The organism is Paenibacillus sp. UMB4589-SE434 (assembly GCF_030226685.1).
In the GTDB taxonomy this organism is placed as follows: Bacteria; Bacillota; Bacilli; order Paenibacillales; family Paenibacillaceae; genus Paenibacillus_B.
On record NZ_JASOYK010000005.1, the window covers coordinates 1 to 57,671 of the forward strand.

Genomic DNA, 57,671 nt, shown 5'->3' on the forward strand with positions numbered 1-57,671 from the left:
TCCCGTTCAATGCGCTTCATGATCAAGATCATGTCCTTCATTCAACGTTGCTCGTTGTTCAGTTTTCAAGGAACAATTGTAAGTTACTTTCTTTTCTTCACCGCCGTTCAGCGGCGACTTAATTAATATAACACATTAACCATTTCAAGGTCAAGCACTTTTTTAAAAGAGAGTTGTAAGCCGAATTTCATCTTGCATCTATTCTGCTTGCCCCGCCTATTTCATCGGCGGAAAATTAATATACCACATTCGGCTATGCTTTTGCAAGAATTCTATAAAAGTTTATTGACTGGCTAATCTGACGCTGTATCCCAGCCCACCTTGCTGATTAGTTTAAAACTCTTAGATAATTGCCACGTCAGTCCAACAAACAAAAAGCATAGCCCTTGTCCCTACCTTGCAATCCTGAGCCTCTTGATCATGAAAGTCATCCTCATCCACAATTAATGTTTCGTGAATGTCAGCCCACTCATACTGGAAACCTGCCGCCCCTACGACTAAATTCATGACAATCGATGTTTCATCGGAAAACTAGACTAGATTGCCTCTCGCTTTACTCGAACGTAAAACAATTTACACACAGCCTACCGCCACCATATTCTTCAGCTCGTAGCCGTAGGAGGGATGTCTTTTCTACTCAGGTATTCGATTTAGGTTTTCGATCAATACGTGTATCAGGCTCAGCTATAATTAAGCATGGACATTCATCTAGATAACAATCTACTTTATATAGAAGAATTCGACTAGGGGAGTTCCGATACATATTGCTCACTATCTAAGGGATGACTGACATCTTCTAATGAAAGAAGCTCGTTCCTAATCACCGCAACAACCTCACCGGCCTTAAACACTAATGTCGACAAAGTCGGATAGTTTGACACAACATACAGTTACTTGAGGCATAATGGATCTGATGGATACCTGACTAGAACGTCTAGCTTTAATCAAGCTTCAACATAAAGCAGCCGCCATATGACACTTTTCGTCACATGGCGGCTTCCTCCTTTCATCCTATTCCTGTACAACCAGGTGCTCGAACTTCATATAATCACTAGTTCTGCACTCCAACGTTAACTTTGTGCCATCAGACTCATAGCTGGTATCCTGCACATGGGCGTTCTCATTTAAATACGATACCAGTTGACCTTGATCATAAGGAATCAGCATCATACATTGAACGTAGTCTTTGAAAATATGTTGGCGGATCATACTAATCAGTTCATCGATCCCCCATTTCTTTTTCGCAGAGATGTGAACCGTATCGGTATTTAGATCGTTGTCCGGCACAGAGTCTTGCTTCAAGTCCACCTTATTGAAGACATACACCATAGGGATTTCTTCAATACCAATCGCTTTTAACGTTTCATTTGTGATGCGAATGTGCTGCTCATACTCCGGATTCGAACAATCGACCACATGAAGAAGCAAATCTGCTTCGCTAACCTCCTCCAATGTAGAACGGAATGCCTTCACAAGATGATGTGGGAGTTTACTAACAAAGCCTACCGTATCCGTAAGCAGGAAGTTTTTATTGCCCTCCAACTCAATGCTGCGTACTGAAGTTTCAAGTGTGGCAAAGAGCATATTTTTCTCAAACACAAATTTGTCTTTAGTCTCTGTATACAGTTCAACCAGCGCATTCATCACAGTAGACTTGCCTGCATTCGTATAACCAACTAGCGATACGACCGGCATGCCCGTCTTCTTGCGTTTCTTACGCTGGGTCTGGCGATGTGCAACCAGAACTTCTAACTCTTTGTTTAGTATCGTGATCTTCTCTTCAATTCTGCGACGATCCAACTCAAGCTTTTTCTCCCCAACACCCTTATTCTTGGTGCCTACGCCACCACCCTGACGACCAAGCGATTCACGGAGACCGACAAGACGAGGCAGCAAATATTGAAGCTGTGCCACTTCCACTTGAAGTTGGGCCTCCCTCGTTCTTGCGCGTTCACCAAATATATCTAAGATGAGAATCGTGCGGTCAATAACCTTTACATCTAAGTCTGATTCTAAGTTGCGAATCTGTGAAGGTGAAAGTTCGTCATTAAAAATAACAAGATTGCCGCCTTGCGCCTCCAACATCGCAGTAACGTCCTGAAGTTTGCCTGTACCAATATAATGAGACGTGTTCACACGGCTTAAATTTTGCGTCACAGTGCCTACAACTTCTACGTTGCACGCTTCCGCTAAATTAGCCAGTTCCTCCATTGAATATTCAAAGTCCTGCTGATGATTCAGATTAACACCAACAATAACCGCTTTCTGCTGCTGCTCCATTAATTGTTCCATAAATGAAATCCCCCGTTCTTGTTCTAGTATGCAAATTAAACGCAAAAAAACACAGACCTCTGGCCTGTGCAGTAAGTAAAAGGGAATAAATCATTGCGCGTGACGTCCACAGTCACAATTAGCTGCTTCACACATCCGTAAATGGAACAAACCTAATTAACGGACAGAACATCAATCAGTTAGATGACAACATCACTAGGCAGTGGCTGAACTCGACGAGGCGGCAATGCAAAGCCTCCCCTTTGAGCAGTCATCCTATATCAACTATATCAGTTGACAACGACCTGTAACGCACCATTAACTGCAATCACACCTCGACACCATATTGCACTGAAACATGAACATATTCTTGCTTGGACATGCACACTTCCGCAGCAGCAGCCGCCAAGCATCCCGATTACGTTCACAATTGTGGTATCGAAGTCGACTGATTTCGTTCATCATGTGAAAATTTCACTATTCTAAGGCATAGCAAAAGAGGGCAGGTTCGTCCCTCGCCCTCTCTTGTCGCACTTGTATGACATAACAAGGTTTCCTTAAAAATAGGCAGACCAATCCCGATTACTCTGCACACAGGCAGAGCCATTGAGCACTATTCAGTTAGTGACAAATGTGTTCAATCGGATTCTTCCTGAAAGGAAGATAGCTGCCATATTAATCATCGGAAACCCTCCGTTCTCTAAAAGTTATTATTATGTTAGCATATAGTGCCAGTCCAGAGCAAGCTTAATTCTCGTTAAGCAGCCATTGTACTGGCTGACTCTGAACGAATGCAGCAAGCCAAGTTCCCAAGTAATTTAACTTGCGATGCACGAGCGAACCCTGACTATAATACCAGCGGCACTACTTGGCCCGCATGGACATCAATCAAGCCATGATCCGTCAATTTCAGAGACGGACTTACAGGCAAGGAATGCGTGCTGATCGACATAATCGGGTTATAATGCTCATATCCGATCGATTCCATCGCTGCACGCAGCTCTTTTACATCCTGTCCGAACTGCTCAAATGGCACTTCGGACAGGATACCGCCCACGGGCAGCGGCACATGCTTCAGCACTTCTCCGTCCACAACGACGCAGAAGCCGCCCTGCGTGCCGATAACCGTATTCGCCGCCAGCGCCATATCTGCTGCGCTATGCCCAACAACCAGCAGGTTGTGGTTGTCATGTGAATACGTTGTTGCGATCGCGCCGCGCTTGATCGTATTTCCCGTGATAAGGCCGTAGCCACGCTGACCATTTTTGCCGTACCGTTCAAATGTCGCCACCAGCCCACAAGTACTAGTCTCCCATTGCAGCTCGCTGCTGGTCACTTGAACCTCGTGATGGAGCTCATTTGTATTGGTCGTGCCGTTGACCACTTCCATGACCCGGCACGTATGCATTCCATCGGCAACTTCCACATTGACGATGAAGTCAGCTGCCGTCAGCTTGTTAAGCTTCACACTTTCATAAAAGTGCTGCGGGAACTGCCCCAGTTCCTGTTGCTGCAACGTATGCTGAGCCGCATCATATACAAGTACACCGCGTTTATATACGGAATCAATCGTAAACTCATTCAAATCAGACAGCAGCACAAAGTCCGCGATCTTATTCGGACCGATCGCTCCACGGTCATGAAGCTGCATGCGACGGGCCGATGTGTATGTCGCAGCGTAAATAGCCCGCTCTGGACTCATGCCCATTTTGATCGCTTTGCGCACAAGATGATTCAAATGACCATCCGCTACAAAGGAATCGGCCATTACGTCGTCTGTCACAAAACAAAACAGCTCCGCAACATCCTGCTCGATTAATACCTGCATAATGTCAGGACGCATAGCCTTCTCTTGAATCTCTACAAAACATCCACTCCGCATCCGATCCAGCATACTGTCTACTTCTTGCTCCGTATGATCCGAATCCACCCCCGCAAACATAAAACGGGCTAGATCCAGATCCACCAACTTTTTCGGCGTATGCCCTTCAATAACTACATGCGGATAGTTATCGCGAAAATGCCGTAATATCCGATTCGTCTTGCCATTTGGATCATTTAACACGGCATATGAATCCATAATCTCACCAAGGCAGATCACGCGATCTTGCTGCATCAGCTTGTCGATATCTGCCACATCAATTTCCCCGCCTGTCGTCTCTAACGACGTGGCTGGCACCGAGCTCGGAATCGCGTACAATATGTCAGCTTCGCAGCCTTGGCTAGCATCGATCATTGCCTGTACCCCTTCAAGGCCAAATACATTAGCCATCTCATGCGGCTCCGACACTACAGTTGTAACCCCATTTTTCAAAATACCGTGGGAAAATGTCTTAGGTGTGATCATAGAACTTTCGATATGCAGGTGAATATCAACCAAACCGGGAACCATGTGTCGCCCGCGTCCATCTAGAATTTCAGCGGCTGCAAATTTCTCTTCTCCACGAGCACCAACATACAGAAAGCGGCCATCCAACACAGCTACGTTACCCTGAATAAATTGTTTCATATATACGTTATAGACTTTAACGTCCTTAATGAGCAGATCGATGTTCACCTCATGCACCCCTTCAGCAGTAATATAAAGTTCTTTCGTTACACCGACGTCCGCACGAGCACTACCTTCTCCTTCGGCAGTACCAACTTCACTTCCGCACCGCGGTCAAACGCTTCCTCCATCTCACGGTTTACCGTAAAGTCACCGAGTGGGGTCTCCACTTCATATTGATAGCTGCGGCCAAGGAACGTGCTGATCTTCACTTTTCCCGCAATCATGTTATAGCCCGCATCTAGCTCTTCCGCTGTTAATCCGCCGACTCCATCCACCAGTTCTCCGTCCGTTACAACAAGCAAGTCATCGGGACGAATCGCTGCTTTCATGCTGTCCGTGATCGGATGCCCGGATCGATGAACTAGCTTAATTTTTGTGCCGTGCTCGCCAAAGAGCGACACTTGCGCCCCCTCCTGGCTCATCTGTTGAATATCAATAAAGTTGTTAAACCCGATAAATCGAGCGACAAACTCTGTTGTTGGATATTTATAAATAGTTGCTGGCGCGTCTAATTGTTCGATAACACCTTTGTTCATAATCGCCACTTTATCCGAGATAGAGAAACACTCTTCTTGATCATGAGAGACGTATACCGTCGTAATGCCAAGCTGCTTCTGGATGCGGCGAATCTCCACACGCATATTCACACGCAGGTTGGCGTCCAAGTTGCTAAGCGGTTCGTCAAACAGCAGCAGATCAGGTTGGATCACGAGCGCACGGGCAATCGCGACACGTTGGCGCTGACCACCTGACAGCTCGCCCGGGTAGCGCTTCTCGAACCCTTGCAGGCTGACAACATCAAGCATAGCGTGAACTTTTTTGTCTATCTCCGCCTTATTCGCCTTACGCAGACGCAGTCCATAAGCAACGTTATCAAACACCGTCATGTGCGGAAACAGGGCATAGCTCTGGAACACAAACCCAAAATTGCGCTTATTGACCGGAACACGCGTGTAATCCTTACTATCGAACATAAACTTGCCATCCTTTGCTTCCAAGAATCCCGCAATTAGGCGAAGCGTTGTCGTCTTGCCGCAGCCAGATGGTCCGAGCAAGGAGATAAGCTCTCCCTTCTCGATATTTAGATTGAAGTTTTCCAGAATTAGATTTTTCTCATAGGCTACCGATATATTTTGAAGTGATAACAGTTCCACGTTGTATTCCCTCCGTTTGTCAGCCGCTATGGTGTAATAGAAACCATCTATCCAAGCCGGTCTGTCGTTTATTTCTTCGTAAAGTAGGACAATCCCATCAAACGTTCGATCAATATCATCAACACGCCTGTCACCACCATTAAGAGCACCGATATGGCCGCAATGGTCGGGTCAAAATAATTTTCCACGTAGGTCAGCATTTGAATAGGTAGCGTACTAACCCCAGGCCCCGTCATAAATACCGAAATATCTACATTGTTAAACGACTCCAAGAACGCAAGCAGCACCCCAGCAATCAAGCCGGATCGTATATTCGGCAGGACAACTGTAAAAAAGGTTTTCAAACGCGAAGCTCCTAGACTCATAGAGGCTTCTTCAATCGCATAGTCGAAGTTCGACAAGCTTGATGCGATTACACGAATAATAAACGGCAGCATCAGTACTACATGCCCTATGAGCAAGCTGGAATAGATCGGCAGATCAAATTTAACGACCAGATACTTTAACATCGTAAAGCCAAGTACGACACCCGGAATGAGAATCGGTGATATGAAAATGGAATTTAATAATGCCTTTCCGCGGAATTCCCCGCGGCTTAACGCGTACGCAGCTGGCACACCCAGCAGAAGTGCGATTATATTACCGATCAATGCCACCACAATCGTGACTTTAAATGTCTCCATAAACATATCGACATCAAAAATATTTTGGTACCATCGGAGGGAGAACCCTTCCGGTGGGAATTTGAGTATGGTGCTGTCCCCGAACGACGTAGCCATAATGATAACCAGCGGTCCGAGGAGGAAAATAAACACAAGTGCCGTAAAGACGGCAAGTCCGCGATGCTTCTCCTTCATGTTCGTTACCCCTTCGGATTTAATTTGCGAGCAAGCTTATTCATCAAGCCAATAATGACAAAGGTAACTACGATCATTACCGTGGCAATGATGGAAGCCATATACCAATCGTTTAAGGTCATCGCATTCTGATATAGGAAGGTAGCAACAACACGTTGTTTACCACCCAGAAGCTGCGGTGTCGTATAAGCTGTCAGGCTGCCGACGAAGACCAGAATACTGCCGACAATTAAGCCAGGAACACACAGCGGCACAATAATATTCATAAAGCCTTTAAGTCGCGATGCTCCTAGACTTTCGGAAGCGTGCAGCAAATCTCCATCGATATTTTCCATAACACCAACCAACGAAATAATCATAAGCGGCAGAAACAAATGAATGAGACCAATCACCATTGCTGTCGGCGTATATAAAATTTTGAGAGGTTCATCGATAAGGCCGATGCCCGTCAAGATGTTGTTGACGATACCATTTTTCCCGAGAATGACCATCCAACTGAACGAGCGCACGATTGCGCTAGTCAAGAGCGGGAACAGGGCAAGCGCCAGCAATATGCCCTTTGTTCTGGCCTTTGTCTTCGAGATGTAATATGCGGTTGGAAATCCAAGCGCGATACAAACAATTGTAGTTACTACACTTACTTGGAGAGTCGTCCCTAGTATTTTTAAAATATAAGGATCACCTAGCAGCTTCACGTACCCTTGGATCGTAAATCCACCATCTTGAAAAAATGTCGAACCAATCGTCATAAAGATCGGAACGATCATAAATAAAGTCAGGAACAACAGTCCCGGAAGCATTAAGAGCCATAAATACACTTTCTTCATCGTTGACCTTCTCCCGTTGTCAGAATATCTCTTCGATTGGCGTTGCCTTGTTATTGCTCACACGCTTCTCTAACTACGAGCATGGATGATCCGCAGCAGCCAAATCTTATTGCTTAATCAAACCAATAAATTGGCAGATGAACCGTTCACTATCTACGTCAAGGCATACATTTACGTTTGGGCTGTGACCCAGACGATTTTGGAAGTCGCATACCGTCTGTCCGTCGCATAATTCACTCTTTGTTTCTACATCTACGTACAGCTTCTTGGTGACGACAAGTGTGGGATCGATTGCAGCCCCTACTGCTAACGGATCGTGCAGCGCACAGGCGTTAATGCCGTTTCGCTCCCGATAACGGTCCATATAATCCTTTGTGCATTGGCGCACGATGGGACCAAGCTCGGTTCCGTCCAGCTCTTGCAAATGCTCCTCACTCAGCAAAGCTTTGCGTGTCACATCAAGCCCAACCATCGTCAGCTCAAAGCCTGCTTGCAGCACAATTCGTGCTGCTTCCGGGTCCACATAGATGTTGTACTCCGCAGTCGGCGTCACATTGCCGAATGAGCCAACGACACCGCCCATTATGACTACCCGCTTAATCAGCTTCGGCAGTTCCGGGCACATGCGAACGGCTATCGCCAAGTTTGTCAGCGGCGCGGTCATAATGAGCTCCAATTCGCCGTGGTATGTTTTAGCCTGCTCGATGATAAATGACGCTGCATGCGGCAGATCCCCAGGCAATGGAGGAAGCTCTACGTCATGCAAGGCACCGCCAAGTCCATCGCGGCCATGAACATGATGTTCAAAAAATAAAGGTCTTAGCATAGGACGATCTGCGCCAGGGATAACCGGAACGTCGCCATACTCTATTTCACCGGTATTGAGCCGTTCTTGTTCTAACGCAAACAGTATTTTACGTGTATTTAATGTTGCTTGAGACAATGAAACGTTACCGCTAACAGTTGTGATGCCTAGCAGCCTAAGCGCATCACATTTTACTGCCATCATGATGGCAAGCGCATCATCAACTCCCGTATCCACATCCATGATCACAGGTCTTAATCCCTGTAATTTCTCTATCATGTGTTAAGACCTCCTTTTATACAGCACTTGGTCCAATGACGTTTCCCCACGCATCGTATTATGATTACGTATTGTGATGCTAGGACCAAAGAAAAGGGAGGGGTGCTTACGCCGCCCTCCCTCCAACTTACTTACTACTCCATCTCACGGTTCCAGCGATCGATCCAACCGCTCATTTCTTGATTGACTTTGCGAAGGTCGAGCAGCTTTAATTTTTCAACAACTTCAGCCCCATATGTCATCCCTTTGGCTTGCTCATCCGTCAGCTTAACCAGCTTGTTAGTTGGTGAATCCACACGCTGCTCAGCGTTAGCCTGTTGGACTTGTTGGCTTAAATGCCAGTTAATAAATTTCTCAGCCAGTTCTTTGTTCTTTGATCCCTTAACTACATTAACTGTGTTCAACAGCGCATACGCGCCCTCTTTTGGCGTGATGTACTTTGCAGAAGGAACAGCCTCCGACACACTTCCGTAGAACGTATCCTGCATAGGCGCCACGACAACTTCGCCTTGAGCAAACATATTAACCAAGTCAGCCGACTTCGAGTAATATTTCACGACACCAGGATTAATTTCTTTCAGCGATTTGAATGCTGCTTCCGTGTTCATCTCTTGATTGCCCGCGTGCTTAGCTGCAATATCCATCAGCATCGGCCCCGTTGTAATCGTTATGTTCGGCAAGGCGAGCTTGTTCTTAAACTCTGCTTTCCACAAATCACTCCATGATTCAACTGGTGTCTTCACTTGATCGCCGTTCACAACTAATCCGAGCTGCGCTACAGTATGGGCAGGGCCATACTCTTTGCCAAGCGGCGCCTTTGCAATCTCATACAAGTTCTCAATGTTAGGAATGTTCTTGTGGTCAATCTTCTCGAACAAGCCCTCTTCAATCCCTTGCAGTGCATAATAGTCGGACAAGTAGATCAAGTCTACTTTCGAGCTGCCTTGGCGAACTTTATTTAAGCGATCCGTATTATTACCGATCTCAGTTACAATCTTCACGTTGTATTCTTTCTCAAATGGCTCGTACACATTTTTACGCATTGCATCTTCAGCGAAACCCCAAGTTGAGATGACAAGCTCTGTTGGCTTGCTGCTGCCTTCTTCCTTGCCGCCTCCGCAAGCAGCGAGAAGCGTACCAAATGTCAGAACGACGGTGAGTAGTAAAGCCAGCTTTTTCATTAACGTATGTCCCCCTAGATGCTTAACTTTGTATGAGAAGAATTGTTCTTTTCAACATGGACAAGAATAGCACAGTTCCATGCACACTTCAAGTATTTTTACGAACATTATAACATGTTGTACACATTAACGTTCGCCTTTAACACAACTAAGACTAACATTCAACAGCTAAACGGTGTATAAATTAAATAAACGACTGATTTATCATTCTAAATTACGTCCACTATTCCTGCGTTAAGAACCGAATCCGGATCTGATGCCTGTTTTTCATACTTGATCATAGTTATCGATAACAAATAATTCCTATCCCTAATCGACTGCTCTCGCCCATAAAAAAGCGCCCCAGCCATTGCTGACTGTTGCGCCCTGAATTCATTTCTAACGTAAGCACTCCTGCATTGGAATCAATGTCCGCCGCCCATCATGAGGTAACGTGCCAACACAAGGACAAACAGTATCCACATCATCCAGTGAATCTTATACTTTTCCTTCGTTTTGCCGGATACGTTCGCCACAAAAGCAAGCAATACATAAGACAGAATTCCGAATGAAATACCGTTAGCAATGCTGTACGTAAATGGCATAAAGGCTACTGTCAAAAATGCCGGGATACCAATAACAAGGTCATTGAAGTTAATTTCACGTACGGATTGCATCATCAACACGCCTACTACGATCAATGCTGCTGCTGTTGCAGATCCTGGGATCAAAGCAATGATTGGAGCGATAAACAAGGACAACAAGAAACATACACCTGTTGTTACTGCTGTCAATCCTGTACGGCCGCCTGCTGCAACACCTGCGGAGCTTTCAACAAAGGCAGTTACCGTAGAAGTACCCAGTACAGCGCCACCGCCTACAGCGATCGAATCTACGAACATCGCTTTACCGACACGCTTCTTGCCTTCTTCCGGGTTCTTCATGTAGCCTGCACGGTTCGCTGTGCCTATCAAGGTACCAAATGTGTCAAACAACTCTACAAACGTAAACGTTAAAATAATCGATACAATTCCGACACCCAATAAGCCTGAAAAATCAAACTCGAATACATTTAATTGTCCCAAATCAGGAATCCATGGTGTCTTGGACACGTCGTTTAGGCTGTCAAAGGAAACAACACCCATAAAGATGCCGATAACCGTTGTTCCCAAAATACCAAACAAGATAGCTCCAGGTACGTTCATGACCATCAACACGGAAATCAATGCAAGACCGATAATAGTCAGAAGCACCTGTGGATCTGTGAAGCTGCCAATGCCAAATACCGTCTCAAAGCCCTTCAGCGGTGTAAATACACCCTTGCCAATATCGTTAACAGATTCAACTGATACGGAAAGCAATCCACTGTTCTTGAGGCCTACAATAGTAATAAAAAGACCGATACCTACTGTTATCGCATGCTTCAAGCCGTCTGGAACTGCCTCAATCAGCTGCTGTCGAATATTCGTAATGGTTAAAAGGAAGAAAATAATACCGGATACAAATACCGCGGTTAAGGCGATCTGCCAGGTCACCGGATGATCTGTCGCTGCTGTTGATACAATGACCGATGCAAAGTATGCATTCAGCCCCATTCCGGGAGCGAGCGCTACAGGGAAATTAACGAAGATGCCCATCGCAATCGTAAAAATACCGCCAGCAATTGCAGTTGCTAGAAATACGGGATACCACTCCATGCCCGTCTTGCCGAAACCTGTCAAAATGTCAGGGTTAATAGCCAAGATGTAGGCCATCGTCATAAACGTTGTTATACCTGCCATAATTTCCGTTCTGATCGTTGACCCATGCTCCTTAATTTTGAAGAAGCGTTCCATAAGTGTTACATCCTCCCCATGAGAAATCTCATATTGTGTGTACCCGAAAATGCACCGAATTTGTTATTTTGCTATATATCGGGCATTCGCCTGACAACAAAAAATAGCCCAAGGAATCAGATTCCAGGGCTACTGAACAAGATGATGGACGCCAGGCAAGCCTAATGGCAAACATAGCAGCCCCTCAATCGATAACGTATCGTAAAGGTGGCAATGTCCGTTCATCTTCTCGTAGCCAAGTCATTTACGGTGACCTTGTAGAGACTCTCGGGCCAATTCCCGAGATTATACGAAAAGGAGTTTCTGTTTTTGTTGTACACTCTTATTTTAGTGACAGGCTCGAATTTTGTCAACAAAAATCACGAATAATATATTGAATACACGTTGTTAATGTTCGTTATTTCCATGTGTTTGGGTCGTGAACTTATGTAATGACACCACCAGATGAACATCTAAGCCTCACTTAAACCCTCCATAATTTCATTTATTTGTTTAATATGTCTTTGTTCGTGAATGTACAGTGATCTAACCCATTCTATTAATGCCATCTCTTTAAAGACTGGGTGTATAAAATGTCTTCTGCTCAACAGTGTTGGGTCTTCCACTGTGTTTAATATCTCGTATAACTTCTCTCTTGATTGGTTTAGTCTGTTAATGATTTCTTGATAGCCTATAATCTCATCAGTGGGTTTCGCAATGTCAGGAGCCTCTATCTTGTTGTTTCTATCAAGTAGAAATTCTAATGGTTTATTCCCTATGAATGAATCTTCGTCGCTTTTTAATCCCCTCTTTATAGCTACACCATATAATTCTTCTGTCTTAATTAAGTGCTGACAAATCTGATTAATACTCCAACTGTTTGTGTCTTTCCGAGCGCTTAATTGTTCCTCACTTAATCCATTCACAATACCTAATAATTCATCTCTTGTTTCTTTTAATTTTAGTTTGATCTCTTGCAGCTCCATAGACAACTTCCTTTCTTTTATCATTTATGGATCGTTCCGATAATAATATTGGATCTAAGAGACCGAGAGACTTAGGACGTATTAGGCAGAATCTGATGGATCGAGTCTCGAGGTTTGTTCGTTGATCTTCATTCGTACATATGCAGACATCATTTCTTTAACACAATAATTTTGTAATTTCCATTTAATACGGAACTTTCTTGATGAATGATCTTCAATGGAATATTGCTTAATATTTCATCAAACCTTCTGTTTATATCTGTTCCTAAAAAGGATGTGATCCTATTCAAGGGCTTCCCCATCAATAAATCATATAGAGGAGCTAAAAACTTATATTTCTTTATATTTGTGTTGTTTTGCATTGCAGGCATTCTTTCTCCTTTCATGTTCGTATGGCGCTGCAATTTGTAGGGATATCACCTAAAGTTGTAAGGTTAGTTGGATCATCCACTAGAATCTGCTGACCGAAATCCCGACCGATTATCACCACTTTGATACTTCCCAAAAAGCTGCTGACATTCGCAGTGTTATAGAAATACCCGCATGTCTTATCATATTCTTTCATGTTCCACAATATTATGTTTTTATTCGTTTGTAATGGACTTAACCCAAACAGTAGTACCACATTGCCATAAGGATAACTCTTCCAATCCTCTCTATTATTATACTTCTAATATCATAAATCTCTACCCAGAAAAGCAGGCTAGAAAAAGCTTGATTCTACTAAACTTTTGCATACTTCGTTTGAAACAGATCGACTTTCACTGCAAGATGAGCATAATTATGAGATGGTGATTATATTTGTTGAATAGGAGGAATTCAAGTATGCGATTGACTCCACGACAACAAATGTTGCGATTAGCAGTTTTAAGCTTAGTTCTTTAACTTTGGTCATAAAAAAAACTCCCTTCTACCTGGTAAATAACACAGATAAAAGAGAGTCATTATTAACATTCATTTATTGCAGATGTAATGAAAATCCTTACTCCCACTCAATCGTTGCTGGTGGCTTCGACGTTACGTCGTACACGATACGGTTAACGTTATCTACCTCGTTAACGATACGAACGGAGATTTTCTCGAGAATATCCCAAGGAATACGCGCCCAGTCCGCTGTCATGCCGTCAATAGACGTTACTGCGCGGATGCCGACAGTGTAGGAATACGTACGCGCATCGCCCATAACGCCAACACTCTTCATGTCAGGCAGCGCTGTGAAGTACTGCCAGATCTCTTGATCCAATCCGGCCTTAGCAATCTCTTCGCGCAGAATCGCATCCGACTCGCGCACGATTGTAAGCTTGTCCTCTGTTACTTCGCCCAATACACGAATCGCAAGTCCTGGACCTGGGAATGGCTGGCGCCATACGATCGCATGCGGCATACCAAGCTCTTCGCCCACTTTACGTACTTCGTCTTTGAACAGCGCATTCAAAGGTTCGATTAGCTTAAACTTCATATCTTCCGGCAAACCACCAACATTATGGTGCGACTTGATCGTTTGTGCGGTAGCTGTTCCGCTCTCTACGATGTCTGTGTACAACGTGCCTTGCGCCAAGAAGTCAAATTCGCCCAGCTTGGCAGACTCTTCGTCAAAGCAATAAATAAATTCGTTACCGATAATTTTGCGCTTCTGCTCTGGATCGGATACACCAGCCAGCTTGCCCATAAAGCGAGCACGTGCATCAATCTTGATGACGTTAAGGCCGAACTTGCCGCTAAACGTCTCCATTACACCTTCCGCTTCGTCTTTGCGGAGCAGGCCGTGATCAATAAACATACAAGTTAATTGTTCGCCAATGGCACGGTGGATCAGCATAGCTACTACAGATGAGTCAACGCCACCGCTTAGTGCGCACAGCACTTTGCTGTCGCCTACCGTTGTACGAATCTCTTCAATTTTATCTTCAATAAAGGATTCCATCGTCCAGTCGCCGTGGCACTTACATACGTCAAACAGGAAATTGTGAATCATCTCGTTCCCTTTGACAGAGTGACGCACTTCAGGATGGAATTGAACTGCATAGAAATTTTTCTCGGGATGGCTCATCGCTGCAATTGGTGCATGCTCTGTGCTTGCATCAATCTGGAAGCCTTTCGGAAGTTCCACAACCAAGTCGCCATGGCTCATCCATACAGTCTGGCTTGCTTCCAAACCTTTGATCAGACTGCTGTTTTCTTTAAATACAACGTCGGATTTCCCGTACTCTCGCTTACCCGCACGTTGTACTTTGCCTTCCATCTGATGAGACATCAATTGCATACCGTAACAAATGCCAAAGATCGGAAGTCCAAGGTCATAAATAGCTGGATCTACATGAGGAGCATTCTCCTCATATACGCTCGAAGGTCCGCCTGAGAATACGATCCCTTTCGGATTCATTTCCTTAATCTTCTCGACTGGTGTGTTATACGAAATCAATTCGCTGTATACACCTAAATCGCGAATACGACGTGCAATTAACTGATTGTATTGTCCACCGAAGTCAAGCACAACAATCATTTCATGATGCTTACTCATTAACGACGTGCCTCCTTGAAATATAATGAAAATGACAAGCTTTATTACCAACGCTCACATGAGCATCATGCCCATGCAGCGATAGCTATCTGGGTTGTTGAAAGTAAAGCTTCGTGCAACTGCACATTATGATATCTTAATCAAATGAAGGCCCGACGTCAATGAAACGACGACGCTCTATGCCTAACTTTTGTTACTATACCACATCCTGCCGCATAGCATACCCTGAATGTAAATGTTACTCGTTAATTTTCATTTCGTCAAAAATCGACAGGTTCTCGCTAGATACGCACAACAACAGGCCCGGTCTACATCCTATACCGAGCCTGTCTCCTATCAAACTAAATAACGCTCCTCGCTCTACGAGAATGCACCAGCACCGATACAGCTACAACGATGCACGGTAAATCGCTAGTACATCTTTGCGATCCAGCTTCTTGAAGTTGCCGAACGGACCAAAGAGCATCGCTTTATCAGCCATTTCCTCAAGCTTCGAATCATCAATATCATAATCAGCTAGTCGGCTAGGGGCTCCGATAGACGTCCAGAAGCTGCGCAGCGCCTCAATGCCTGCAAGCGCAACTTCTTCATCGGAACGGCCCGTTGAGTCGATGTTGAACACATTTACAGCAAGCTGTTTATAACGGCCCACATTCTCGGATAGTGTATGCTTCATCCAGTTAGGGAACAAAATAGCAAGCCCGCCGCCGTGTGGAATATCGTACACGGCAGATACCGCATGCTCGATATTATGCGTCGCCCAATCACCGCTCACCCCCATGCTTGGCATGCCGTTCAGCGCTAACGTACCCGATAGCAGAATCGTCTCACGCAGCTCCATGTTGTCCAAGTCCTTTATAAGCTCAGGAGCTGTACGCACCACGCTCTTTAACAATGTCTCAGACCAACCGTCTTGGACAAGTGTATTGGTCCCATGATGGAAATAATTCTCGAAGACGTGCGACATAATGTCCACCATACCATAGACCGTCTGATTTTCAGGTAACGTTGTCGTAAATGCAGGGTCAAGGATCGAGAACTTCGGATAGGCATGCGGGCTCCACCAGCCTAGCTTTTCATTGGTTTCCCAATTCGTTATGACCGAAGCGCCGTTCATTTCCGAACCCGTTGCCGCAATCGTCAGCACCGTGCCAAGTGGGAGGCCCGTCTGTGGAGCTGCTTTACGCAAGCAGAAATCCCACATATCGCCATCGTACTTCGCCCCGACAGCAATCGCCTTGGCACAATCGATGACACTTCCGCCCCCGACAGCCAGTATAAAGTCAACCTGCTGGGCACGGCATAAGTCCACCCCTTTATGTACAGTCGACAGTCGCGGGTTAGGCTCCACGCCTGCCAATTCAGTTACGCGTAATTCCATTCCGTTGAGAATATCCGTCACCTGAGTGTAAAGTCCATTCCGCTTGATGCTGCCCCCACCATAAACAAGCAGTACGCTGCTGTATGCCGATAGCTCCTGTTTCAAATGAGACAATTGTCCCTTTCCAAATATAAGCTTTGTTGGATTGTGAAATTGAAATGCCTGCATCTCCCGAACTCCTCCTCTGAATGACCATTACATTATTACCCTCATTATAAAGGAAGTCTGGCACAATTGCCTCTTTCAGACCAAAAGGCGATCGCGCAGTTACTAGGTTTCTTCCTCCTTGGCCTCTTTAGCATCGGACTCATCCTGAAGCTCCATATCCTCACGTTTAATCAGTTCATGAATCTGATGCTTAATCGTCTCCGAACGTGTGCCGAATATGGCTTGAATGCTGTTCCCAACTTCTAACACGCCAGAGGCTCCCAACTCCTTCAGCTTGGTTTTGTCTACTTGTCCTGCTTCGTTTACCTGCACCCGCAGACGTGTAATACACGCATCTAACGAGCCAATATTCGTTTTACCGCCAAGTGCATTCAGAATTCCTCGCGGCAATTCGTCTGCTGATGATGCCTGAACGACAGTACCGCCTTGAACTGCGATCTCCCGCCCTGGTGTTCGCAGGTTGAAGTTCCGTATTGCAAGTCGAAAACCAAAATAATAGATCAAAGCCAGCACTAATCCTGCTGGGATGACAAGCCAATAAGGCGTCCGATTTTGAAGCACACCAAACAACAAATAATCGATCACACCACCTGAGAAAGTCATCCCGATCTTGACCCCAAGCAGATGCATCGTTAAGAAAGACAGGCCTGCAAAGAGTACATGCACCGCAAACAACACCGGCGCCACAAACAGAAACGAGAACTCTAGCGGCTCTGTTATCCCCGTTAGGAACGATGTCAGTGCAGCTGAGCCCAGCAAGCCCGCAACCAGCTTTTTATTTTCAGGGCGAGCCTCATGGTACATTGCCAATGCTGCGGCAGGCAGCCCGAACATCATAAACGGGTATTTTCCCGTCATAAAGGTTCCCGCTGTCAGTTCGACTCCATCTTTTAACTGTGCAAAAAATATTTTCTGATCACCACGAACCAACTCGCCTGCTTTGTTAATATACTGTCCAAACTCAAACCAGAACGGTGCATAAAAAATATGGTGCAGCCCGAAAGGAATCAAGGCACGCTCGCAGGTTCCGAAAATCAATGCCGCCATCGAGCGATTCGAATCAATGAGTGAGTGCGAGAATGCATTTAAGCCATTCTGTACAGGAGGCCATATAATTGTCAGCAGCACCCCTATCAGCAAGGCCGTGACCGCCGTAATAATGGGGACAAATCTTTTGCCCGCAAAAAATCCGAGATAAGACGGCAGTTCAATCGTAAAAAATCGTTTGTACAACGTAGCTGCTGTTATCCCGATAATAATCCCCCCGAACACACCTGTCTGCAAAGTTGGGATACCTTGCAAAGATGCATATGAGAAGTCCTGTGCAACCAACTCGGGTGTCACCTTCATAATGACTTTCATTGTGACGTTCATGACAAAATAACCTACGATAGCAGCCAATCCCGCCACGCCGTCTCCACCTGCCAGGCCAATCGCAACCCCTACAGCAAACAACAAAGATAGATTGTCAAATACGATACCACCTGACTGTTCCATTACACTGGCAATCGTACTCCATGCCGGCCCGCTAAGCGCCGGAATCCGTTCGATTAAGTCTGGATTGCCAAGGGCGTTGCCGACACCTAGCAGAATTCCCGCAGCTGGCAAGATCGCAACTGGCAGCATAAGTGCTTTTCCGACTTTTTGTAAAACACCAAACAATGATTTAAACATATATTCTTTCAACCCCTGACTGTACACATGTTCATGACATACGAAAATCTGCTGTTAACATTTCCTGCAATGACGCGAACTATACAGAACAAGGCACAATGATTGCCTGCTAAACAATACTTGCCAGCTCGGGTTTATCCTATTTTTTCATATTTATGTTGCTAAACAAACTATAGGTTACTATAATAGTAGTAACTTTTTATGTTTAAGGAAGGGTGTGTCTGTTTGAATTTACGTGTTTATTTATTGGCCGTTTCCGCCTTTGTCGTCGGCACGGTAGAGCTGATCGTCGGAGGTATACTCGACCTGATTGCAGCGGATTTGCACATTTCCGTTAGCGCTGCAGGCCAATTTATAACCATATTTTCGGTCGCATTTGCTATATCGGCGCCAATATTGATGAATCTTACAGCGAAAATGGAACGCAAAAAGCTGTATTTATACGCTCTTGCCGTCTTTGTACTCGCCAATCTGATTGTTGCTTTCAGCTCGAGTTATGCGCTTACGCTGTCTGCGCGCGCTTTATCAGCGATGAGCGGTTCCGTCATCATTGTGTTATCCATTACGATGGCATCTAAACTCGTCCCTGAATCCCATCGAGGAAGAGCAATCGGTGTTATCTATATGGGTATTAGCGGCTCGCTTGTGCTTGGAGTTCCTATCGGAATGGTTATCGGAAACGCTTATGGATGGAGAGCGCCTTTCCTACTGATTGTGGCGTTAAGCCTTGTTGCAATGATCTGCATCGCCTTGTTCCTGCAGCGAACCCAGCCAAGTCCTGCTGTACCACTTCGCCAGCAGCTTTCTACGCTGCGCAGTAGCAAGATCATAAGCGGTCAACTCATCTCATTTATAATGCTAACAGGACATCTGACGCTGTATGCTTACCTTGCGCCTTTTGTGCAATCCAACTTTGACATTAGTCCAACGATGATGAGTGTAGTCTATTTCATGTTTGGGATTGCCGCCGTATCCGGTGGTGGACTTGGAGGCTTGCTGTCAGATAAATGGGGCGTTAATAAAACGATTCTGTTGATCGTAACCTGCTTCTCGGGAGCCATGTTTATGATGCTGCTAGCTTCCCAAGCATCGATTTACGTATTTATGGCAGCCATGATGATCTGGGGCGGACTCAGTTGGGCCTTGTCGCCTGCACAGCAATCCTACCTGATCAAGCATGCGCCAGATACCGTCGAAATTCAGTTGAGCCTGAATAACTCGGTTATGCATCTAGGTATTGCTACCGGCTCCTTTATTGGGGGTATTGTGATCGAGAAGAGTTCTGTCGCTAACAACCCATGGGTAGGCGGTATGATCGCCCTGTTGGCATTAGGATGCGCAGCTTTCTCCATTAGCCGCAAGCCGGTTGATGCAAACGTGCCAGCTGCTAAACGTCCTTCTGCTTCAACAGTTGGTTCGATTGCTGAACAAGCATAATTCGATGTGTTAACGACATAAAAGGGTCTGTCCCAAAAGTGTTCACAGTACCGAGAACAGCCCAGAATGATTAGTGAATGACCTCAAATTCCACGATGTAGTGGAATTTGAGGTCATTTTTATGCGCAAAATGCAATACCATAGAGTCCGAAAGATCATAAAAGGGCTTTGGGGACAGTCCTTTTTTTGTATTCAGCCTGACTAACAGCGTCTTGTATCAGCTCTAATTTAAAATTTGGATAGGTAGAACATCCGCTTTCATGCTACGATAAATGTACAAGTTAATGAGGTTAATAGGGTAGCTGTTCAAAGCATCAATCATCTAATTATCCATTGAATCTATGACGGGGATAACAAGATACAGGGGGACGCGAAGATGACAGAATGTGCAATTTCATTTACAGGGGAAGACGGGCTCGACAATTTGCTGTTGCTGGATCGCACGCAGCAAGATGAAGCGCAGGACATTCTGTATCCCTTTGCGCTAGATGAACTGCTGTGCAAGCACACAGGCAGTGGAGGTCCAGCAGTGTGTCACTTGTGGCGCCATCCGCGCGGCTTTGTGATGGGACTGCGCGACAGCAGACTTCCGCAAGCCGCCGCAGCACAAGATTGGCTGGAGTCGCTTGGCTATTCGACCGCTGTTCGGAGTACAGGTGGTGCAGCTGTCCCCCTCGACTTGGGTGTCGTAAACATTTCATTGATACTGCCGAAGCAAGGTTTAGGGGACAAATGCTTCCGTTCCGATTATGAGCGCATGTATCGCTTGATCCAGCTTGCCTTACAAAGCACAGGCTGCACCGTCGACAAAGGTGAAATAGACGGCGCCTACTGCCCTGGTGATTTCGATCTGAGCATAGGAGGCATCAAGTTCTGCGGGATCGCACAGCGACGTCAAGCCCAAGCTTTCGTCGTACAAGCCTTTGTCATCTGCCAAGGCTCGGGCAAAGCAAGCGCCGAGTTGGTCAGATCCTTCTACGATCGCGCAGCAGCAGGTGTAACGCAAGCCGACCATCCTATTGTGACAGACGACAAAACGGGCAGTCTGGAAGAACTGACCTCTCTTGGGAGCAGTGCCGCGCAAGCTTTTGTTGAAGCCGTGAAGCAGGTCATCCGTGAACGCCAATCCAGCCCTGACATTGCTGAAGCAGCCACCAAACTATGGCTGCCAGAGCCAGAACAAGTACACACTGTCATCGATACCCTTCGAAACCGTTACGGGATAGAGCGGCACAAGTAACCAACAAGCCCACCACTTTACTATAGTGTGAAGTGGTGGGCTTGCTTTGGCATATGTAACGGTGCTAGTGACCAGCTTAATACCTCAACCTCATCAACAGGGCTTTCATTTCCGCATCCTGCATCAATTCTGTCGCATACTTCCGCGATATAATTGCAAGCGCCACGTCATGATGGAAGAACTCCGTAAAAAACTTCACGAATGGCTGCGCCATCGTCCGCATGGCCTGCCAATTACCCTCTTCCATGCCGGCAAACAGCACTTGATTACCATCTGCAATAATCAGTTTGAACTGCTCCAATATCATCTCATGTCCATCTGTCGGCTCAAGTACGTTCATCTTTGTCAGTTTGACAGCACCAGGATTGCCGCCTGTAACCAACACTTCAACATCTACACCCTGCTGCTCCTTTTGCTCCAAAAGTGGAGCGAACTCCTTAAACTCGTCCACCCACATCGATAACACGATAGAACACTCCGCCTGATCAATCAGCTGTCGGCAGTAAGCTTGAATGGAACTGTTTGTCTTTAGGCTCCACACTTGGTCGTCCGCATAAGTTCGGCGTGTCCCTGCTCTTCTGAGATCAGCAATATCACGTTCAAATTCGTGAGTCAGCTTATCAATCACAATCTGCATTGGGATTGCCGAATAAGTACGCTTTTTGCCCGAGACAGCATCTGATACGATCCCTTTTTCTACGAGCTTGGCAATCACCTCATAAATCTTAGCCTTAGGCACGCCCGAATGCTTAACGATCGTCGTAGCATCCATCGGTTCCGCATGAGTAACCAGCGCTTCATATACTTTACTTTCATATTGGGAAAATCCGAACTTCTGCAGCATATCGTTCCTCCATGTCGATTCATCCGATTCCACAGAACAGCTATCTGTCTACGACTAGTTTACTTGAAGACTTCATGCACAAACAAGCTCACTTCGGATATCACCCCCTACACTTTGTCTGAATAAATAGCAAAAAGGAACTCCGCCTCCTCATAATAAGAGGGTAAGAGTTCCCGACATTAGTTAATGATATGATCTATTTATGTGTTTAACTTAACAGCTACTGTACGACCTCTTCCCTTTTACCCCAATACTCCTTTTGGAACGTATAGTCCTAGTTCCTGAAGCGCCGCTGCTATGCCGCCATCTGCCGAGGATAATGTGACACGATGAGCCACGCGCTTCACTTCTTCTTTGGCATTGCCCATAGCTACACCAACACCTACATATTGCAGCATCTCCAAGTCGTTTAATCCGTCTCCAAATGCAACGCTATGCTCTGCTTCAAGCTTGGCATCCTTTAGATAATGCTGGATGCCTATTGCTTTCGATATGCCTTGCAGTTGCACATCAAGCGCATTATCGTGCCACCGTATAAATTGCAGCTCCGGCAGCTGCTCCACATAATCCGCCAAGTCCGCATCCTTACAAAATAACAATCCTTGATAAATATCACAGTTCTTGTACAAGTCCGGTTGAACTGGGGGCGCTGGGATGTCATGTACACCAAGACACTCCTCCACTAACGGATGCTCCCTAGTAAGGGACATATCCTCCGCACCGATCCAGCCGATAGCATGTCCATTCGGATCTGCTACTGCTTGAAGCCGATCCAGCAAGTCTATCGGCATAGGTGTATGTGCGACAACTCGGTCATTACGCACCACATATCCTCCATTTAAGCTCACGTAGGAATGGATATTTAAGGCCTCTCTTATATGTGCAAACGTTGCAGGTGTTCGACCAGTAGCAATTGCGGTCTCAATCCCGTTCTCCTGCAAGTGCCTGATCGCGTCACGCGTAGACTCTGGAATCTGCTTCTGCTCATCCAACAACGTTCCATCAATATCAAAAAACACAATACGGTAACTCATCCGTGACCCCTCCCACTTTCTATCTGTTACAAAGCTGTCTGCTGCCATCCTGCCAGCAGTGCCTTGCTAGTGGCCGTGTATCGTTACGCCCTCAGCGTATATATTGTGTTCTCTGCATTTGGTAACGCCAATAGCACGGCCTGTCGATCATGTTGCTCTTTCAGCTTACGATATGAAACGCTTTTCAGGTCAACCTTTTTATTTATTCTTAAAGAAGCGTAAAATAAAGAGTAGTGGGAAAACAGGAGGAATGATGATGGCTAACATCAAACAGATCGCCCTTGCAGCAGGTGTCTCAGTTACAACTGTATCACGAGTAATAAATGGACATCCATATGTCTCTGAAGACAAGCGCAGTGCAGTATGGAAAGCCATTGAGCAGTTGCAGTACAAGCCTAACCGCAATGCTGTCAATTTGGCCAAAGGCGAGACCCGCATGGTGGCGGTTCTGCTGCCGTTTGCCAATCATCCCTACTTTGCGGGTATGCTGGAGGGCATTTCCTATTTTGCGCTGCAGCATCAGTATCATATCGTGTTGTGCCAGACGGATTACAAACCGGAAGAGGAGATTCGTGCTCTAGATCTGCTGCGAGACAAGCAAGTAGATGGCGTGATCATCTGTTCGAAGCAAAGTAATTGGTCAGCTATTGAACCTTATGCAGCATACGGCCCGATTGTAGTCTGTGAGTATACAGAGTCCACGGCGTTTTCTTCTATATACGTCGATTATTATGAGATTACACGTTATATCATGAACATGTTGATCGACCAAGGGCACCGTCACATTGGATATTGCATCGGGAGACCTGACAGCTTTAACAGCTTGAATCGCATTCGCGCGTATCGGGATGCACTACAGGCCATTCAAGAACCTCTTGTTCCAGAATGGACTTTTGCGAACTGCTACCAATACGATCACGGGGCAGAGGTTATTCGTGCCATCAGCAATTTGCAAATACGTCCAACAGCGCTTGTCGTTGCTGGAGATCAATCCGCCGCAGGCATCCTGCTGGAAGCCGCCAAGCTAGGTATTAAGGTGCCTGAACAGCTTTCTGTCATTGGGTTCGATAATATTCCGATAGCAAGCGTGCTTGAATTATCAACATTTGACCATTCAAGTTACGATATTGGCTGTCTGGCTTTTACAATCTTTTACCGACAATTACACGCAGACGTGCCGCAAGCAGAGAAGCATCAGCTCCCATACCACTTTATCGAACGTGCTACCGTTGGACAGGCACCTTCTTCCAATACTGCTCTGTCATATGCGAAGACGCCAGCTCAGGAGTGAAGCGATACCTAGACTGGCGTCAACTACTATTGGCTGCGGCTCTGTTTTTTGTCCGCACGCAGCCATTCCAATACTCCTGCACATCCATCCACAAACCGTGTGCGGTGAATACGTTCCCCTTGATACTTGGCATATAACATCGCGTTGCAGTCTTTGGCAAACAATTGCAGCAATTGCACAGTGTCCTTATGCAGTGACAATTGCGACACCCCCTCCAAATACTCGTCAAGCGTCATGCCATTAGGGCGATGGCCGCAGCGGCGCTCAATGAGCTGCCAAGCCAGCTTGCCCATTAAAGGCACCCGCTCCGCATCATAATACTGCTGCTGCGACGAAACGAGCCTTTTTAACTGCCGCAGCGGAGCATTATATCGCAGCATCCTGGCGAAATAACGAATGCTTAACAGTAAGGCTAGCAGTATGAAAATGAATAGGAGGCTCCCCATCATCGGAATTTCGTCCCACAACTGCCCAATAATTGTACCTCTTTTGGTTGACCCTTCCTGACCTGCTTGTTCATCCGTCAAAATCCCCTGCCAATAAGCCCCGCTTGTTATACGGGCCCATTCCATCGAAGCCTGCTGTGACATGATGTCCACACCCCAAGCTGCTGCTTTCCTCCATCTCTGGAACTGCTGCACAGTATCGTCCCAGAAGCTGGACCATATATGCCCCCAAGAACCATCTGATGATGCTAAAGAATTGGAGGCCGACCGTTCCTTTAACGGTAACACCTTGTGTTCCGCTGCGAGTCGCAGCCATTCTCCGTCAATAGGAGCCTGCACAACATCGGTATCCATTGCTGTACTTACACGCGGAGTAGTTGCGGTATCAGCAGTATGAACCATATTTGTTCTCCTCGGCGTAATGCCCAGTTGTCTCGTACCTTCCACATGATCCGCAGCTTTTAGGCGCATGGTGCTAGCCTGATTTGCATTACTTGTTAGACTCTCTGCTGTCCTAGCAGTTCCTCCTGCGCGCTCAGTTCCCGCAGCCTGACTTGAATCCAATTTGATGGTTGACTGAACACCACTTGGCGGTGTCGCTTCAAATGCAACCCAACCGACTTGCGGAAAATATACTTCCACCCATGAATGTGCGGCTGACGCCTGCACCACATATTGGCCCGGTGCTTCGACCTGTCCTGGGGCAAACCCTTTCACCCAACGTGCAGGGATTCCCTCTGCACGCAGCAGTACGGCCATAGCCGTAGAAAAGTGATTGCAATAGCCTTGACGCTGCTCAAATAAAAATTGATCCACAAAGTCAGTGCCAATTGGTGGGACAGCGGTCTCTGCTTTGGTGTATGCATAATGGCTTAACAGATAATGCTGAACTCTTTTTACCTGCTCGTACCGTGCCGCTGCGGGTGATAGGATCTCGTTAGCCAATTTACGAACCCTATCAGGTGTTGATTGCGGCAGGCTTGTATACTTCGCCGTAATCTCACTTGGATCTGCGATGTCTTCCAGTTGGCTCCACTTTTCCCCATCCATTTGGAATATCCGGGTCTCGTATGAATACCTCAAAGGAATAGACAAGGAGAACTCGTCCGTTTGATCGCCTCCGACAGCCCGATATCGTTCCCACGCCTGCTCGTATTTCAGCTTGGGCAGACGTTTACCGGCGTCGTAGTATTGTCCCTGTGTATAATCACTCGTATGATCACTTTCCCAGCTTTGCAGCCTTTCAGGCCGTCCGCCAAATACAAGCGGCATCCGCAGCGCTTCGCTTGCTTCAAGCTGGATGGTTTGTGTAATCGGCCTTGACCAACCGAGCTTTGCAGCTTGCTTATCCGCTGCCTCTGAGCTTATAGCCCCCGATGGATCAAGTACTTCTGGGCTTAATGCAGCTTCTTCATCTGGCACTTCCCAGCCACGCCCCGTATAGATGCTCTTGGATTCAACACGCCAGTACGTAGGCGCTGGCGTACTCGCACGAAATAGAATCGCTGCATCATCGGATACGGGTGCACCTAATTCTGTATCATCTGTGCCGTAGCCCGTCCTAGCTGGCCCACCTGCCAGACCTGCGGGCCCCTCTTTGGTTCTGCCAGCAGTCTCACGGATAGCTTGTGCAGCGGTATCCGCTGCTTCCTGTACCCAGCTTGTTAGAGCTGGCCATGATTTGGGCTTATCCCACTGTGCTGCTTGTCCCCATAAAGCAAATAAGGCGACTAGTCCAGTACTAAACAGCACCGTAGCCAGCCACCACCGAACCGGCCAAGCCATGTTCGTATATGTTCGATCCCACCTCTTCTGCCTCTGCAATTGCAGACAAGAGGCGAGCGCAGCTGTCCACGCTATCGTACGGACGAACCCATAGGCATTGTCGGCGCCCAACACCATTTGAAGAATAACTAAATAAGCCAGTGTCGCCCCACTGAACAACAGAATGGAATGCTGTGTTAGCATCAAGGACTGGATAAGCGCACACAGGATTACAATCCCAACGATGAGCAGAAGCGTTTGCAATTCTTCTCCGATTGGCGCCCATTGCCATTGGATCAAGCCTGCCCCAAGCTGCTGCATATCGACTGCTATGCCTGTATACAGCCTCGCAAAACCGTGGCTGACCGCACTTACGTTATGTATGAAGTCCCCGCTCATACCTGTTAAATCTGCTTGTCTGCTCTCTGCCGCTGCACCGAGTACCCATGCGCTGGATAAGACCGCAATACCGGCTCGGACGATCACAAGCAACAGGACTCTTCTGGTAAGGAATACTCCTGCCAAGAGACTGCCCACAATCGTGCAGACAATTGGCAAGACATGCAGCAAGATTTCCTTACCTCCATAGTACTGGAGTGGAATGAGCCATTCCATAAACAAGCCGAACAGCAGTACTGTACATGTCACCTGCTGCCACAATTGCACTCCATTCCGCTCCATGGTGTCTTTTCCATAGGGCTCGACATACAGCTTTGTTGAGGCATAGACCTGCTTAATGAGATGAGGCTGCATAATCAGGTTCCTCCTTTCGAGTCGGGAGAGAAGAGGGCTCTTCAGCAGCACGTGACCTTACCTGCTTGGCATCCGCATCATCAGTTAAGGTCACCCATACAGCAATGCGGCACCCACGTAATTGTGTTTGTATCCGAGGTGCTCCCTCTGATACCTCTAAATGGCTTATGACCACAATGTCGCAGCCTTGGACTTGCTGATGCAGTACCTTGTTAGAGCTTGACCTGCATACAGCGTCCTCGAAAGAGGATACATACTCACTATCCTTATCCATACATATGTCATTCGATGAAATTAAAGGCAAGCTTGCTAACGCAATTGCGCGGCTGATTGCCTCCATTCCCACCTGCATTTCACCCTGATTAAGCCATATTAATCTGACCAAAATGCCTTGTTTCCAACCTATAGAGCACCATTCCGCTGCCGCATCCAGTGCTTCCTCCAGTAATTTCTGCTGATCCGCTTCATGACGAATCGACGCCTCCAGCCAACTCTCATCCAGTACAATCGTGAGCTGCCTCTTGTCTGCCTCGCGCGAGACTTTAACGGTCAGCTGTCTGTGCTTGGCATATGACCGCCAATGAATGGATCGCCAAGGATCGCCTGGCTGATACGAACGAAGCTCCGGTGTCGGAACACCTCCCCGACAATATGATACTGCTGTATCATGTTTCTCTTGTGCACCATCAGTCTGCATAAAGGATAATGGAAGATTAGTATTCGATTCCTTCCATTTCCCTGCACTCGGCATAATAAGTACGTCACTAGCGGGTAATCGGACATGGTGGCTGTTCATCTTCTTCGTAAACCAGCCCCATATATCACCCGTGTACAGCTCTGTGCTTACATATCGGTATATCCCTCTTGGCATCTTTGGCAGTAATTGTGAGTAGGCAAAGCTCTTGCGACCATTGGGATGGATCAGCTTAGTACTGCTCCAGTACATCTTATTTGCTGAATATGCCCCCGTAGAACAAGCTGGCATTCGATTCATGACGCCTGCCTGATCAGTACCAGCGTGATAAGGATCGTACATCTCCTTTACCGCTTGAGTGAATCTATTAGGGTCTGACTCAGTTGCCCCCAACTCATCGCTTACCAGTTCCCATATCTCTTCCACGCGTATATAAAGCCAGGGGAGCCTTGTTCCTGAAGACAATGTAGTGCACCATTCCAACTGACTCTGAAAAGCCCCATTAATCTCTTCATTAATCTTGGTATAGACGCGAACAGGTTCTTCATAAAGAGCCCATTTGAACCACACGCCGTATAGCACGTATAACGTCACCATTGCACCTATAAATGAGGCGGCTGCATGCAGTTGCGTCCAGCCATAGATAAGCAAGACGATGCCCACGGCTGCTGTCAACACAATACGCACAACGCATGACTGCGCCTGCCTGCGTAGGCTCCTCATCGGAACAAGCCTCCGAACCAGCTTGGGCCATCTCCTCGTGTCTTGACGTGACTTGTAACTGTCTGCCGAGCTGTTTCCTGCATAAACGAGCGCCCTCCGCTGCGATGACGCTTGGCAGTTATACCTATACCCATTCGAACATCAGATCCCCTGCTTGAGCCGATAATCGCATGTTGGGTCATGCCAATGCTTGAACTCGTACTTGCTCCGATAGTTGTGTCTGTATTTTTATCCACCCTATTATCCATCCTTGAACTCCTACGTATGCCCCTGCCCATACCCCCACGCCTACGAGCGGCTCCGTCTAGATCACTTTGCCTCGTAAAGCTTGGGATGGGAATGCTAGCAATCGTCTCTCTTATAACGTTACCTGCGGTATCTTGAGAAAGGGCGTGCTTCAACACTAGCCGATGCGCCAGGACAGGTGCAGCGATTACCTTCACATCGTCCGGTATAACATAAGCCCTGCCCGACAGAAACGCCTGCGCCTGAGCAGCTTGCATCAGGGCAACCGTACCGCGCGGACTAACACCGAGCACGACCTGCTCATGTGTGCGTGTTGCTTGCGCAATGTCCGCCATGTAACGGCATAACGTATCATCCACATGAATGCAGCGAATGCGTCTAATCAGCAGCGCCCATTCTTCCGGGGTAAATACCGGCTGTACCCGTGGCCGAGTCACACGTTCAATCCGACTCTGTTCGCGTACAAGCATGTCAGCCTCGCCATGAACATCCGGATATCCCAAGGATAAGCGAGTCATAAAACGGTCCAGCTCAGCCTCTGGCAGACGATATGTGCCTTCAAAAGCGAGCGGATTTTGCGTCGCGACAATCATAAAAGGCTCTGGTAGCGGACGTGTTACGCCGTCTACTGTAACTGACCGTTCTTCCATCGCCTCCAGCAAAGCCGATTGCGTGCGTGCTGGCGCCCGATTCAACTCATCCGCCAATACAACGTTGGCAGCAAGCGGCCCCTCGCTATAGCGGAGTACTCCAGTCGCCGGGTCCAGTACCATGCTGCCCGTAATATCCGCTGGCATCATGTCGGGCGTCATCTGTACGCGACGGAACGTGCCGTCTGCAAGCTGAGCCAGCGCTCTCGCCAGCAGCGTCTTGCCTACGCCCGGCACATCCTCCAGCAGGAGATGGCCGCCGGCCAGCATCGTCAAGCAAGCCAATCTTACAGGTTCCGGCTTGCCGATCACGACTTCATTAAGACGCTGCTGCATTTGTTCCCAACCGTATTGTACAAAAGTAGAAGTCCATACTTCTTTGGAATGAATAGATTCATGGTTATACATACTATCAGGTCCCTCCATTCTTATCATGGCGCTATCACGGTACAACAAAGGCCCGGGACGATGATCACGTACGCGTCACGCGTCGCATGAACCGATCCCGGGCCGCCCTATCAGATAGTGTCGCCCAATAGAATAGATTTCAAACCTATAAACCTATTACGAGATATGTACATCTCTACCTTTGTTACGGCTCAGCTCTCTCCTGCTTTGTTTCTTCTGCTTTTGTATCTTCTGCTTTGGCATTTTCATCCGTTTGCGAACTAGACTTGTTTGGATCTACAACCTGAAGCTCATACGATAGGAACTGAACATGAGAGACTTCCAAGGCTTGCCGTAATGGTACCCACAGCAGGTTGCCTTTCATCTGCGTCTCCCAAGGCAGTATAGTAAGTGTGCCGTCTATCTCGAGCTGCATTGGCTTGCCAGTTTTCCAGTCGATGGCCCACTCAAGCCCATTAACGTTTAACAGCAGAACTCCTTTGGCTTCATCGAAGGTAATGGTGCCTCCCAGCTTCTCTATCATCAAACGTACAGGAACATAGGTTATGTCCTGATAAGATCTGAACTGGTTTGACGCAAGCTCCAATTCTCCACTATCGGTCGTTACTTTTAATTGCATCAGAAGCGGGTCTGACTTCTGGATTGGAGGCTTAGGTGTCGTCCCTCCTGTAGGTGGCTGTGGCTGCTTTACAGGCTCACCTGTGGCTACCTGCACTGGATCAATATTCGCTTGAATCCAAGCTTGAGATACTGGCTTACGATCCCATCTTTCACGATCGGCAATACGGAATTGTACCTGCTTCATTTCAGGAGTCATAACTTCAAAACTATAGCCTTTTGCTTTGTAATACCGAATAATTTCCGGCAATGCCTTTACGGTTTCGCCGTGCCCTGTCCCATCGTGCATGAGCACAACCGTATCGGCACTCAAGGTGCCCTTCTTAACATCTGCTACGATTTCCTTGGCGGGTACACCTACCCGTTTGGAATCCCCGCTATCTACTGTCCAATCCATCACGACATAACCTGCTCGTCCCATCAGGTCAAAATATTGCTTGTTAAAGTTCAAAAATGTCCCACCTGGTGCGCGCACTAACGGCGGCTCATAACCGATCACCTCTTGAATGGCTTTACCTGTCTTCCGAATCTGACTCCAAAACCCACGAAAGTCTGAATATAATTCACGATAGTTATGGTTATAGGAATGATTGCCGATCGCATGTCCTTCATCTGCTATTCGTTTCAGCACTTTTGGATACTGCTTTACTTGCTGCCCCAGTAAATAAAATGTTCCTTTTACGTTCTCTCTTTTTAAAATATCAAGCACTTCAGGTGTATTTCTGCTTGGTCCGTCATCAAACGTCAAATACACTTTCTTGCTCTGTTTGCCTACAGTCAATAAGGCTGAAGCAGCTCCCGCTGCCTTCGCTTCATGCTCTATCGTTGGTAGCGAAAGTTCAATTTTAGGTATATGTGCTGCACCATCTTTGAGGATGAAATGAGCAGTGTTGGCCTTACGATACGGTGTTTGCGTCGCTGCTGATACAGGATGAGCTCTCCATTGCTGCTGTGCAGCCGCATAAGCAATTTCTTCACCAGCTGTGCGAACTCCTAATATGATTTCTCCCCCTATTAGAAGGGCAATGATACCCAGTATAGCTAACAATCGCGTTTCCATTCGCCGCTTTTTCTCTCTCATTCTATATGTCCTCCTCTATGTTATCTGCCTTCAGACTTTGCTTATATGAGCTAGTGCTCGTGGTATAAAGCAATTACTAGATTATATGGACATGCCGAGTAAAACATGACTGTTATTCTTCTATTTACAATGATTATCCTCTTTTGTTCTGATCATTTATAATATATATTATGTAGATTACAAGTTATGTTGGATATATACATTTATGTTTATATTATCATACATACGCGATTGTCATTGGGAAGGAGACTTACAAGATGTTCATACGCAAAATACGTAAGCTGCGAGCTGCTAGAATGATCATATTAAACCTTATGATCGCCTGTGTTCTGCTGCTTACAGGTTGTGGATCTAACGAGGCAAGTGTACACACCACAGAGCCAACAAAGCTTATCGTGTCGGCGGCGGCCAGCTTGCAGGATGTGATGGCTGAGGTCAAAGCTGCTTTTCAGAGCAAGAATAAGGATATCGACGTGCAGATCAATTATGGCTCATCCGGTGCGCTGCAAAAGCAAATCGAGCAAGGTTCGCCGGTTGATGTATTTATATCCGCAGGAACTAAGCCAATGAATGCACTGGTAAAAGCAGGTCTGGTGGAAGAAAAGATGAAGAAGGCGCTGCTCTACAACGATTTGGTGGTGATTGTGCCCGGCAGCAGTATTGCTGCATGGTCAAGCTTGGATATGCTGAAACAGAAGGATATTAGCCGCATTGCGATTGGTGCTCCGGAAAGCGTACCCGCTGGCATGTATGCCGAACAGACGCTAAAGAGCGCAGGTCTCTGGGATGAGTTAAATAACAAATATGTGTATACGAAGGATGTACGACAAGTTCTCTCTTATGTAAGCACGGGGAACGCTGAAGCCGGATTTGTCTATCGTACAGACGCTCTAACAACAAATAAAGTTGTCATTGCTTACCCAGTAAAATCGGATCAGCATGAACCTATCATCTACCCGATTGGAATCATCAAGAACAGCAAAAATACTGCCGCGGCCCAAAAATGGTTCGACTTTATGAATGGAGCTGAAACACAGCATCTATTTAAAAGCCAAGGGTTCCGAACCGCAACTTCATCGCAATAGCCTCTGCTCTTCTCGAAAGGATTAGACCGCATGGAATTCTGGAATCCCGTCTTATTATCACTTCGAATTACGTTGGTTGCAAGCTTCATTGTCATGCTGCTTGGTGTGGTCGCCGCTTGGCGCCTGAGTACTCGCAAGTTCCGAGGCAAGACACTGTTGGAGACGTTTTTTATGCTGCCGCTTGTTCTCCCTCCTACAGTAGTCGGCTTTATACTGTTAATGCTGTTTGGCCGTACCAGCTCCGTAGGACGCTTTATTGAAGCGGTACTTGGGCATCCACTCGTGTTCCATTGGACCGGGGCCGTATTAACCGCAGTAATTGTCTCTTTCCCGCTTGTCTATCAGACGTTAAAGTCAGGCTTTAACGATGTAGACCCCTTGGTAGAACAAGCCGCACGGGCCGAAGGCGCTAATGAATGGCAAGTGCTTCGCTGCATAACCATGCCGCTCGCAGCACGGTCGATGGCCACTGCATACGTGCTCGGCTTTACACGAGGCATCGGTGAGTTTGGCGCAACGTTAATGGTGGCAGGCAACATCCCAAACGTTTCACAGACTGTACCGACCGCGATCTACTTTGCTGTCGATGCAGGCCACACCGGCAAGGCCTGGGCATGGTCAGGATGTATGATCGCATTCTCGTTTCTGCTGCTGTTTGCTGCGAATCGCAAATCTGAGCGCTAACATAGCCTCTGCTTATTTGCATGCGGAATCACCTTTACCGGGAACATGCGTACAACCCGATAGCCTTGTTAGGCCCGACTTAGCTTTGCTGCCATTCCAGGCTGCTCGCGTTCTATTGGCGCTGCTGTACCGATATGTACTGGGATGGAACACCATCCGCCAACCATATCGAATGATTGCCGCAATAAAAGGGAATTCCCTCTTTGTTGGCTCGTTCTGCGTCAATCCTTAACAGGACCGGACTTGAATCTTTACGTGCTCCGACCGTCATAGCCGTGGCCGTATCCGTTGAGAGGTGAACATACTGCCTCTTCATAGGATGCAGGCCTTTCTCGAGTATTTGTTCGACGAGACACCGTGCTGTTCCATGATAAAGGATGGCGGGTGGTACTTCGGCCTGCTTGGTTATTTTATCGGGAACGGAATGTCCGTATAACGCTCTAATTTTACCACGGCCGATCTCATGCCTTTTCTTGTCCGACAAGTCAATCATCACAGCCAGATCATTCGGCGTAACAGCCTTCCAGCGTTGGTCCATATGTAAGGCATGCAGCAGCTGCTCTATTTCAACCCAACCCTCTGCGTCCAGTTCCAATTCGTATTCCCATGGTGCATGTCTCAATGCGTAGGATACTTCTTTGCTTAGTTTCATGTAATCCATGCGCTTACCTTCTTTCCATTTATGTAGTATTTAATTATTTGAGCTGCTTTGGAAAATTGTTCTCCTGCGGAGCACGGAATCTATTTTACTAGATATGGCTTCTTAGAGTTATACAATTAACTCTGAGGGCCATAAGCAAATCACAGATTTAGAGGCAATACAATTTATTTGCAACTTACTACTTTGTACTCCTTAGCTAATACCCAACCATTTAGGCCATACGAGGAAGAAAGCACATAGAACCCGTATTGTTCTTTTACTAATTTATCTATTAGTTCCTCGATGGTATGATAATCCATTGGCCAACAATAATTTTTTTGTTTCTCTAATAATTCACGATTTTCTCTTGAAAAATGATGTAGTTCATATTTTGTAATATCTAATATTATGCTATCTTCCAGTTGTGTTTCAAACAAATGTGCTAATACATCATCAAAAACTATATCAATCAATGTTTGACTTGGATATTGAACAGTATGAAGAACAATCTTATGTTTCTTTAAGTTGACTACATAAGATATTATCTCATTATCGTGAATAGTTAACACTTATTTCACCTCTTACTTCTCGAGTATAATATATGCCTACTTAATAGGTCACCCCGAACCATAAAAGCAATGAAGGAGGCTTGCAGCCAGCGCAAACCTCCCAGACATCGATTACTCCCTTTGTCCCGCACACTGCTTCTTATACTCCAGCGGACACATGCCAATTCGATTCTTAAACAAGCGGCTAAAATAATACTGATTGGTGTATCCCACCTTAATCGCCAGATCTCCGATCTTGATATTGTGCATCGTATGATCCAACAATTCCTTAGCTTTGGACAGCCGCAATTCAGTCACATACTCCAGAAAAGAAGCTCCCAGTTCCTGCTTCATTCGTTTGCTCAAATAAGTGTGATTCATATGAAACAAGGCTGCTACTTTTGATACCGTCAGCTCGGGGTCCTGATAGTGGCCATTAATATAATCCGTCACTTTAATCATCAGCACAGAGCCATCTCCCATACGCGAATCCGTCTCCTGATAGGAAGCATGTTCAGGCGACTTCGACAACTGCGGATTTAAGCCGCTCAAATGCTGATCCAGCCTGATAAGCAGCCGCTTCAGGTCGCTCTTCGGCACTGGCTTCAGCACATAATCGTAAGCATGCAATTGCAGAGCCTGCCGAGCATATTCAAACGTATCGTAGCCGCTTACGATGACCGCCACCACCTCACCGTAGCGGCAGCGAATTAAGCGCAGTAGATCCAGTCCATTTACCTCTGGCAAATTAATATCAACAAATAGCACATGCGGTGCGGCAGATTCCATCAGAGCTAACGCTTCATCAGCGTTTCTGGCCTCGGCCGAAACCCGAAATGGCAGTTGACTTTCCTGCACATACTGCTTTAACCCTTTACGAATAATCGATTCATCGTCAATGATCATAACGTTCCACATGGTGTCTTCCCTCCAATGGCAGTGTGAGCAGCATCCTCGTACTTCCCTCGCCGCTTTGAATGTGTAAGCCATAAGGCTCGCCGTATGCCAGTCTTAGTCTATGATCAACACTATACAAGCCGAAGCCGAGAACCCCCTTCTGCGGTATGCCCGCTAACAACGCCTCTTGAATGCTGGCTAGAGCTGCTTCCGGAATGTCGACTCCATTATTGGCTACCTCGATCATGAAGCAGTGCTCACGCTCATAAGCGCAAATGGAGATTTTACTCTTCCGGTTAACTAATGGCTTGATGCCATGGTATATTGCATTTTCGACCAGCGGCTGCAACAAGAAACGAATAATGGGATAGTGGCCCAGACACTCGTCATAGAACAGTTCATACTCCAATATTTCTTCATAGCGCACACATTGAATGTGCAAATAACTCTCCACATGGTGAAACTCCTGTTCCAACGTAATATACTGGCTTCCACCGCCCAGTCCTAAACGAAAATACGTGCTCAGCGCCTCTACCATCCCTACAACGTCATCTGCACCATGGCCTGCTGCCATCCATTGAATAGTATCCAGCGTATTGTACAAGAAGTGAGGCTTAATCTGTTCTTGAATCAGCCTTAACTCCATTTCCTTTTTCTCATGCTCATACCGATACAACTTCACAAGCATCTGATTAAAGCTCCTGCCTAATTCACCAATCTCATCATTGCGCTGTTCATTAGACCTTACACTTTGATTCCCGTCCTCTACTTTCTTCATTACTCGCTGCAAAGCTCTTATTGGCTTCACAATGGAAGCGGCAAGCAGCATTAACAAAACCAGCAAAAAGATACCGATCACACTGCCTGTTAGCAGCGCTGAGCGCTGCATTTGCTTCATCCCTTGTGACAACTGTGACTTTGGCAATTGAAACGTTAGACTCCAGCCTGGAACGTTTCGGATCGCAGCAGTGAACAGCGCCATCTGCTCTGCTCCCTTTGATGTATCGTTTAGCTTCGCATCGAACTGATCACCAACCAGGAGCTTGCCCATCCCGTCGTATACATAAATATCCTTCGCAATATCCTGCATCTTCCCAATGGGGACGGCCGCAGCAATATAAGCAACTTCGTCGTCTACAAGCGGTTCGACACGGTGTAAAATGACCACAATGTCCGCCTGATTGGCATGTGACCGGATCACGTCACTAATGACATACGCTTTATCTGACTCGAGCAGCTTCTGGTAATAGGGTCTCAATACAATAGAGAATGGCTTGTCGTGCAGTGAACATGAATTGCCTGCAATATCAACAACCCGAATAGACTCATACGCCTCTTTCCGCGTCTTGACTAACTGCTCTATTTCGTGCAGCAGCTCTTTCTTCCCCCATCTGTGCTCGGACGCAAGCGAAGCGAGCAAATCCACCTCCCCAACCCGCTGCTCAAACCAATAGGCAATCTGATCACTGCGTGCGTTAACGATTTGTTGGGTTAAGCTCTTATTTAGCGGAATAACGGTACTTTCCATCTCTAGATGAATGGTTACGAGCAAAGCCATAAATAATAAAGCAAAGCATCCGCCGACATAATACGTTATTTTTCGTTGTAAGGATCTCATATTGCTATTACATCACGTTCGCTGTCTAGATCAAATGAGGAGAATCACTCGCCCGAAAAGGATAAAAAAAGGACAGTCTGTGCAAATACTTTTGTCTCCACCTCTTCTATACTTAACATTGTAATACTTTTCACAAGAATACCAACTATGAACTGCCTGTGCAGCACTCCTGCTCCACATTCTTTATATGGAGTAAGTACGCCTTATTTAGTGAATATATTCACTACTACTTGTACATCTTCACAGGCAAGCCAATCATCCCAACTTTCAGGAGGAATTATGCGTACACAAGCCACCAAACTATTATCTGTCGTTCTCATTTTATGTCTAGCCTTCTCACTGTCAGCTTGCGGGTCAACAGACAATACGGCTTCGAAATCAGAAGGAGCCGTAAAAGAAATCGGTGTCGGTAATGGCAAGCACGGTGATATTAAAGTTGAAGTGACATTTGCTGACGGTAAAATTACAAATGTCGATGTGTTAGAGCAAAAAGAAAACGAGGTGCTGGCCGAGCCCGTATATACACAATTAAAAGACAGCGTTATTCAAGCCAACAGCGCTGAAGTGGATGCGATCAGCGGATCTACCGCCACCAGCAAAGGATATTTGGAAGCAATCCAAGATGCAATTACAAAGTCGGGCCTTACTCTAGCGGCAGGCTCTGCAGTTGGAAACAGCAAAAGCACGGAAGAAACGGATCAGACCTTTGATGTTGTCGTCATCGGCGCAGGCGGTGCAGGCTTTAGTTCCGCGATTGAAGTGAAGAAAGCAGGCGCAAGTGTTGTTATTTTAGAGAAAATGCCAACGATTGGCGGCAATACCCTCATATCGGGCGGAGAGATGAACGCGCCAAACACTTGGGTGCAGCAAGCGTTAGGCATTAAGGATGATACGCCTGAATTGTTCTATCAAGACACCATGAAAGGTGGAGACAATCTGGGCAAGCCTGAGATGGTCAAGATTCTGGCCGAGCAAGCCCTTGCTTCCGCAGAATGGCTGCGTGACGAGATTAAGGTTGAATTCTTGCCGGATCATCTGTTCCAATTCGGCGGTCACTCGCGCAAACGCGCCTTAATCCCTGTAGGCCATACAGGTGCTGAATTAATTAAGAAACTGAAGGCAAAGACAGATGAGCTGCAAATTCCTGTAAAGACTTCTATGAAAGCAGAGAATTTGTTAATGGACGCAAGCGGTCGAGTGAACGCAGTCGAGGCGACTAGCAAGGATGGTCAAAAGATCACGTTCCATGCCAATAAAGGCGTTGTCATCGCTACAGGCGGTTTTGGTTCAAACGTGGAAATGCGCAAGAAATATAACCCGGTCCTTGACGAAAGCTATATGTCCACAGATACACCAGGGACTACCGGCGATGGTATTGTGATGGCACAAGAGCTTAAAGCGGGCATTACGAATATGGAAAATATTCAAACGTATCCGGTCTGTAATCCAAAGACAGGTGTCATCTCACTTGTGGCCGACTCTCGTTTCGACGGCGCTATTCTGATTAATCAAAGCGGTCAGCGATTTGTTGAAGAGTTGGAACGCCGAGATGTTATCTCGAAAGCCATTCTTGCGCAAGAAGGCAAGTATGCCTATCAGTTCTGGAACCAGCATATTGCAGACATCGGCAAGACAATCGAGGTTCATCAAGACGAATATGATCAATTAGTAAAAGATGGTCTGCTCTATAAAGCGAACACAATTGAGGAAGCAGCTAAATTCTTCAAGGTTGATCCGAAAGCGCTGCAGGACACAGTGAACAAGGTCAATGCATATGCGAAAACAGGCAAGGACTTGGACTTTAAGCACCGCAGCGGTCTCGTCTCCCTTGAACAAGGCCCTTATTATATTCAGAAGGCCGTGCCTTCTGTGCACCATACGATGGGTGGTCTTGTCATCGATAAGGATACCCGTGTGTTGGCCGAAGACGGGAATGTCATTCCTGGCTTATACGCAGCAGGCGAAGTAACAGGTGTCATTCACGGCGCTAACCGCCTTGGCGGCAACGCTATTTCGGATATTATTACATTCGGACGTATCTCGGGACAAAATATTGCCAAGTAGTAACTAGCTCCAATGTATATAGCCCCGCTTAAATAAATAACAGCCCCTTTGCCTTATATAGGGTATAAAGGGGCTGTTCCTTTTTTCAGTTCAACGCTATTTAACCGTAAAGCCGCTCTGATCAAGCAAGTCCAGGGAAGCATTCTTATCCTTGAACAGCCTCCAATACCGCCTGTGTATGCCCCTTAACTTTTACATTGCGCCATGCTTGCTTCAGCTTGCCATCTTCGTCAATTAGAAACGTGGAGCGGACAATCCCGAAGTACTCCTTGCCGTACAACTTCTTTAATTGCCACACACCAAATTGTTCAGCCACCTGATGATCCTCGTCAGACAGCAACAGAAACGGCAGTTCATGCTTGGCAGCAAATTTGGCATGCGATTTCAACGGATCAGGGCTAATTCCGATAATAGTAGTATTCCATTTCTCAAAGTCGCCATGAAAGTCGCGGAAATCACAGGACTCCTGCGTACAGGCCGGCGTGTTATCCTTCGGATAAAAATACAAGACGACCTTCCGTCCCCGATAATGACTTAAGCTTACATCTTGTCCGTAAGAGCCTGGCAGGTTGAAGTCCGGGACAAGGTGTCCTATTTGCAAAGTCTCTGACATCGTCAGCACCTCTCATTTCCTATCATTTCCTATGTAATACGGATGAAGTCCCCTTAGCTTAACATATGTAAATCTTTGCGACCAATAATCGAAACAAAAGCAGCAAAACAAGAGGATGCCCCATGCCAATAGACATGACAGACATCCCCTTTTCCCGCAGAAACATTACCAACTAAGAACCTGCACCACGGTATTTTTTGATTCCTATATTCCATAGCGTTAATCCTATTGCAAATGCGACAATCCCAACCAGCGGCGTATACAGTGCCAACTGCTTCATCCCTTTGCCGGTTATAAAATAAGAAGCTGGGATAATACCTACAAAAGCAAATGGCAGTATCCACGTCAACAGCACCTGAATGAAACGGTTATAGATGGTCATCGGATAACGGCCATAGCTCTGAATATTATACACAAGCGGCAAAATGCCCGTCGGTGCATCTGAATAGAAAGAGATGGAGGTAAGCGCAATGTATATGCCAAAATAGATCATAACCGATCCGACAATCATCACAAGGAGCACCCCTACCTCAAGGAGTCCGAAGGGCAGATCAAGCCGCACCCAACAAATGCCCATCATCAGCGTTCCGATAAAGGAACCGATGACTGCGGGCGGGTCCACATTTTCGAGCAGGATCTGAAACAGGTTATAAGCAGGCCGCGTTAGAATGCGATCCATCTCGCCTTTGACAATATAACGTTCACTGAACCCCCACAGATTAAAGAAGCAAATAAACAAACCGTAGGGAATCATAAAGTAACCATATACAAACACCATCTCATCTCGTGTCCAGCCAGCAAGCGTCGGCGTGTGCATAAAGACTACAAAGATAAAGATCAAGTTAGTCGCCTGAAAGAGTAAATCCGACAAGACCTCGATCCAGAAGTCTGCCCGATAGGTCAGACGCGTTTTGGCGTAATTTTTCAAATATTCTCCCACAAGTCCCATATAATACATCGCCGTCTACCCCCCTTGCACGAACAAACGATGGCGGGCCGAGCGCCACAGCATAATAATCGGTATCGTAAGAATGACCAGCCAGATCACTTGTACCGCCATGACTCCTAATATGTCTCCATCTGGGACACGCCCTGTGAAGACTGAGCTCGGCAGATACGTTATAGCTTGGAAAGGCAGCCATTCATTCAGCCCCTTCAGCCAACCCGGGAAAAATGAAATCGGAACAATAACGCCAGAAAACAGATCGACCACAACCCGCTTCATACGCATCATTCCTTCATTGTTTTCAATAAAGAAAGCGGAAAGTCCAGTAATAATATTAATCTGCGAATTAATCAGGAAGCTCATAAACAGCATCCACGCAAATGTAACCCATAACTTTGGATCATGAGGCAGCTTGACAGGGAACAACAAACACGCAATGACTAAGCCAGGTGTCATAAACAACAGCAGCCGGAAGCATCCCTCTCCAAGACCTTGCATCATTTTTACGACAATGTAGTTGTAGGGTCTTATAAATTGAATCGCTACGCTGCCGTCCCGGATCTCGCCTGCAATTTCACGATCCAGATTGTTAAAATAAAACGCCCGTGCCATCCAAGAAACAGCAATATAAGTGGTCATCTGATCAGCAGTGAAGCCCGCCAAAGTTCCTTGTCCTCCGTATATCGCCTGCCACGTAAAATAATACACACCGATGTTAAGCGTGTAGATTAAAATACCGGAATAATAGTTCACTCTGTAGGCGAGCATCGTCAGGAAACGCATCCGAATCAGTTCCACATAAGTGCTAATCATGACTCACCAGCTCCCGCTTTGGCTTTTGCAGTGGCCGATTCATCCTTCACTTTCTCTTGATCCAATTGTGCAGTCGCAGGGCTTGACTCCAGCGGTTGTGATAATGCTGCTGTCACCGACTTAGTGGACTCCAATGACGCTTCTGCCGCCTGTGCAGCGGCTGTCGCCGACTGCTGCAGCATCTCAATGGCAGGTGCGCTGGCAGAACCTGTCTTGTAGATCTCACGAACAATATCATCTGTGTTCGTCTCGTGAATACTCAGATCGCTAATTGCGGTCTGACTAACGATCCGTGCGATGACATCCGATACGTTGCTGTCCGTTGGCACAAATACGCTGGCCTGCAAGCTGGAGGTCTGCTCCCAATTCACCGCCATGCCTGTAGTCAGCGCCGTAAGCATATCAGCTGTCATCGGCTTTGCAAACTCCAGTCTTACTTCTCTTCCTTTGCCCCATGTCGCCTTTAACGTATCCAATCCGCCATCATAGATGATATTTCCGTCATCCAACATAATAACCCGCGAGCATAAGGCCTCGATATCTTGCAGATCGTGTGTTGTCAATAGAATCGTTGTGCCGTATTCCCGGTTCAAATGCAGTAGAAATTCCCGAATTTCAGTCTTCACAACAATATCAAGGCCGATTGTAGGCTCATCCAGAAACAATACATCTGGTTGATGCAGCAGTGCCGCTACAAGCTCGCAGCGCATTCGCTGCCCGAGGCTGAGTTTGCGTACAGGTCGATGCAGCAGCTCCTGCAATTGAAGCCTCTCGATCAATTCATCCAATCTACGCTTAAAGTCTTCTTCGGATACTCGATACACTTTGCGCAGCAAGCGGAATGACTCGATCACACCGATGTCCCACCACAACTGGCTGCGCTGTCCGAAAACAACACCAATATGCTTCACAAAAGCCTCTCGTTCCTTATGAGGCACGTATCCCTGCACATGGATTGATCCCGACGTAGGTACCAGTATGCCCGTAAGCATCTTGATCGTTGTTGATTTTCCTGCTCCATTCTCTCCGATATACCCACATATTTCTCCTTGGGGTATCGTAAACGAGATATCTTTTACGGCAGCTACTTCGTTATATTCGCGCTTAAATAGATCCTTAAAAGCACCCTTTAAGCCCTCACGGTTCCGCTGCACCTGAAACGTCTTGCGCAGCAGTTCCACTTCGATTGCGTTCATTTGATTCGTATCCACCTTTCTCCCCTTATTGTCTTGCCAATTCTCTTCCGTCAATATACCCATTTCATTGATAATCGAGGATTAAACCTCGTATAATAGGAGAGATATGGTTATGGGGTTAACCCACAATGTCTAATATATCATGATATCGACCTGGTATGAATGCATCGGAACCGACATCTGGTACCCGCTTCCTTATTTCCGACTGCGGAAAGGACGGAGACTATAACATGAGATGGATCTATAAGAAGTGGAAAATGCTTTTGCTCACCTTTACCTTGATACTCGTTGCGGGTGCAGGTTCGTATGCTTGGTGGCTCTATGATAGCTTGAATAGCCTGAGCAAGGATCAACAGCACACGCGATTTCCGGCGTCAAGCGTCGCCACAATGGGAACGAAGCCTGCTCCTGAGCCGCCAAAGTGGGAAGGCGAAGAGCGAGTTAACATTTTGCTGTTGGGTGCGGATACGCGTGGTCTTCAGAAAACGGAAAGTCCGCGTACCGATTCCATGATTATCGCTTCCATTAATCCGTTAACGAAGCAAGCCCAGCTTATGTCTGTCATGCGAGATGCCGTCATCGATATTCCGAACATGGGGCAAGATCGCGCCAATACCGTGCTTCAGGCAGGCGGTCCCAATCTTGTGATGCAGACGATCGGCAAATGGACAGGTCTCGATATTCAATATTACGTCTATACCGACTTTGAAGGCTTTATTGCGCTTATCGATGCCATGGGAGGCATTGAGATGGACGTCGAAAAAGATATGGACTATACAAGCAAAGCAGATAAACACCAGTACGATATTCATCTCAAAAAAGGCAAGCAGCTGCTTGATGGCAGCAGCGCGCTCCAATATGTCCGTTTCCGACACGATGCGTTGTCCGATTATTCGCGCACGAAGCGTCAGCGTGAAATGCTGGGTGCAGTCGCCCAGAAGATGAAATCCGCTTGGTCGATTTTGACACTCCCGAATTTGATCCACAAAATGTCGCCTTACGTGGAGACCAACTTAACAGCTGACGACATGATCAAGCTCGGCATGCTTGGAATGCAAATCAATGTGGGGCCCAGTCAGCAGCTTCCACCGACGGAGTTATTAGTGGAGAAGCGTATCCATAACGCCGCTGTGTTAGGCGTAAAGAGCGAAGAGGAACTGCGGATGTACATTAGGCAGTTGCTTAAAGAGAATGATCCTGCGACCTCTGCTGCTCCTCACTAACAGCAGCATATCTCTTGATAACGGGACACCTCTGACATAACCTATAACAACTTTACTCGTTGAACATGGCTTTATATATATGCCATTCTTTACGGACATATGGACGAACAAGGCAGTTAGCCATTCAGAAGTATACTGACAGTGCGAATATTACAGGCTCGTCGTGTTCAAAGACTACATACGCATGGTAAGACGTTACTTGTATGATCAGCGCATTACAGCCTATCAGACTCTGGTTTGCAGGCTAAAAAAGTCAATCGTTCGACGACCACAATAAGGAGATGGAGAAACATGATGATGCAACCTCGCGAACGCTCCGCACAATTATACGAAGAAGCGCTCGAACATATCGTAGGTGGGGTGAACAGCCCTTCCCGCTCATTTAAAGCAGTAGGCGGTGGTGCGCCTGTATTTATGAAACGCGCGCAAGGCGCTCATTTCTGGGATGTGGACGGCAATACCTATATTGATTATCTCGCAGCATACGGTCCGATTATTACCGGTCATGCCCATCCGCACATTACACAAGCGATCACAAAAGCCGCTGAGAATGGCACGCTGTATGGCACGCCTACTGAGCTAGAAATTCAACTGGCGCGGATGCTCAAATCCGCTATCCCTTCTATGGACAAAGTCCGCTTCGTCAACTCGGGTACCGAAGCGGTCATGACAACAATTCGTGTAGCCCGTGCCTATACAAAGCGCAACAAGATTATTAAGTTCGCCGGCTGTTACCACGGCCATTCGGATCTTGTACTTGTGGCGGCCGGCTCCGGTCCGTCGACACTAGGTATACCGGATAGTGCCGGCATTCCTGCCAGCATCGCGCAGGAAGTCATTACGGTGCCATTTAACGATCTCGACAGCCTCAAGGCTGCACTGGAGCATTGGGGAGAGGACGTGGCTGCCGTTATGGTCGAGCCAATTGTCGGCAACTTTGGTATGGTTATGCCACATGAAGGCTATCTTGAAGGACTATGCAAGCTTACACGCGAATACGGCGCATTGGTCATTTACGATGAAGTCATCAGCGCCTTCCGCTTCCATTACGGTTCGACACAGACCTATCGTGTGTTCCCTGATCATGCAGCTATCGAGCCTGACTTGACCGCACTAGGCAAAATTATTGGCGGAGGACTGCCAATCGGTGCCTACGGTGGACGCAAGCACGTTATGGAACAAGTCGCACCGCTCGGTCCTGCTTATCAGGCAGGCACAATGGCAGGCAATCCGGCCTCAATCGCTGCAGGTATTGCTTGTTTGGAAGTACTGCAGGGCGAAGGCGTTTACGAGCGTATGGAAGAGCTCTCAATCCGCTTGACTGCAGGCATCCAAGAAGGTGCTGATCGATACGGGATTCCGCTGACGATTAACCGAATTCGCGGCTCCTTCTCGACGCACTTCTGTAACCACCCGGTTACCAATTATGAGCATGCTCAAGACACGGATACAGAAGCGTTTGCCGCTTACTTCCGCCACATGCTGAATCAAGGAATCAATTTGGCTCCGTCCAAATACGAAGCTTGGTTCCTCACAACTGCGCATACCGATGAGGATATCACCAAGACGATTGAAGCTTCGCACGAAAGCTTCCGTCGTATGGCACAAAGCTAGCTTCATCGTTATTGCCACGTATCAGTCACACAACAATACCCCCGTATCGCATTAAGCGAGTACGGGGGTATTTAAGTTGGGGATAACGATAACAGTTAGTTGCAATTTCTCTTTATGCCGCATTGTTGCAATCCTTTTAAGCAGTACATGTCTGCATCAAGCCCAATCCATTCTAAAAGCAATGATTGCCCCTCATTACAGATATCAACTATCCTTGTTCATCTTGTCTGTGTAGTACACAGCTACCGTAATACAAGCGGCTCCCATCAGCCAGCTTACGATCACCTGCCATACTTGCTTCAGGTCTATAATTAAGCTGCACGCGATAAACAGCAAAGCCCCTATACAATTACACCATACAATCAGGCGGTACTTCAGCATGCTTCCGACTCCCCCGTCCGCACATGAATGTCCTTGATTATGTATCTTTTGAAAAATAGATATAGGAATACTCTACCATTCTAATTATAACGACATGAGTCATTAGACTCAATATTGTTTTGATTTTACATGTGAAATGAACGACCTATACAAAAACACCCCGCAATGGGTGTCTGTTATCCAACTGAATAACAGACCCATTGCGGAGTGTTCTATTAGCTAAGCTATGACACGCTTAAAGTTAGAGTTTCTTAATTTCTTCTTTTAGCAGCTCAGACTGGGTACCGAATACAACTTGTACGTTACCTTTGCCCAATCGCATAATACCTGCTGCCCCCAACGCTTTCAAACCAGACTCGTTAACCAAGCTATCATCTTTCAGCGTCAGACGAAGACGAGTAATACAAGCTTCGTTTGTAATGATGTTATCTTTGCCGCCGATATTTTCTAATACCTTAACAGCTTTTTCTTTGAGGGTGCTATTAGCTGCACCAGCTGTTGCCGCATTAGACTCCTCTGTCTCTACTTCGCGTCCAGGTGTCTTCAGGTTCAGCTTCACGATAAGGAAGCGGAATAAGAAGTAATAAACAACGAAGTATGCAATACCGATTGGAATGAGCCACAATGGCTTAGTCGCAAGCGGGAAGTTCAGCGCATAGTCGATGAATCCAGCCGAGAAACCAAAGCCGTGCTTGATACCCAACAGTGCTGTAATTACGCCAGAGGCACCGGCCAACACAGCATGCACCACGAACAATACTGGAGCTGCAAACATAAACGCAAACTCAATTGGTTCCGTTACACCTGTCAAGAATGAAGCAAATGCAACTCCCATAAAGATCGATGCTACAGCTTTGCGTTTTTCAGGACGTGCAGTGTGAATAATGGCAAGTGCCGCGCCAGGCAGAGCAAACATCATGATCGGGAAGAAACCTGTCATAAACATACCAGCTGACTTGTCTCCTGCGAAGAAACGAGTAATATCACCCTTCACAACCTCGCCAGCGGCGTCTGTAAATGTACCGAGTTGGAACCAAGCAATGTTGTTAAGGATATGATGCAATCCCGTTGGAATAAGCAAGCGGTTAGCCACCATAAAGCCACCAGAGCCAATTGCCCCTAAACCAACAACCCAGTTACCAAATGAATCGATAGCTTGTTGTACTGGACCCCAAACAATCGCAAAGGCAAGACCTATAATAATAATCGAAACGGATGTTACCATCGGAACAAATCGTTTTCCACCAAAGAACCCTAGCCAATCAGGCATCTTGATATTATGATACCTGTTGTACATAAAGGCAGCCAAACATCCTGCTAGTATACCGCCTAGTACACCCATATCCAATTTCAAGTCATCTGGAATGAAACTGAAAATACCAGGAGTGATCTCCAATATTTTCATAAGAATGATATGAGCAAGCACAGCCGCTAATGCAGCAACTGCATCTCCCGCTAATCCTATTGCAATGGCTACTGCAAATATGAGCGGTAATTGTTTAAAGATGGTATCCCCACCTGCAAATAAAAATGGAGCTACATACTGATTCAAAAACTCGCCTGCAGCGCCCATGTGAAAATCTTTCACGTAGTCAATAGCGCCGAATCGAAGTAAAATTGCCGCTGCCGGAAGAGTTGCTACCGGAAGCATCAATGCTCGACCAATTTTTTGCAAAAAGGCTAGCATGACATGTTCCTCCTTCATGTGAATAAATAAAGTATGGATAAAAGGTTAAAGAATTATTCGATAACCTATCATCACCGTTAGGGATGAAAATTAAAGCGTTAACACTTTTTAGTGATGAGACCGTCGAGGTCTGAGAACAGCTCCTTGATTAAGCGGTTACTTCTTGTATCAGAACAAAAAAAGCATGAGCCTGCAGCATGTGTGTAATTACCTTTACCCGTAATAGATAAAGGTCACACATTCCCGCAAGCTCATGCCTAGTCGTACTAGTAACACGCTTGTAACGTGGAATTATTCAAAGTCCTTCTGAAACAATCGGTACAGGTGCATAGCAATGTATGCGACCTCATCGTCTGATACATTCATATTCAACGTCTTCGCCATTAATGCCCCGCATTCCTTCGCTACTCCAAATTCATACGGCACCATATCCATCAGCTTATCCCGAAATGGATTACGTGAATGCTCACCTTGACGAATCCGCTCAATCGCAAATCGTAAATGGGTTATTAACCTCAAGTAATCGATACTATCCTTAGGAATCTTACTGCCTCGTCGGTCTTCTATAAGAACGACCAGCTCCTTCAGCAAGTGATTGTACTGCACCACATTGCCTACTGGAACATGAGCAACAGCAGATTGAATATGAATGGTCAGGAAGCCGATCTCGTCTTCCGGGATAACAACTCCAAATGCAGACCCGATTAATTCGGCTGCTTGGGTTGCTACTTCATACTCCTTAGGATTCAACGTGCGTATTTCCCAAAGAAACGGATTCTCTATCGAAATATCATTTCGGATTCGGTACAATGCATATTCAATATGGCTTGGAAGAGCCAGATGAATGTGCTCGTTCAGATCGGGAGTCAGTTGTTCGGATACCAAGGAAATAATTCGCTCGGACACCATAATAACCTCGGCGTCTATCTGTTCCAGAATCATCTGATACTGTGATAAATGCTGTTCACTTGCCAGCGAGAACTTCTTCTCAATGCGAGCATCGGAATGCTCTATGGAAGCGCTCGGCTTCGCACCAAACCCGATTCCCTTGCCCATGAGAATAGTTTCTTTGTTCGACCACACATCGTTTGCCAATACGACATTGTTGCTTAATGCACGTATAATCTCAAAGCGACGCTCGCCCGACAACATAAAGCTCCTTCCTCATGAGTAATGCAAAGAGAAGTTGGTTGTGGAAACGTTTTCGCTTCTTAGCGTTCAGCCGAAACGTAACCCCATTTTAAGTCAAGCATTTTCGAAAGTCAACTCATAATATAATTATATTTAGTTTCCTGTCCAAATATAGCTACTTCCCTAAAATAACAATTTCGAACTACTCAATTTTAAATTATATATCGTCAGAAACGTGATAGAGGAAGGGCCTATTTGTGCCCTTCCTTCTATATGTGCTACAGCATCAATTCTTGAACCGCAGGTACGCGATCGTAAACGAGACGTTGGATATCTTCTTCATGTTCCATCATCAATGCCTCTTCTGCCAACTGCTTAAGCTCATCGCGATTCAAACGATTGATCAAAACACGCGCAGGCAAGACAGAACTTGCGCTCATGCTGAACTCATCCAGGCCAAGACCTAGCAAGACTGGAATGGCTGTCAAGTTTCCGGCCATCTCGCCACACATGCCGGCCCATTTGCCTTCCTTATGTGCCGCGTCAATAACCATACGAATCAAGCGAAGCACAGCTGGGTTAAATGGCTGTGTCAGATGGGACACTTTCTCATTCATGCGATCTGCAGCCATCGTATATTGAACAAGGTCGTTTGTGCCGATCGAGAAGAAGTCAACTTCCTTAGCCAACTGATCCGCAATAATAGCGGCAGCTGGTACCTCGATCATCATGCCAACCTCCATTTTTTTGTTGTAAGCAATCCCTTCGGCATCAAGCTCTTCTTGAGTTTCCTTCAGAATCTCATTAGCTGCGCGCAGCTCAGCAAGCGTTGAGATCATCGGATACATCAGCTTGATGTTGCCGTGTGCACTTGCACGCAGAATAGCCCGTAGTTGTGTCTTAAACAGATCCTTACGATCCAGACAGATACGAATAGCACGGTAGCCTAAGAAAGGATTCATTTCCTTTGGCAGTTCCAGATAAGGCAGCTCTTTGTCGCCACCTATATCCAACGTACGGATGACAACTGGCTTATCAGTTCCAAGCGTTTCGACTACTGTCGAATAGCTATGATACTGCTCTTCTTCGGTCGGGAAGCTATCGCGCCCCATATAAAGGAATTCCGTACGGAACAAGCCAACGCCCTCAGCACCGTTGTTGCGGGCGCCAAGCGCATCCTGCGGATTGCCGATATTGGCAACGAGCTCTACTTCATGACCATCAGCCGTGATTGAAGGCTTGTCTTTGTACAGCTTCATTTCTTCTTGTCGCTTCTCAAACTTGGCTTTCTTCTGTTCATACGTCGACAAGGTGTCTGCATCCGGATTTACCAGAATCATCCCTTGTGCGCCGTCCAGAATAATCATATCTCCGTCTTTTACCGTATTGGTAGCGGATTGAAGACCGACAACAGCAGGGATCTCCATGGAACGAGCCATAATGGCAGAGTGCGATGTGCGCCCGCCAATATTGGTAGCGAAGCCAGCCACTTTACTGCGATCAAGTGTTGCGGTATCAGACGGCGTCAAGTCATGAGCAAACAGGACAACTGCTTCATGAAAATCGTTCAGCGATGCGGATCGCTTACCCGTCAACACACTGAGAACACGTTGGCTTACATCACGGAAATCAGATGCACGCTCGCGCATATACTCATTGTCCATACTTGTAAATATATCGACCAATTGTTGGGTCACTTCCTGTAATGCATATTCAGCATTCACAGCTTCCGAACGTACCTTTACAATTGCTTGCCCGATAAATTCCTCATCTTGAAGCACTAAAATATGCGTCGCAAAGATCTCCGCATGGTGCTCGCCAAGCTTCGCTGCAGTATCTTCCTTGATCTGCTCTAATTCCGCCATTGCTTGATTAACAGCCTGTTGCAAACGTGTCGCTTCCGCGTCCACATCTGCTGCTGGAATCTGCTTGCGTTCAACTACAGTTGTTTGCTCTTGCATAATAAATGCCGGTCCAATTGCATAGCCAGATGCTGCTGCGATCCCTTTAAGTTGCATGTCGGTTTCTCCACTCCTTTAGAAGATATAATACATAACGCGTGTATAGTAAGGTTTCTTATCTCTGTATTGAAATTGATGACTATTAATATTAACGAACAAGGACTTAGTTCTTCTTTCCCCGTCTGATTGAATCGAAAATCAATTAATCAAGTACAGACTCTATGATGCTGCCAACAGCTTCAAGCGCTTCTGCAGCTTGCTCACCGTCTGTAATAACGGTAACGGAATCGCCCGCTTTCATACCTAGTGTCAACACGCCAGTAATACTTTTAGCGCTCACTTTACGTCCGTTAAATTCCAAGGAAATTTGCGCATTAGCGAATTCGCTTGCTTTCTTCATGATAGCGCCAGCCGGACGCGCGTGAATACCTTGTGGGTTCTTAATTGTAAATTGTTTTTCCATTTTCGTTTGCTCCTGTTCTTTAGTAAAATGTGAATCCAAATGCTTCTGCATCATTAACGCAGGTTAATTTATTTTAAGATGATCTCCATCAATTCAGATGAGTTGGCTGTTGCTTGACCTTGGTTTACTTTCAGTTCAGCTACAATATCGCCGTTAGCAACAATGATCGGTGTGATGACAGGCAATCCTGCTTCTTTAATTTGGGCGATATCAAAATCAATCAGTTTGTCGCCTTTTTTAACTTTGTCACCTGATTTCACATAGGTTGTGAACGGTTTGCCTTGCAGTGAAACTGTGTTTACCCCGATATGAACGAGTAATTCCAGGCCGGACTCATGTCCGAGCACCAGGGAGTGATGCGTGTCGATCAAATGAATAACGTGTCCGTCGAAAGGTGCAACCAGGCTGCCTTGTTCAGGCTCGATCGCAATGCCGTCACCGATAATTTTTTGAGCAAAAGCCGGGTCTGGAACTTGCTCCAATGGTACTACTTTACCTGTAATAGGTGCTGTAATTGAAATCGATTTTTTCTTTTTCCCAAATCCAAACATGAGAATTCCTCCTCGATCAGTCCATATTATTGTCCGCGATGCTGTATCTGATGTTGTCCTCAAGCTCTCTTCTGCGGCTACACAACAAAATCAAAAAAGGCATGCGCTGAAGCATGCGGTTCACTCCGTGAACAGCCGCTTAGCTCATGCCTAGTCGTACTAGTAACACGCTATCTTGCAGTGTAAAATTCATCACTCATTCTAACATGCTGAATCGGCGGATGCAAGCGAGCAAGGCGGCTACAGATGTATTGCCAGTATGTGCTAAGTTACACAACAGCAGTGCGGACTTTCCGTACTCTTAAGATGCTCCTGTTGCGTGCAATTCATACGATTCATTACCCTGTATTACGCACTTGAAGCGAAATGGGATTCAGATGCTAACGATATTTATTGGCTTTTATCCTCTCACTGTTGCAATTTAGACACATACAGGTAGGTTCCTAACTTATCAAATAGATCAACTTAAGGCCGATTATTAGGCTTATTCACTGAAATTGTCGCAGTAATTCATAGTATAAGGCCACATTTCCGTCTTATGTGCTTCATTTGCTTCAATATATGCGCTATATGCGCTGTAAATCGATAGGCAGCTATAATTAAGACTGGTATTCCAGCTTAAGTACCACATTATCTCCTCATTAGTAGGAAATAAGCATGATTACCCGCCTTACTCTCGTAGCAGCATAAGCCACAGTTCAATGAATCCTAATTCTAATCCGACTCGTCATATGATTCGCAACTTAACTCATCATACGCTTCAGCATACGATCCGTAACTCAACTCGTCATACTATTCGTCATATGATTCATAATTCAACTCGTCATACACTTCATCATATGATTCGTAACTCAACTCGTCATACACTTCATCATATGATTCGTAACCCCACTCGTTATACTGTTCGTCATACGGTCCGTAACTCAACTCGTTATACCGTTCATCATATGATTCGCAACTCAACTCGTCACACACTTCATCATACGATCCGTAACTCAACTCAACATATATTTCGTAATTCAGTTCATGCGAATGCAAATAACCGGAGAGTTCTCTCCCCGGTTAACATAGTTTTGCTTCGTTGTTTCTCTTGGGTAATCCGTTACAAGTCCATCTATCTACATATAGTACGGGATTATAGTACTCTAAATACCCAAAATAATCTTCCTTCATTTTAAAGGGTATACTTTTGTTCGATGATTTATTTAGTTATTAATGATGTTAATCATTCTATTACTTATTCAATTATTTACACCATCGCACATCATGATCATCACAGTATCGCGTAAGCTACCTCTACACCATCCTTCATCAGCTTCGTGTTCATTTCTTCCGACAAAGCACGATCTGTAACAACTCCTGTTAACTCCCCCACGCCTGCAACTGAAAATAAGGAGGCGCGCCCAACTTTCGTATGGTCAAATACCGCATAAGTAGCTTCAGCCTGACGCATCAGCATACGTGCGGTTTGTGCTTCAAGCTCAGAATAAGTTGTAATCCCTTTTGTAATCGAGAATCCATCTATCCCCATAAACAACTTCTCAATATTTAAATGCTCGATCGTCCGCTCCGCAAGCGGCCCACACAGCTCAAACGAATTGTTGCGCATCACACCACCAATCACAACAACTTGCAGGCCCTCACTGTCCGAAAGTTCCATCGCAATATTAACCGCATTAGTTACAACCGTAATCCCCTGCCGCTGTTTCAACAGCTTGGCAATCAAATAAGTGGTTGTGCCACCAGTTAAGCAGATACTGTCGCCTTCTTCAATATAGTCAACAGCACGTTTTGCAATAGCTTCTTTCTCCAGCCAGAGCATGTTCTTTTTTTCCTGAAATGTCACTTCCCGAACAGAGCTGCCGCCTTCATATAATGCGCCGCCAATTGTACGGATAAGCTCACCGTTACGCTCTAACAGGTCCAAGTCTCGTCTTGCCGTCGCCTCGGAGCAATCAAATTGCTCTATGATCTCTGCAATTGAAATACGACCATGCTGCTTCAACTCTTGCATGATCTGATGACGGCGGAGCTCGCCCTTAGACATCGAGTCATTCATTCTTCCTGTTCTCTCCTATTCTGGTCTTGCGTCGATTCTTTATTTAAATAGATACAAATTGAGTCAAGTTGCGAGGATCATCCGGGTTCAATCCGCGTGCAACTGCTGTATAATATCCATTGTACTGCACAAATGGCAAATACAACACAGACCTTGCATCATCCATCAGTTCAGCATGACCGATATTCATCACACAGTCTGCAAATTGTGTTTCTTCGCCTTCACGCGCAGCAACAAGGACTATACTTGCTCCGTACTGCTTCATTTCTTTGGCAACTTTTAATTCATAATCACGAGCCTGCTCAGATAACAGCAAGATTACTTGTGTATCTGCATCCACAATCGACTTGGGACCATGACGAAACTCCAGCGTACCGTAGGCTTCGGTCCATGTATATGTCATTTCTTTCAGCTTCAGACAAGCCTCCAGTGCCAAACCATACATAGAACCCATCCCTAAATAGATAGTCTTCGTAAACGAATTGGATTCCACCCATTTGCGGGCAGCCTTGTCTGCCTTTGTAACGATGGATTCATTAGACTGCAGGATTGCTTCTAACTGTTGTATGGCTTGATGATGACCATAAGCCTGTGCAATCGCAGCCTGCATCATAAAGGTCATGCTGCTGAGCGATTTGGTCATCACTGTACTTTTCTCCTGTCCAAGCGGTGACACCAGGCACTCCGTCATTTTGGCCATTTTACTGTCCGTGTAACACGTAATGCCGCAAGTCGTCCAGTTCGTTAAGTCTTGTACCGATTCCAAAGCCAAAATGACTTCATGAGACTCACCGGATCTTGATACACCAACCAATAAGGTGTTTAGTGCAGATGTAACCGTCTGATTGCGGAACAAAAACAGGTCCGATGAAGGGTGCGCAGCTGCGGGGCGCCCCGTCCAAGCACGATAAGCAGCTGCCATTGTCATTGCCTGATACCACGATGATCCAGAGCCGATAAATATGACCTGCTCAAACTGCGTATTTCCAATATATTTTCTCAGCCAATCTTGTTGGTTTCTAAGCTGCTCCCAAGCTGCATGCAATGCTTCACTTTGAGCACAAATCTCGTTATACGTATGCATATTCACGTTTGACATGGATAAAGAGCCTCCTTTATAATCATGTTAATGAAATTATAAGTCATTATTTTGATTATTTCAATCATTATATTGTAGGAGGATATGCAATTATGGGTCATCTCATCAGTTCCACCGTTATGCTCCAAGCAGCCAGGGAACAACGTTTTGCTATCACCGCTTTTAACGTTCATACATTGGAGATGCTGCAGGCTGTCGTAGATGCAGCTGAGGAAATGAGCGCTCCGCTCATTTTGCAGACAACTGTCGGAACCGTCAAACACCTTGGACCTGAATACATCGTTGCAGCAGCCCAGACTGCCGCCAAGCTCGCCAACATTCCTATTTCCCTTCACCTTGATCACTGCACTGACTACTCCTTAATTGTTAAATGCATCCGCGCTGGATACACATCCGTCATGATCGATGCATCCATGCATCCCTATGAAGACAACGTGCGCCGCACGCTGGAGGTTGTCAAAGTCGCACAAGCTGCAGGCGTCAATGTTGAGGCTGAATTGGGCAAAGTAGGCGGTGTGGAAGACGACATTGTGGTGGAAGATGAGGATGCCCGTTTAGCGGTACCAGAAGAATGTCTACGCTTTGTCGAAGAGACCGGGGTACCTACCCTCGCTCCTGCAATAGGAACAGCACATGGCATTTATAAAGGTGAGCCCCATATCGCCTTTGGACGTTTGGAAGAGATTCAGCGTATCGTCAGTGTTCCACTTGTGCTGCACGGGGGATCTGGTATCCCCGAAGAACAAGTAAAGCGCTGCGTAAAATTAGGCATGTCGAAGATGAACGTCGCTACAGAACTCAGGATTGCGTTCTCCAATGCAATTAAAGCCGTATTTGATGCCAACCCAGACGAGAATGATCCGCGCAAATATATAGTTCCCGCCAAAGCAGCTGTGAAAGCACTCGCGAAAGAGAAGATCGCAATGGCAGGCTGCGGCGGTAAGGCAGAGTTCATGTTGACAGCTACGTAAGCTTAAAACTTTTACTTGATTCGACGATATAATAAATAGATGATGGAGATAGACTTTCCAGCTTTCGGCATATGTCGTTGGAAAGTCTTTCTTCACTTATTATGATAGCACTTCGATGATGGTGGCGATTCGGCTCGTTCCCATCTCTTACTGTGCTGGATAGCAGAAAGTTGGGGGAGTATACGGATGATTACGACCGTAACGATGAATGCGGCAATCGACAAGACTTATGTGACCTCTCAGTTTCAACCTAACCAGCTTTACCGTATTCAAAATATGCACGCTTGCGCTGGCGGCAAAGGAATTAATGTCGCACGTGTGATCCGAACGCTGAAAGAAGACGTGACAGCAAGCGGAATTGTAGCTGGATACAATGGGATGTTTATTCAAGAGCAGCTATTCCAAGAAGGAATTAACCATGACTTTATCTCTGTTGATGGAGAATCTCGGATTTGTCTCAATGTTATTGATCCGTTGTCCGGTACTCAGACGGAATTGCTGGAACAGGGACCCGTGCTAAATGAATCTACACAGGAAGCGATGAAGACCAAGATTAGCATGCTGGCACGACGTTCCAGCCATGTTATTCTGTCAGGAAGCTTGCCGCAAGGCTGCCATCCGACCTTCTATGCAAACTGTATTAAGCTTATTCAAGATGCGGGCGCCGTACCGGTACTGGACGCAAGCGGAGATGCGCTTCTTGCGGGAGTTGAGGCGAAGCCACTTCTGATTAAGCCTAACGAGCACGAGGTGCTAAGACTAACCGGTGGAACAACCGCAGATGAACATTCATTAATCGAGGCAATCGCTCGTTTAATGGAGCAAGGGGTCTTAAACGTAGTCGTTTCACTAGGTGGACAAGGAGCCATCGCAGGCCTTAATCATCGTATCTACCGCGTGACAATACCCAAGGTGGATGTCGTTAATACGGTTGGCTGTGGTGATTCGATGCTTGCAGGTATTGTAGTTGCCGATAAGCGCGGGCTGCCGCCGATTGATCAGCTTCGCATGGGGGCTGCTTGCGGTACTGCCAACGCACTCATGCCAGCAGCAGGTCTAGTACGTCTGGAAGACATCGGTTCGTTGATGAAGCAGGTAGAGGTTACACTGATTGAGGGATAAATCGCAAAGAGCCGTCATGCACCCTGGTGCAGACGGCATATTTTTTATTTACGTGGATAAATATTCGCTTATTGAGCGTGATGTTAATTGCACTTCAATAACAGCAATATCCAGCTCACGGTCCCAAATCACAAAAGGCAAGCCGTTGGGAATGCATATTCTGACCGCATACTGCCTTGCCCAATCCAATGTCTTGGATCGATACGTGTCTCCAGCGCAGCGGACTTCATATCGCTCTGTATCTACGCTGATTTCTTTACGTGTTGACTTTCCCACATCATCACCTCGGTATGCCATGCTTCCAGCCATCATTCATCTCATTACATTAACCAGAATGATCAAATCTTAAACCAATAAAGGCTAGCCCCAAGTTTAATTGCTCAAGGCATGAACACATCCGACTGCAACCCGGTAGGTCGCCTGAATCTCTTCCACCGCTCCACATCGATATCGTTTGAGATATTCATGTTTTAAAGCATGCAGCCACTTCTTGCTCACAGGCATGCTCTGTGACGCAAGTGAATTGCCTGCTCCGACCCGCCTTATATGCTGTAATAGTGTTTCAACGTTAGGATACCTATATGTAAGCTCATGTTCAGACCACCAGTACCGAGTCTGTAATAACTGC

The 57,671-nt window shown here is 46.4% G+C and carries 49 protein-coding genes and 1 riboswitch (1 of these 50 running past the window's edge); of the genes, 10 read left to right on the top strand and 39 right to left on the bottom strand.

Annotated elements, in window-relative coordinates; genetic code table 11:
• Positions 1-342: 342 nt before the first annotated feature.
• From QP775_RS17505 to ptsG, 14 genes are all read right to left on the bottom strand, one after another.
• Entirely contained in the window at positions 343-507 is a 165-nt protein-coding gene (locus QP775_RS17505) for a hypothetical protein (RefSeq protein ID WP_285107993.1), read from the bottom strand.
• Between the two features lie 504 nt (positions 508-1,011).
• Positions 1,012-2,292, bottom strand: a complete 1,281-nt coding sequence (gene hflX / locus QP775_RS17510) for a GTPase HflX (protein ID WP_285107995.1) — start codon at positions 2,290-2,292, stop codon at positions 1,012-1,014.
• 826 nt (positions 2,293-3,118) lie between these two features.
• Complete coding sequence (locus tag QP775_RS17515; RefSeq protein WP_285107997.1) at positions 3,119-4,828, bottom strand: adenine deaminase C-terminal domain-containing protein; 1,710 nt, start codon at positions 4,826-4,828, stop codon at positions 3,119-3,121.
• Between the two features lie 38 nt (positions 4,829-4,866).
• Positions 4,867-5,976, bottom strand: a complete 1,110-nt coding sequence (locus tag QP775_RS17520; protein WP_239329232.1) for an ABC transporter ATP-binding protein — start codon at positions 5,974-5,976, stop codon at positions 4,867-4,869.
• A 68-nt stretch (positions 5,977-6,044) separates the two neighbouring features.
• Positions 6,045-6,833: an ABC transporter permease gene (locus tag QP775_RS17525; protein ID WP_239329233.1), complete on the bottom strand. Its 789-nt coding sequence runs from the start codon at positions 6,831-6,833 to the stop codon at positions 6,045-6,047.
• A 5-nt stretch (positions 6,834-6,838) separates the two neighbouring features.
• Complete coding sequence (locus QP775_RS17530; protein WP_239329234.1) at positions 6,839-7,660, bottom strand: ABC transporter permease; 822 nt, start codon at positions 7,658-7,660, stop codon at positions 6,839-6,841.
• Between the two features lie 106 nt (positions 7,661-7,766).
• Complete coding sequence (locus tag QP775_RS17535; protein WP_285108002.1) at positions 7,767-8,744, bottom strand: nucleoside hydrolase; 978 nt, start codon at positions 8,742-8,744, stop codon at positions 7,767-7,769.
• Positions 8,745-8,878: 134 nt separating this feature from the next.
• Positions 8,879-9,925 (bottom strand): ABC transporter substrate-binding protein, encoded by a 1,047-nt coding sequence (locus tag QP775_RS17540; protein ID WP_239329236.1) that lies wholly within the window; start codon positions 9,923-9,925, stop codon positions 8,879-8,881.
• 404 nt (positions 9,926-10,329) lie between these two features.
• Positions 10,330-11,739 carry an NCS2 family permease gene (locus tag QP775_RS17545; protein ID WP_239329237.1) on the bottom strand — a complete coding sequence of 470 codons (1,410 nt, stop codon included), beginning with the start codon at positions 11,737-11,739 and terminating at the stop codon, positions 10,330-10,332.
• 212 nt (positions 11,740-11,951) lie between these two features.
• Positions 11,952-12,052, bottom strand: a riboswitch (purine riboswitch).
• A gap of 139 nt (positions 12,053-12,191) precedes the next feature.
• Complete coding sequence (locus tag QP775_RS17550; RefSeq protein ID WP_285108005.1) at positions 12,192-12,704, bottom strand: DinB family protein; 513 nt, start codon at positions 12,702-12,704, stop codon at positions 12,192-12,194.
• Positions 12,705-12,853: 149 nt separating this feature from the next.
• Entirely contained in the window at positions 12,854-13,090 is a 237-nt protein-coding gene (locus QP775_RS17555; RefSeq protein WP_285108007.1) for a hypothetical protein, read from the bottom strand.
• A gap of 596 nt (positions 13,091-13,686) precedes the next feature.
• The gene (gene guaA, locus QP775_RS17560) at positions 13,687-15,225 is read right to left on the bottom strand and encodes a glutamine-hydrolyzing GMP synthase (RefSeq protein ID WP_285108009.1); all 1,539 of its coding nucleotides are present in this window, start codon (positions 15,223-15,225) and stop codon (positions 13,687-13,689) included.
• 388 nt (positions 15,226-15,613) lie between these two features.
• Positions 15,614-16,774: an iron-containing alcohol dehydrogenase gene (locus tag QP775_RS17565; RefSeq protein ID WP_285108011.1), complete on the bottom strand. Its 1,161-nt coding sequence runs from the start codon at positions 16,772-16,774 to the stop codon at positions 15,614-15,616.
• Between the two features lie 102 nt (positions 16,775-16,876).
• Complete coding sequence (gene ptsG / locus QP775_RS17570; protein ID WP_239329246.1) at positions 16,877-18,448, bottom strand: glucose-specific PTS transporter subunit IIBC; 1,572 nt, start codon at positions 18,446-18,448, stop codon at positions 16,877-16,879.
• Positions 18,449-18,673: 225 nt separating this feature from the next.
• Between ptsG and QP775_RS17575 the strand changes: the two genes are divergently transcribed.
• Together QP775_RS17575 and QP775_RS17580 are read left to right on the top strand one after the other, a co-directional pair.
• Positions 18,674-19,885, top strand: a complete 1,212-nt coding sequence (locus QP775_RS17575) for an MFS transporter (protein ID WP_285108013.1) — start codon at positions 18,674-18,676, stop codon at positions 19,883-19,885.
• A 376-nt stretch (positions 19,886-20,261) separates the two neighbouring features.
• On the top strand, positions 20,262-21,125 hold the full coding sequence (locus QP775_RS17580) for a lipoate--protein ligase family protein (protein ID WP_285108015.1): 864 nt from the start codon (positions 20,262-20,264) through the stop codon (positions 21,123-21,125).
• 76 nt (positions 21,126-21,201) lie between these two features.
• Here the strand turns inward: QP775_RS17580 and QP775_RS17585 are convergent, their stop codons facing one another.
• Together QP775_RS17585 and QP775_RS17590 are read right to left on the bottom strand one after the other, a co-directional pair.
• The gene (locus QP775_RS17585; protein ID WP_285108017.1) at positions 21,202-21,969 is read right to left on the bottom strand and encodes a TrmB family transcriptional regulator; all 768 of its coding nucleotides are present in this window, start codon (positions 21,967-21,969) and stop codon (positions 21,202-21,204) included.
• 242 nt (positions 21,970-22,211) lie between these two features.
• A complete protein-coding gene (locus QP775_RS17590; RefSeq protein WP_285108019.1) occupies positions 22,212-23,003 on the bottom strand; it encodes a Cof-type HAD-IIB family hydrolase in 792 nt (263 codons plus the stop codon).
• Positions 23,004-23,259: 256 nt separating this feature from the next.
• Between QP775_RS17590 and QP775_RS17595 the strand changes: the two genes are divergently transcribed.
• On the top strand, positions 23,260-24,294 hold the full coding sequence (locus tag QP775_RS17595) for a LacI family DNA-binding transcriptional regulator (protein ID WP_285108020.1): 1,035 nt from the start codon (positions 23,260-23,262) through the stop codon (positions 24,292-24,294).
• Positions 24,295-24,320: 26 nt separating this feature from the next.
• On the opposite strand, the gene QP775_RS17600 is transcribed toward QP775_RS17595, so the two are convergent.
• From QP775_RS17600 to QP775_RS17615, 4 genes are all read right to left on the bottom strand, one after another.
• Complete coding sequence (locus QP775_RS17600) at positions 24,321-27,257, bottom strand: transglutaminase TgpA family protein (protein WP_285108023.1); 2,937 nt, start codon at positions 27,255-27,257, stop codon at positions 24,321-24,323.
• Entirely contained in the window at positions 27,238-28,674 is a 1,437-nt protein-coding gene (locus QP775_RS17605; protein ID WP_285108025.1) for a DUF58 domain-containing protein, read from the bottom strand. Before QP775_RS17605 ends, QP775_RS17600 begins: the two co-directional genes overlap by 20 nt.
• Entirely contained in the window at positions 28,671-29,978 is a 1,308-nt protein-coding gene (locus QP775_RS17610; protein ID WP_285108027.1) for an AAA family ATPase, read from the bottom strand. The genes QP775_RS17605 and QP775_RS17610 overlap by 4 nt, the downstream gene beginning before the upstream one ends.
• A gap of 184 nt (positions 29,979-30,162) precedes the next feature.
• Entirely contained in the window at positions 30,163-31,677 is a 1,515-nt protein-coding gene (locus tag QP775_RS17615; RefSeq protein WP_285108029.1) for a polysaccharide deacetylase family protein, read from the bottom strand.
• Between the two features lie 257 nt (positions 31,678-31,934).
• Here QP775_RS17615 and modA point away from each other — a divergent pair, with 257 nt between their 5' ends.
• On the top strand, positions 31,935-32,762 hold the full coding sequence (modA, locus tag QP775_RS17620; RefSeq protein ID WP_285108031.1) for a molybdate ABC transporter substrate-binding protein: 828 nt from the start codon (positions 31,935-31,937) through the stop codon (positions 32,760-32,762).
• 30 nt (positions 32,763-32,792) lie between these two features.
• Positions 32,793-33,446 carry a molybdate ABC transporter permease subunit gene (gene modB, locus QP775_RS17625; protein ID WP_285108033.1) on the top strand — a complete coding sequence of 218 codons (654 nt, stop codon included), beginning with the start codon at positions 32,793-32,795 and terminating at the stop codon, positions 33,444-33,446.
• A gap of 112 nt (positions 33,447-33,558) precedes the next feature.
• Here modB and QP775_RS17630 read toward each other — a convergent pair whose 3' ends face one another.
• From QP775_RS17630 to QP775_RS17645, 4 genes are all read right to left on the bottom strand, one after another.
• Positions 33,559-34,107 (bottom strand): RNA 2'-phosphotransferase, encoded by a 549-nt coding sequence (locus QP775_RS17630; RefSeq protein ID WP_239329260.1) that lies wholly within the window; start codon positions 34,105-34,107, stop codon positions 33,559-33,561.
• Positions 34,108-34,271: 164 nt separating this feature from the next.
• Positions 34,272-34,655 carry a hypothetical protein gene (locus QP775_RS17635; protein ID WP_285108035.1) on the bottom strand — a complete coding sequence of 128 codons (384 nt, stop codon included), beginning with the start codon at positions 34,653-34,655 and terminating at the stop codon, positions 34,272-34,274.
• A 111-nt stretch (positions 34,656-34,766) separates the two neighbouring features.
• Positions 34,767-35,552 carry a response regulator transcription factor gene (locus QP775_RS17640; RefSeq protein WP_239329271.1) on the bottom strand — a complete coding sequence of 262 codons (786 nt, stop codon included), beginning with the start codon at positions 35,550-35,552 and terminating at the stop codon, positions 34,767-34,769.
• Positions 35,530-37,149 carry a sensor histidine kinase gene (locus QP775_RS17645; protein ID WP_239329272.1) on the bottom strand — a complete coding sequence of 540 codons (1,620 nt, stop codon included), beginning with the start codon at positions 37,147-37,149 and terminating at the stop codon, positions 35,530-35,532. The genes QP775_RS17640 and QP775_RS17645 overlap by 23 nt, the downstream gene beginning before the upstream one ends.
• A 279-nt stretch (positions 37,150-37,428) precedes the next feature.
• On the opposite strand from QP775_RS17645, the gene QP775_RS17650 reads away from it, so the two are divergent.
• Entirely contained in the window at positions 37,429-39,213 is a 1,785-nt protein-coding gene (locus tag QP775_RS17650) for a flavocytochrome c (RefSeq protein WP_239329273.1), read from the top strand.
• A gap of 145 nt (positions 39,214-39,358) precedes the next feature.
• Here QP775_RS17650 and bcp read toward each other — a convergent pair whose 3' ends face one another.
• From bcp to QP775_RS17670, 4 genes are all read right to left on the bottom strand, one after another.
• The gene (bcp, locus tag QP775_RS17655; protein WP_239329274.1) at positions 39,359-39,826 is read right to left on the bottom strand and encodes a thioredoxin-dependent thiol peroxidase; all 468 of its coding nucleotides are present in this window, start codon (positions 39,824-39,826) and stop codon (positions 39,359-39,361) included.
• 172 nt (positions 39,827-39,998) lie between these two features.
• Positions 39,999-40,784, bottom strand: a complete 786-nt coding sequence (locus QP775_RS17660) for an ABC transporter permease (protein WP_239329275.1) — start codon at positions 40,782-40,784, stop codon at positions 39,999-40,001.
• A gap of 6 nt (positions 40,785-40,790) precedes the next feature.
• Positions 40,791-41,585 carry an ABC transporter permease gene (locus QP775_RS17665; protein WP_239329276.1) on the bottom strand — a complete coding sequence of 265 codons (795 nt, stop codon included), beginning with the start codon at positions 41,583-41,585 and terminating at the stop codon, positions 40,791-40,793.
• Complete coding sequence (locus tag QP775_RS17670; protein ID WP_285108317.1) at positions 41,582-42,781, bottom strand: ABC transporter ATP-binding protein; 1,200 nt, start codon at positions 42,779-42,781, stop codon at positions 41,582-41,584. The genes QP775_RS17665 and QP775_RS17670 overlap by 4 nt, the downstream gene beginning before the upstream one ends.
• 230 nt (positions 42,782-43,011) lie before the next feature.
• Between QP775_RS17670 and QP775_RS17675 the strand changes: the two genes are divergently transcribed.
• Both QP775_RS17675 and QP775_RS17680 read left to right on the top strand, forming a co-directional pair.
• Positions 43,012-44,004 (top strand): LCP family protein, encoded by a 993-nt coding sequence (locus QP775_RS17675; protein ID WP_285108041.1) that lies wholly within the window; start codon positions 43,012-43,014, stop codon positions 44,002-44,004.
• Between the two features lie 294 nt (positions 44,005-44,298).
• Positions 44,299-45,618, top strand: coding sequence for a glutamate-1-semialdehyde 2,1-aminomutase (locus tag QP775_RS17680; protein WP_239329826.1), 1,320 nt, complete (start codon positions 44,299-44,301; stop codon positions 45,616-45,618).
• A 204-nt stretch (positions 45,619-45,822) separates the two neighbouring features.
• Here the strand turns inward: QP775_RS17680 and QP775_RS17685 are convergent, their stop codons facing one another.
• The 9 genes from QP775_RS17685 to QP775_RS17725 form a co-directional block, all read right to left on the bottom strand.
• Positions 45,823-45,999, bottom strand: a complete 177-nt coding sequence (locus tag QP775_RS17685) for a hypothetical protein (RefSeq protein ID WP_239329282.1) — start codon at positions 45,997-45,999, stop codon at positions 45,823-45,825.
• A gap of 241 nt (positions 46,000-46,240) precedes the next feature.
• Positions 46,241-47,686: a PTS transporter subunit EIIC gene (locus QP775_RS17690; RefSeq protein WP_239329283.1), complete on the bottom strand. Its 1,446-nt coding sequence runs from the start codon at positions 47,684-47,686 to the stop codon at positions 46,241-46,243.
• A 291-nt stretch (positions 47,687-47,977) separates the two neighbouring features.
• Positions 47,978-48,838 (bottom strand): PRD domain-containing protein, encoded by an 861-nt coding sequence (locus QP775_RS17695; protein WP_239329284.1) that lies wholly within the window; start codon positions 48,836-48,838, stop codon positions 47,978-47,980.
• Between the two features lie 257 nt (positions 48,839-49,095).
• Positions 49,096-50,835, bottom strand: a complete 1,740-nt coding sequence (gene ptsP, locus QP775_RS17700; protein WP_285108044.1) for a phosphoenolpyruvate--protein phosphotransferase — start codon at positions 50,833-50,835, stop codon at positions 49,096-49,098.
• Between the two features lie 145 nt (positions 50,836-50,980).
• Positions 50,981-51,241 (bottom strand): HPr family phosphocarrier protein, encoded by a 261-nt coding sequence (locus QP775_RS17705; protein ID WP_239329286.1) that lies wholly within the window; start codon positions 51,239-51,241, stop codon positions 50,981-50,983.
• Positions 51,242-51,309: 68 nt separating this feature from the next.
• Positions 51,310-51,792 (bottom strand): PTS sugar transporter subunit IIA, encoded by a 483-nt coding sequence (locus QP775_RS17710; protein WP_239329287.1) that lies wholly within the window; start codon positions 51,790-51,792, stop codon positions 51,310-51,312.
• 792 nt (positions 51,793-52,584) lie between these two features.
• Positions 52,585-52,791: a hypothetical protein gene (locus QP775_RS17715; protein ID WP_285108047.1), complete on the bottom strand. Its 207-nt coding sequence runs from the start codon at positions 52,789-52,791 to the stop codon at positions 52,585-52,587.
• A gap of 274 nt (positions 52,792-53,065) precedes the next feature.
• Entirely contained in the window at positions 53,066-53,851 is a 786-nt protein-coding gene (locus QP775_RS17720; protein ID WP_285108049.1) for a DeoR/GlpR family DNA-binding transcription regulator, read from the bottom strand.
• Between the two features lie 43 nt (positions 53,852-53,894).
• Entirely contained in the window at positions 53,895-54,950 is a 1,056-nt protein-coding gene (locus QP775_RS17725) for an SIS domain-containing protein (RefSeq protein ID WP_285108051.1), read from the bottom strand.
• A 92-nt stretch (positions 54,951-55,042) separates the two neighbouring features.
• Here QP775_RS17725 and QP775_RS17730 point away from each other — a divergent pair, with 92 nt between their 5' ends.
• Both QP775_RS17730 and pfkB read left to right on the top strand, forming a co-directional pair.
• Entirely contained in the window at positions 55,043-55,921 is an 879-nt protein-coding gene (locus QP775_RS17730) for a class II fructose-bisphosphate aldolase (RefSeq protein ID WP_285108053.1), read from the top strand.
• A 186-nt stretch (positions 55,922-56,107) separates the two neighbouring features.
• Positions 56,108-57,043, top strand: coding sequence for a 1-phosphofructokinase (gene pfkB / locus QP775_RS17735; RefSeq protein ID WP_285108056.1), 936 nt, complete (start codon positions 56,108-56,110; stop codon positions 57,041-57,043).
• 48 nt (positions 57,044-57,091) lie between these two features.
• On the opposite strand, the gene QP775_RS17740 is transcribed toward pfkB, so the two are convergent.
• Positions 57,092-57,340 carry a hypothetical protein gene (locus tag QP775_RS17740; protein WP_285108058.1) on the bottom strand — a complete coding sequence of 83 codons (249 nt, stop codon included), beginning with the start codon at positions 57,338-57,340 and terminating at the stop codon, positions 57,092-57,094.
• A gap of 75 nt (positions 57,341-57,415) precedes the next feature.
• Positions 57,416-57,671 carry the 3' end of a methyltransferase gene (locus tag QP775_RS17745; RefSeq protein ID WP_285108060.1) on the bottom strand. Its footprint extends 773 nt past the window's final position, so only the last 256 of its 1,029 coding nucleotides appear in the window; its start codon lies beyond the right edge, outside the window — the gene reads right to left on this strand; its stop codon occupies positions 57,416-57,418.

Coding starts and splice junctions, on each gene's coding strand:
- QP775_RS17640 (WP_239329271.1), bottom strand. CDS start 35,552: ATGTGGAACGTTATGATCATTGACGATGAATCGATTATTCGTAAAGGG.
- pfkB (WP_285108056.1), top strand. CDS start 56,108: ATGATTACGACCGTAACGATGAATGCGGCAATCGACAAGACTTATGTG.
- QP775_RS17600 (WP_285108023.1), bottom strand. CDS start 27,257: ATGCAGCCTCATCTCATTAAGCAGGTCTATGCCTCAACAAAGCTGTAT.
- QP775_RS17675 (WP_285108041.1), top strand. CDS start 43,012: ATGAGATGGATCTATAAGAAGTGGAAAATGCTTTTGCTCACCTTTACC.
- QP775_RS17740 (WP_285108058.1), bottom strand. CDS start 57,340: ATGGCATACCGAGGTGATGATGTGGGAAAGTCAACACGTAAAGAAATC.
- QP775_RS17660 (WP_239329275.1), bottom strand. CDS start 40,784: ATGTATTATATGGGACTTGTGGGAGAATATTTGAAAAATTACGCCAAA.
- QP775_RS17505 (WP_285107993.1), bottom strand. CDS start 507: ATGAATTTAGTCGTAGGGGCGGCAGGTTTCCAGTATGAGTGGGCTGAC.
- QP775_RS17630 (WP_239329260.1), bottom strand. CDS start 34,107: ATGGATTACATGAAACTAAGCAAAGAAGTATCCTACGCATTGAGACAT.
- QP775_RS17665 (WP_239329276.1), bottom strand. CDS start 41,585: ATGATTAGCACTTATGTGGAACTGATTCGGATGCGTTTCCTGACGATG.
- QP775_RS17540 (WP_239329236.1), bottom strand. CDS start 9,925: ATGAAAAAGCTGGCTTTACTACTCACCGTCGTTCTGACATTTGGTACG.
- QP775_RS17525 (WP_239329233.1), bottom strand. CDS start 6,833: ATGAAGGAGAAGCATCGCGGACTTGCCGTCTTTACGGCACTTGTGTTT.
- ptsG (WP_239329246.1), bottom strand. CDS start 18,448: ATGTTTAAATCATTGTTTGGTGTTTTACAAAAAGTCGGAAAAGCACTT.
- QP775_RS17645 (WP_239329272.1), bottom strand. CDS start 37,149: ATGAGATCCTTACAACGAAAAATAACGTATTATGTCGGCGGATGCTTT.
- QP775_RS17685 (WP_239329282.1), bottom strand. CDS start 45,999: ATGCTGAAGTACCGCCTGATTGTATGGTGTAATTGTATAGGGGCTTTG.
- QP775_RS17565 (WP_285108011.1), bottom strand. CDS start 16,774: ATGCAGGCATTTCAATTTCACAATCCAACAAAGCTTATATTTGGAAAG.
- hflX (WP_285107995.1), bottom strand. CDS start 2,292: ATGGAACAATTAATGGAGCAGCAGCAGAAAGCGGTTATTGTTGGTGTT.
- modB (WP_285108033.1), top strand. CDS start 32,793: ATGGAATTCTGGAATCCCGTCTTATTATCACTTCGAATTACGTTGGTT.
- QP775_RS17545 (WP_239329237.1), bottom strand. CDS start 11,739: ATGGAACGCTTCTTCAAAATTAAGGAGCATGGGTCAACGATCAGAACG.
- QP775_RS17580 (WP_285108015.1), top strand. CDS start 20,262: ATGACAGAATGTGCAATTTCATTTACAGGGGAAGACGGGCTCGACAAT.
- QP775_RS17725 (WP_285108051.1), bottom strand. CDS start 54,950: ATGTCAAACGTGAATATGCATACGTATAACGAGATTTGTGCTCAAAGT.
- ptsP (WP_285108044.1), bottom strand. CDS start 50,835: ATGCAACTTAAAGGGATCGCAGCAGCATCTGGCTATGCAATTGGACCG.
- QP775_RS17555 (WP_285108007.1), bottom strand. CDS start 13,090: ATGAAAGGAGAAAGAATGCCTGCAATGCAAAACAACACAAATATAAAG.
- guaA (WP_285108009.1), bottom strand. CDS start 15,225: ATGAGTAAGCATCATGAAATGATTGTTGTGCTTGACTTCGGTGGACAA.
- QP775_RS17585 (WP_285108017.1), bottom strand. CDS start 21,969: ATGCTGCAGAAGTTCGGATTTTCCCAATATGAAAGTAAAGTATATGAA.
- QP775_RS17710 (WP_239329287.1), bottom strand. CDS start 51,792: ATGTTTGGATTTGGGAAAAAGAAAAAATCGATTTCAATTACAGCACCT.
- QP775_RS17730 (WP_285108053.1), top strand. CDS start 55,043: ATGGGTCATCTCATCAGTTCCACCGTTATGCTCCAAGCAGCCAGGGAA.
- QP775_RS17670 (WP_285108317.1), bottom strand. CDS start 42,781: ATGAACGCAATCGAAGTGGAACTGCTGCGCAAGACGTTTCAGGTGCAG.
- QP775_RS17695 (WP_239329284.1), bottom strand. CDS start 48,838: ATGTTGTCGGGCGAGCGTCGCTTTGAGATTATACGTGCATTAAGCAAC.
- QP775_RS17650 (WP_239329273.1), top strand. CDS start 37,429: ATGCGTACACAAGCCACCAAACTATTATCTGTCGTTCTCATTTTATGT.
- QP775_RS17705 (WP_239329286.1), bottom strand. CDS start 51,241: ATGGAAAAACAATTTACAATTAAGAACCCACAAGGTATTCACGCGCGT.
- QP775_RS17680 (WP_239329826.1), top strand. CDS start 44,299: ATGATGCAACCTCGCGAACGCTCCGCACAATTATACGAAGAAGCGCTC.
- QP775_RS17535 (WP_285108002.1), bottom strand. CDS start 8,744: ATGATAGAGAAATTACAGGGATTAAGACCTGTGATCATGGATGTGGAT.
- QP775_RS17615 (WP_285108029.1), bottom strand. CDS start 31,677: ATGAGAGAGAAAAAGCGGCGAATGGAAACGCGATTGTTAGCTATACTG.
- bcp (WP_239329274.1), bottom strand. CDS start 39,826: ATGTCAGAGACTTTGCAAATAGGACACCTTGTCCCGGACTTCAACCTG.
- QP775_RS17690 (WP_239329283.1), bottom strand. CDS start 47,686: ATGCTAGCCTTTTTGCAAAAAATTGGTCGAGCATTGATGCTTCCGGTA.
- QP775_RS17610 (WP_285108027.1), bottom strand. CDS start 29,978: ATGTATAACCATGAATCTATTCATTCCAAAGAAGTATGGACTTCTACT.
- QP775_RS17590 (WP_285108019.1), bottom strand. CDS start 23,003: ATGAGTTACCGTATTGTGTTTTTTGATATTGATGGAACGTTGTTGGAT.
- QP775_RS17720 (WP_285108049.1), bottom strand. CDS start 53,851: ATGAATGACTCGATGTCTAAGGGCGAGCTCCGCCGTCATCAGATCATG.
- QP775_RS17550 (WP_285108005.1), bottom strand. CDS start 12,704: ATGGAGCTGCAAGAGATCAAACTAAAATTAAAAGAAACAAGAGATGAA.
- QP775_RS17605 (WP_285108025.1), bottom strand. CDS start 28,674: ATGAGGAGCCTACGCAGGCAGGCGCAGTCATGCGTTGTGCGTATTGTG.
- QP775_RS17595 (WP_285108020.1), top strand. CDS start 23,260: ATGGCTAACATCAAACAGATCGCCCTTGCAGCAGGTGTCTCAGTTACA.
- QP775_RS17530 (WP_239329234.1), bottom strand. CDS start 7,660: ATGAAGAAAGTGTATTTATGGCTCTTAATGCTTCCGGGACTGTTGTTC.
- modA (WP_285108031.1), top strand. CDS start 31,935: ATGTTCATACGCAAAATACGTAAGCTGCGAGCTGCTAGAATGATCATA.